At 68.4% G+C, this 56,740-nt stretch carries 51 protein-coding genes (2 of these 51 running past the window's edge); 30 read left to right on the forward strand and 21 right to left on the reverse strand.

What is annotated here, in order from left to right; translation table 11 throughout:
* Both N7I30_RS01670 and N7I30_RS01675 read left to right on the forward strand, forming a co-directional pair.
* Positions 1 to 167: the end of a vWA domain-containing protein gene (locus tag N7I30_RS01670; RefSeq protein WP_498636234.1), read on the forward strand. It extends 1,696 nt beyond the left edge of the window; 167 of the gene's 1,863 nt are visible here — the last part of the coding sequence; the start codon falls outside the window, past its left edge; its stop codon occupies positions 165 to 167.
* A 151-nt stretch (positions 168 to 318) separates the two neighbouring features.
* Positions 319 to 894 (forward strand): hypothetical protein, encoded by a 576-nt coding sequence (locus tag N7I30_RS01675; RefSeq protein WP_498636236.1) that lies wholly within the window; start codon positions 319 to 321, stop codon positions 892 to 894.
* A gap of 18 nt (positions 895 to 912) precedes the next feature.
* Here the strand turns inward: N7I30_RS01675 and mobB are convergent, their stop codons facing one another.
* The gene (gene mobB, locus N7I30_RS01680; RefSeq protein WP_498636238.1) at positions 913 to 1,461 is read right to left on the reverse strand and encodes a molybdopterin-guanine dinucleotide biosynthesis protein B; all 549 of its coding nucleotides are present in this window, start codon (positions 1,459 to 1,461) and stop codon (positions 913 to 915) included.
* Positions 1,462 to 1,601: 140 nt separating this feature from the next.
* On the opposite strand from mobB, the gene N7I30_RS01685 reads away from it, so the two are divergent.
* Positions 1,602 to 2,492: a substrate-binding domain-containing protein gene (locus tag N7I30_RS01685; protein WP_498636240.1), complete on the forward strand. Its 891-nt coding sequence runs from the start codon at positions 1,602 to 1,604 to the stop codon at positions 2,490 to 2,492.
* Positions 2,493 to 2,540: 48 nt separating this feature from the next.
* Here the strand turns inward: N7I30_RS01685 and N7I30_RS01690 are convergent, their stop codons facing one another.
* From N7I30_RS01690 to N7I30_RS01700, 3 genes are read right to left on the reverse strand one after another with little or no spacing between them, the layout of a single operon-like run.
* Positions 2,541 to 3,383: an ABC transporter substrate-binding protein gene (locus N7I30_RS01690; RefSeq protein ID WP_498636242.1), complete on the reverse strand. Its 843-nt coding sequence runs from the start codon at positions 3,381 to 3,383 to the stop codon at positions 2,541 to 2,543.
* A gap of 28 nt (positions 3,384 to 3,411) precedes the next feature.
* The gene (locus tag N7I30_RS01695; protein WP_498636244.1) at positions 3,412 to 4,209 is read right to left on the reverse strand and encodes an ATP-binding cassette domain-containing protein; all 798 of its coding nucleotides are present in this window, start codon (positions 4,207 to 4,209) and stop codon (positions 3,412 to 3,414) included.
* Entirely contained in the window at positions 4,202 to 4,909 is a 708-nt protein-coding gene (locus tag N7I30_RS01700) for an ABC transporter permease (RefSeq protein WP_498636246.1), read from the reverse strand. Before N7I30_RS01700 ends, N7I30_RS01695 begins: the two co-directional genes overlap by 8 nt.
* 268 nt (positions 4,910 to 5,177) lie before the next feature.
* On the opposite strand from N7I30_RS01700, the gene N7I30_RS01705 reads away from it, so the two are divergent.
* From N7I30_RS01705 to N7I30_RS01755, 11 genes are all read left to right on the forward strand, one after another.
* Positions 5,178 to 5,783, forward strand: a complete 606-nt coding sequence (locus N7I30_RS01705; protein ID WP_498636247.1) for a TorD/DmsD family molecular chaperone — start codon at positions 5,178 to 5,180, stop codon at positions 5,781 to 5,783.
* 79 nt (positions 5,784 to 5,862) lie between these two features.
* Positions 5,863 to 6,072: a twin-arginine translocation signal domain-containing protein gene (locus N7I30_RS01710; RefSeq protein ID WP_498636249.1), complete on the forward strand. Its 210-nt coding sequence runs from the start codon at positions 5,863 to 5,865 to the stop codon at positions 6,070 to 6,072.
* Positions 6,073 to 6,129: 57 nt separating this feature from the next.
* Positions 6,130 to 9,120: a formate dehydrogenase subunit alpha gene (locus N7I30_RS01715; RefSeq protein ID WP_498636251.1), complete on the forward strand. Its 2,991-nt coding sequence runs from the start codon at positions 6,130 to 6,132 to the stop codon at positions 9,118 to 9,120.
* Positions 9,121 to 9,135: 15 nt separating this feature from the next.
* The gene (fdh3B, locus tag N7I30_RS01720) at positions 9,136 to 9,732 is read left to right on the forward strand and encodes a formate dehydrogenase FDH3 subunit beta (RefSeq protein WP_009210417.1); all 597 of its coding nucleotides are present in this window, start codon (positions 9,136 to 9,138) and stop codon (positions 9,730 to 9,732) included.
* A 117-nt stretch (positions 9,733 to 9,849) separates the two neighbouring features.
* On the forward strand, positions 9,850 to 11,025 hold the full coding sequence (locus N7I30_RS01725) for a formate dehydrogenase subunit gamma (protein ID WP_498636253.1): 1,176 nt from the start codon (positions 9,850 to 9,852) through the stop codon (positions 11,023 to 11,025).
* A 19-nt stretch (positions 11,026 to 11,044) separates the two neighbouring features.
* Complete coding sequence (locus N7I30_RS01730) at positions 11,045 to 12,448, forward strand: c-type cytochrome (protein ID WP_498636255.1); 1,404 nt, start codon at positions 11,045 to 11,047, stop codon at positions 12,446 to 12,448.
* Positions 12,445 to 12,573: a hypothetical protein gene (locus N7I30_RS01735; RefSeq protein ID WP_280137472.1), complete on the forward strand. Its 129-nt coding sequence runs from the start codon at positions 12,445 to 12,447 to the stop codon at positions 12,571 to 12,573. The genes N7I30_RS01730 and N7I30_RS01735 overlap by 4 nt, the downstream gene beginning before the upstream one ends.
* A 125-nt stretch (positions 12,574 to 12,698) precedes the next feature.
* Positions 12,699 to 12,890, forward strand: a complete 192-nt coding sequence (locus N7I30_RS01740) for a DUF6494 family protein (RefSeq protein WP_009210420.1) — start codon at positions 12,699 to 12,701, stop codon at positions 12,888 to 12,890.
* A complete protein-coding gene (locus N7I30_RS01745; protein WP_498636258.1) occupies positions 12,887 to 13,654 on the forward strand; it encodes a biotin/lipoate--protein ligase family protein in 768 nt (255 codons plus the stop codon). Before N7I30_RS01740 ends, N7I30_RS01745 begins: the two co-directional genes overlap by 4 nt.
* Positions 13,654 to 14,703, forward strand: a complete 1,050-nt coding sequence (locus N7I30_RS01750) for a DUF6352 family protein (RefSeq protein ID WP_498636260.1) — start codon at positions 13,654 to 13,656, stop codon at positions 14,701 to 14,703. Before N7I30_RS01745 ends, N7I30_RS01750 begins: the two co-directional genes overlap by 1 nt.
* A gap of 13 nt (positions 14,704 to 14,716) precedes the next feature.
* A complete protein-coding gene (locus N7I30_RS01755) occupies positions 14,717 to 15,016 on the forward strand; it encodes a hypothetical protein (RefSeq protein WP_188075674.1) in 300 nt (99 codons plus the stop codon).
* Between the two features lie 3 nt (positions 15,017 to 15,019).
* Here the strand turns inward: N7I30_RS01755 and N7I30_RS01760 are convergent, their stop codons facing one another.
* Positions 15,020 to 17,062, reverse strand: coding sequence for a 4Fe-4S binding protein (locus N7I30_RS01760; protein WP_498636262.1), 2,043 nt, complete (start codon positions 17,060 to 17,062; stop codon positions 15,020 to 15,022).
* A gap of 89 nt (positions 17,063 to 17,151) precedes the next feature.
* Between N7I30_RS01760 and N7I30_RS01765 the strand changes: the two genes are divergently transcribed.
* Positions 17,152 to 17,700: a DUF3305 domain-containing protein gene (locus tag N7I30_RS01765; protein WP_228239673.1), complete on the forward strand. Its 549-nt coding sequence runs from the start codon at positions 17,152 to 17,154 to the stop codon at positions 17,698 to 17,700.
* A complete protein-coding gene (locus N7I30_RS01770) occupies positions 17,693 to 18,442 on the forward strand; it encodes a DUF3306 domain-containing protein (protein ID WP_498636264.1) in 750 nt (249 codons plus the stop codon). Before N7I30_RS01765 ends, N7I30_RS01770 begins: the two co-directional genes overlap by 8 nt.
* Positions 18,443 to 18,454: 12 nt before the next feature.
* On the opposite strand, the gene N7I30_RS01775 is transcribed toward N7I30_RS01770, so the two are convergent.
* A complete protein-coding gene (locus N7I30_RS01775; RefSeq protein WP_498636266.1) occupies positions 18,455 to 18,745 on the reverse strand; it encodes a DUF3144 domain-containing protein in 291 nt (96 codons plus the stop codon).
* 120 nt (positions 18,746 to 18,865) lie between these two features.
* Here N7I30_RS01775 and N7I30_RS01780 point away from each other — a divergent pair, with 120 nt between their 5' ends.
* Positions 18,866 to 20,026, forward strand: a complete 1,161-nt coding sequence (locus tag N7I30_RS01780) for an Mrp/NBP35 family ATP-binding protein (RefSeq protein WP_370197486.1) — start codon at positions 18,866 to 18,868, stop codon at positions 20,024 to 20,026.
* Positions 20,027 to 20,097: 71 nt separating this feature from the next.
* Here N7I30_RS01780 and N7I30_RS01785 read toward each other — a convergent pair whose 3' ends face one another.
* Positions 20,098 to 21,354, reverse strand: coding sequence for a molybdopterin molybdotransferase MoeA (locus N7I30_RS01785; RefSeq protein ID WP_498636268.1), 1,257 nt, complete (start codon positions 21,352 to 21,354; stop codon positions 20,098 to 20,100).
* A gap of 157 nt (positions 21,355 to 21,511) precedes the next feature.
* Here N7I30_RS01785 and N7I30_RS01790 point away from each other — a divergent pair, with 157 nt between their 5' ends.
* Together N7I30_RS01790 and mobA are read left to right on the forward strand one after the other, a co-directional pair.
* Positions 21,512 to 22,405, forward strand: a complete 894-nt coding sequence (locus N7I30_RS01790; protein ID WP_498636269.1) for a formate dehydrogenase accessory sulfurtransferase FdhD — start codon at positions 21,512 to 21,514, stop codon at positions 22,403 to 22,405.
* The gene (mobA, locus tag N7I30_RS01795; RefSeq protein ID WP_498636271.1) at positions 22,395 to 23,024 is read left to right on the forward strand and encodes a molybdenum cofactor guanylyltransferase MobA; all 630 of its coding nucleotides are present in this window, start codon (positions 22,395 to 22,397) and stop codon (positions 23,022 to 23,024) included. The genes N7I30_RS01790 and mobA overlap by 11 nt, the downstream gene beginning before the upstream one ends.
* Positions 23,025 to 23,026: 2 nt before the next feature.
* On the opposite strand, the gene N7I30_RS01800 is transcribed toward mobA, so the two are convergent.
* Positions 23,027 to 24,988, reverse strand: coding sequence for a molybdopterin biosynthesis protein (locus tag N7I30_RS01800; protein ID WP_498636273.1), 1,962 nt, complete (start codon positions 24,986 to 24,988; stop codon positions 23,027 to 23,029).
* Positions 24,985 to 26,103, reverse strand: a complete 1,119-nt coding sequence (locus tag N7I30_RS01805; protein WP_498636275.1) for a molybdopterin-binding protein — start codon at positions 26,101 to 26,103, stop codon at positions 24,985 to 24,987. Before N7I30_RS01805 ends, N7I30_RS01800 begins: the two co-directional genes overlap by 4 nt.
* Positions 26,104 to 26,455: 352 nt before the next feature.
* On the opposite strand from N7I30_RS01805, the gene putA reads away from it, so the two are divergent.
* Both putA and N7I30_RS01815 read left to right on the forward strand, forming a co-directional pair.
* Positions 26,456 to 30,118: a bifunctional proline dehydrogenase/L-glutamate gamma-semialdehyde dehydrogenase PutA gene (gene putA, locus N7I30_RS01810; protein ID WP_498636277.1), complete on the forward strand. Its 3,663-nt coding sequence runs from the start codon at positions 26,456 to 26,458 to the stop codon at positions 30,116 to 30,118.
* A gap of 127 nt (positions 30,119 to 30,245) precedes the next feature.
* The gene (locus N7I30_RS01815; RefSeq protein WP_498636279.1) at positions 30,246 to 31,571 is read left to right on the forward strand and encodes an amidase; all 1,326 of its coding nucleotides are present in this window, start codon (positions 30,246 to 30,248) and stop codon (positions 31,569 to 31,571) included.
* A gap of 43 nt (positions 31,572 to 31,614) precedes the next feature.
* Here N7I30_RS01815 and N7I30_RS01820 read toward each other — a convergent pair whose 3' ends face one another.
* From N7I30_RS01820 to N7I30_RS01870, 11 genes are all read right to left on the reverse strand, one after another.
* Positions 31,615 to 32,778 (reverse strand): amidohydrolase, encoded by a 1,164-nt coding sequence (locus N7I30_RS01820; protein ID WP_498636281.1) that lies wholly within the window; start codon positions 32,776 to 32,778, stop codon positions 31,615 to 31,617.
* 10 nt (positions 32,779 to 32,788) lie between these two features.
* Positions 32,789 to 33,574 (reverse strand): SDR family NAD(P)-dependent oxidoreductase, encoded by a 786-nt coding sequence (locus N7I30_RS01825; protein ID WP_498636283.1) that lies wholly within the window; start codon positions 33,572 to 33,574, stop codon positions 32,789 to 32,791.
* Positions 33,575 to 33,725: 151 nt separating this feature from the next.
* On the reverse strand, positions 33,726 to 33,908 hold the full coding sequence (locus N7I30_RS01830) for a hypothetical protein (RefSeq protein WP_498636284.1): 183 nt from the start codon (positions 33,906 to 33,908) through the stop codon (positions 33,726 to 33,728).
* Between the two features lie 143 nt (positions 33,909 to 34,051).
* Positions 34,052 to 35,671 carry a gamma-glutamyltransferase gene (gene ggt / locus N7I30_RS01835; RefSeq protein WP_498636286.1) on the reverse strand — a complete coding sequence of 540 codons (1,620 nt, stop codon included), beginning with the start codon at positions 35,669 to 35,671 and terminating at the stop codon, positions 34,052 to 34,054.
* A 29-nt stretch (positions 35,672 to 35,700) separates the two neighbouring features.
* On the reverse strand, positions 35,701 to 37,728 hold the full coding sequence (locus tag N7I30_RS01840) for an alpha/beta hydrolase domain-containing protein (protein ID WP_498636288.1): 2,028 nt from the start codon (positions 37,726 to 37,728) through the stop codon (positions 35,701 to 35,703).
* Between the two features lie 11 nt (positions 37,729 to 37,739).
* Positions 37,740 to 38,726, reverse strand: a complete 987-nt coding sequence (locus tag N7I30_RS01845) for an ABC transporter ATP-binding protein (RefSeq protein ID WP_483213196.1) — start codon at positions 38,724 to 38,726, stop codon at positions 37,740 to 37,742.
* Positions 38,723 to 39,754, reverse strand: a complete 1,032-nt coding sequence (locus N7I30_RS01850) for an ABC transporter ATP-binding protein (protein WP_498636290.1) — start codon at positions 39,752 to 39,754, stop codon at positions 38,723 to 38,725. Before N7I30_RS01850 ends, N7I30_RS01845 begins: the two co-directional genes overlap by 4 nt.
* On the reverse strand, positions 39,751 to 40,647 hold the full coding sequence (locus tag N7I30_RS01855; protein WP_498636292.1) for an ABC transporter permease: 897 nt from the start codon (positions 40,645 to 40,647) through the stop codon (positions 39,751 to 39,753). Before N7I30_RS01855 ends, N7I30_RS01850 begins: the two co-directional genes overlap by 4 nt.
* A 5-nt stretch (positions 40,648 to 40,652) precedes the next feature.
* Entirely contained in the window at positions 40,653 to 41,570 is a 918-nt protein-coding gene (locus tag N7I30_RS01860) for an ABC transporter permease (RefSeq protein ID WP_009210442.1), read from the reverse strand.
* A gap of 51 nt (positions 41,571 to 41,621) precedes the next feature.
* On the reverse strand, positions 41,622 to 43,166 hold the full coding sequence (locus N7I30_RS01865) for an ABC transporter substrate-binding protein (RefSeq protein WP_498636295.1): 1,545 nt from the start codon (positions 43,164 to 43,166) through the stop codon (positions 41,622 to 41,624).
* Positions 43,167 to 43,189: 23 nt separating this feature from the next.
* On the reverse strand, positions 43,190 to 45,031 hold the full coding sequence (locus N7I30_RS01870) for a CocE/NonD family hydrolase (protein ID WP_498636297.1): 1,842 nt from the start codon (positions 45,029 to 45,031) through the stop codon (positions 43,190 to 43,192).
* A gap of 106 nt (positions 45,032 to 45,137) precedes the next feature.
* On the opposite strand from N7I30_RS01870, the gene N7I30_RS01875 reads away from it, so the two are divergent.
* Both N7I30_RS01875 and N7I30_RS01880 read left to right on the forward strand, forming a co-directional pair.
* Positions 45,138 to 46,070, forward strand: a complete 933-nt coding sequence (locus N7I30_RS01875) for a LysR substrate-binding domain-containing protein (protein ID WP_187390782.1) — start codon at positions 45,138 to 45,140, stop codon at positions 46,068 to 46,070.
* Between the two features lie 99 nt (positions 46,071 to 46,169).
* Positions 46,170 to 47,561, forward strand: coding sequence for a M20 family metallopeptidase (locus N7I30_RS01880; RefSeq protein WP_498636299.1), 1,392 nt, complete (start codon positions 46,170 to 46,172; stop codon positions 47,559 to 47,561).
* A gap of 73 nt (positions 47,562 to 47,634) precedes the next feature.
* Here the strand turns inward: N7I30_RS01880 and oiaX are convergent, their stop codons facing one another.
* Positions 47,635 to 48,882: a 3-oxo-isoapionate-4-phosphate decarboxylase OiaX gene (gene oiaX / locus N7I30_RS01885; RefSeq protein ID WP_498636301.1), complete on the reverse strand. Its 1,248-nt coding sequence runs from the start codon at positions 48,880 to 48,882 to the stop codon at positions 47,635 to 47,637.
* A 141-nt stretch (positions 48,883 to 49,023) separates the two neighbouring features.
* On the opposite strand from oiaX, the gene N7I30_RS01890 reads away from it, so the two are divergent.
* The 7 genes from N7I30_RS01890 to nanR form a co-directional block, all read left to right on the forward strand.
* Complete coding sequence (locus N7I30_RS01890; RefSeq protein WP_498636303.1) at positions 49,024 to 49,968, forward strand: D-ribose ABC transporter substrate-binding protein; 945 nt, start codon at positions 49,024 to 49,026, stop codon at positions 49,966 to 49,968.
* 75 nt (positions 49,969 to 50,043) lie between these two features.
* Positions 50,044 to 50,688, forward strand: coding sequence for a DUF2291 family protein (locus N7I30_RS01895; protein ID WP_498636305.1), 645 nt, complete (start codon positions 50,044 to 50,046; stop codon positions 50,686 to 50,688).
* A 1-nt stretch (position 50,689) separates the two neighbouring features.
* Positions 50,690 to 52,249 (forward strand): sugar ABC transporter ATP-binding protein, encoded by a 1,560-nt coding sequence (locus tag N7I30_RS01900; protein ID WP_187390778.1) that lies wholly within the window; start codon positions 50,690 to 50,692, stop codon positions 52,247 to 52,249.
* Entirely contained in the window at positions 52,249 to 53,319 is a 1,071-nt protein-coding gene (locus N7I30_RS01905) for an ABC transporter permease (protein ID WP_498636307.1), read from the forward strand. Before N7I30_RS01900 ends, N7I30_RS01905 begins: the two co-directional genes overlap by 1 nt.
* Positions 53,320 to 53,331: 12 nt before the next feature.
* On the forward strand, positions 53,332 to 54,351 hold the full coding sequence (locus N7I30_RS01910; RefSeq protein ID WP_498636309.1) for a Gfo/Idh/MocA family protein: 1,020 nt from the start codon (positions 53,332 to 53,334) through the stop codon (positions 54,349 to 54,351).
* The gene (locus tag N7I30_RS01915) at positions 54,348 to 56,144 is read left to right on the forward strand and encodes a D-apionate lactonase family protein (RefSeq protein ID WP_498636310.1); all 1,797 of its coding nucleotides are present in this window, start codon (positions 54,348 to 54,350) and stop codon (positions 56,142 to 56,144) included. The genes N7I30_RS01910 and N7I30_RS01915 overlap by 4 nt, the downstream gene beginning before the upstream one ends.
* A gap of 4 nt (positions 56,145 to 56,148) precedes the next feature.
* Positions 56,149 to 56,740, forward strand: the 5' portion of a protein-coding gene (gene nanR, locus N7I30_RS01920) for a transcriptional regulator NanR (RefSeq protein ID WP_187390774.1). It continues 155 nt past the right edge of the window; the window shows 592 of its 747 coding nt (coding positions 1–592); the start codon lies at positions 56,149 to 56,151; its stop codon lies beyond the right edge, outside the window.

Genomic DNA, 56,740 nt, shown 5'->3' on the forward strand with positions numbered 1-56,740 from the left:
ACCTGCGCGACGGCGAACCGGTGAAGAAGCTGATGGAGGATTGCGCCTCGAACGGCCTGATCGATGCCAGCGAGAAGCTCTATTACGACGCCCAGAGCCAGGAAGAGCTGGCCGCCGCCTTCCAGTCGATCACCGAACAGATTTCCAGCCTGCGCATCGCCCGCTGACGCACGGACACCAGATGGATGCATTGGCCCGGCCGTTCGGCAGCCGGACGATCCGCGTTCCAGCTGATCCGGCGCTGCGCGGATCGGCACCTCATCCCGCCCGCGCCATGATCGCGGACCTCATCGTTCCTCGCCCCGGAGGCATCGACACATGCTCGCAACGACCCTCGTCCTCCTGAGCTTCGGGCTCGCCCAGCCGGTTGTCGCGCCCGGACCGGTTCCGCTCGCGTCCCACATCGCGGCCAGCGTCGCCCCCGCCGGCGTCGCCCCGACGGACGAACCGGCCGACGCGCTCCGCCTCGTGCAGCATCCCGGCGACGGGCGTCACCACCGGCGCGGCGGCGACCGGCGCGGCCGTGACGGGATCGACCGCGGCAGTCTCGACGCCGACCGGTATCTCTACGATTTCCGCGACGCGCCGCGCTGGCGCGCCGAGGAGCGCGCACGCCATGACGGCCGCGGACGCGATGGCCGGCGCGACGACAGGCGCCGGGATGGCGACCGGCATCACGACCGCGACAGGCATGATCGCGATCATCGCGATCGCGACGACCGGCATCGCGCCGACCATCGCGACGGGGACGAGGATCGGCGGGATTGGGGCTCGGACGGCGACTGGGACTATGGCCGCGGCTTCGACAATGACCGGACCCGCGACGGCCAGCGCGGCGACAGCCGCTTTCGCGAACGGCGCGAGCGCTTCGAGGAACGCCGCAAGCGCTGGTAGCCTTTCCCCCGTCCGGCGTCAGTCGGGCCCCGACGCTCCGGCGAGACCGGTCTCGGCCAGGACGAAATCCGCCATGGCCGCGATGTCATCGAGGCCGAAGACCGGCAGCGCGCTATCCGTGACCGGATGATCGGCCGCGATCGCCGCAATGCCTGGTGCGTGGTCCTGCATCGGCCGGCGATCGCGCGCCTCCTGTCGCCGGCACTCGATCTTGGGATGCGGCTCGCGCTTGTAGCCCTCCACGAGAACCAGGTCACAGGGCGACAGCCGCGCGACGATGTCGGCAAGGCTCGGCTCGGGCGCGCCGCGCAATTCGTGCATCAGCGCCCAGCGCATGCCCGAGACGATCGCCACCTCACCGGCGCCGGCGCTGCGGTGGCGGAAGGAATCGGTGCCCTCCCGGTCGATCTCGAAGGCATGGTGGGCGTGCTTGACCGTCGCGACCCGGTAGCCGCGCGCGGTGACCTCGGTCACCAGCCGCTCGGTCAGGGTCGTCTTGCCGGAGTTCTTCCAGCCGGTGATGCCGTATATGCGCTGTTCCACCTGGCACCTGTCCCTTCGCTGCATCTGTCCCGCCCGGCGGGGTCCCTGCCCTTCTATGCGAGGAAGGAAAGCCCGGTCGAGATGCCATGCGTCCTGCCGGTTCGCAGCAAGTGCGACGGCGAAGAGACGTTGCCGCCGCTGGACGCTTGGCGATAGATGGAGCGATGTCTGATACCGCGCCCACCTATCTGACCACCCGCGAACTCGCCGATCTCATGCGCATCAAGGAGCGCAAGGTCTACGATCTGGCGGCCAGCGGCGAGGTGCCCTGCATCCGCGTGGTCGGCAAGCTGCTGTTTCCGCGCGAGGAGGTCGCCGCCTGGATGGCCGCCGCGCGCTCCGGCCCGGTGGCGACCGAGAACCGACTGCCGATGATCCTCGCCGGCAGTCACGATCCGCTGCTGGAATGGGCCCTGCGCCAGTCGGGCAGCGGACTGGCCGCCTTCTTCGACGGCAGCTCCGATGGCATCGGCCGGGTGGCGCGGCGCGAGGCGGCGGCCTGCGCCACCCATATTCGCGAAGCCGGTGGCGACTGGAATGTCGCCACGGTGCGCGACGTGCTCGGCGACGCCCCGGTGGTGCTGATCGAATTCGCCCGCCGCCAATGCGGCCTGATCGTCGCCCCCGGCAATCCGCATGCGATCGACGCAGTCACCGATCTCGCACCGCTGCGCTTTGCCCGGCGGCAGCCCGGCGCCGGCGGACAGAAGCTGTTCGAGGCGCTGGCGACGGAAGCCGGGCTGGACCCGGCGGCCCTCGCCGGCCCGCCGGGCGTCGCCAAGACCGAGGACGACGTCGCCCGGCTGGTGCTGGACGGCAAGGCGGATGCGGGCTTCGGGCTGGCGGCGATGGCGGCCCAGTACCGGCTCGGCTTCGTGCCGCTGGCCGAGGACCGCACCGATCTGCTGGTCTGGCGGCAGGCCTTCTTCGAGCCGCCGCTGCAGGCGCTGATGCGGTTCCTGCACACGCCCGAATTCCACGACAGGGCGGCCGAGATGAGCGGCTACGATGTCGCCGCCGCAGGCACCGTGCATTACAACGCGCCCGGCCCCTGACCGGCATCGGTGAAAGCGCGCCGGCCGCTGATGGCCGGCGCGCCGGTGTCAGCTTCGATCGCCGGTCATGTCGGCATTCGGAAAGAACAGCTGCTGGCCATCGACCCTGTAGTTCGCGATGGCGTCCTGCCCCTCGTCTCCGGTCAGCCAGTCGATGAAGGCCTGCCCTGCTTCGGCCTTCACCGCCGGATGCCTGTCCGGGTTCACCAGGATCACGCCATACTGGTTGAACAATTCCGGATCGCCCTCGACGACGACCGTGTGATCGCCCTTGTTGCCGAAGGAGATCCAGGTCGCCCGGTCGGTCAGGACGTAGGCGCCCATGCCGATTCCGGTGTTGAGCGTGGCGCCCATGCCCGATCCGGTTTCGCGGTACCAGCCGCCGGAGGCGGCGGCGAGGTCGATCCCGGCGTCCTTCCAGAGGCGCAATTCGGCCTTGTGGGTGCCGCTGTCGTCGCCGCGCGAAGCGAAGGGCGCCTTGGCGGCGGCGATCTTCCCGAGCGCGGCCTCGGCGTCCGTCATGCCCGCGACACCGGCGGGATCGGCGGCGGGGCCGACGACGACGAAATCATTGTACATCACGTCGAAGCGCGCGACGCCGCCGCCGGCCGCGACGAACTTCTCCTCGGCGGGCTTGGCGTGAACGAGCAGCACGTCGCCGTCGCCGTTCTCGGCGTTCTTGATCGCCTGGCCGGTGCCGACCGCGACGACCCGAACCTCGATACCGGATTCTTCGGTGAAGGCCGGCAGGATCGCGTCCAGCAGCCCGGAATTCTGTGTGGAAGTCGTCGACTGGACGACGATGAAGTTCTCCTCGGCCGTCGCCGGAGCGACCATGGCGCCCAGCGCCAGCGTGGCGGCGGCGATGGCCCCGATCAGTTGCGTCTTCATGCTTTCCCCTCCTGCGCCGCGAACGGCGTTACAGAACCAGTCCGCCGGCGAGAAACTGCCGCGCCGGCTGTGACACGGGCTCATCGAAAAACCGGTCGACCGGCGTCTGCTCGACGATGCGGCCGCCGTGAACGAACACGATCTCGGCGGCCAGACGTCGCGCCTGGCCGATGTCGTGGGTGACCATGACGATCTTGGTGCCGGCCGCCGCGACGCGGCGCAGCAGGCTCTCGATCGCCTGGGTCGCACCCGGATCGAGGCTCGAGGTCGGCTCGTCCATGAACAGGATGTCGGGCGCGGTCGAGATCGCACGGACCACCGCCAGCCGCTGCTGCTCGCCGCCCGAAAGGGTGCGCGCCGGCTGGTTTGCGCGGGCCGCCAGATCGCCCATGGCCAGGAGCGCGGCGACGCGTTCGCGGCGCGCGATGCGCGGCATGCCATGGACCTTCAGCGCGTAATCGACATTGGCGGCGACGGAGCGGCGCAGCAGCACCGGCCGCTGGAACACCATGGCCTGACGCCGGCGCACCGCCTTGTCGAGACCCTGGCCATTGTAGCGCAACTGCCCGGAAGCCGGCGTGATCAGCCCGTGCAGCAACCGCAGGAGCAGGCTCTTGCCGGCACCGTTCGGCCCGAGGATCAGGGTCGGACCGCCGGCGGCAATGGTCAGCCCGCCAACGTCCAAGAGTGTCCGCCCGCCGGCCCGGAACACAAGGTTCTCGGCCTGCAGCGGCAGGACCGAGGCCGGGTTCGTGCGGGCAGCCGGGAGCGCTTGGACCGGTGACGGGTCGGCGTCGCTCCGCTCAAGGGCGATATCGTCACGCATGGGCGGCCTGCGGGCGGCCGGCGCCGATGAGCCCGACAGATGCGTTGATGGCGATGGCGATGATCAGCAGGATCGCGCCGAGCGCCAGGGCCAGCGAGAGATTGCCCTTCGAGGTTTCCAGCGCCACCGCCGTCGTCATCACCCGGGTCACGTGGTTGATGTTGCCGCCGACGATGATGACGGCGCCGACTTCGGCGATGGCCCGGCCGAAGCCGGCCAGCAGCGCGGTGACGAGGCTGTGCCGCCCGTCCCAGAGAAGCGTCGGGACCGCCGCGAGGCGCGAGACGCCGAAGGAGCGGAGCTGCTCGGAATATTCGGCGTCGAGATCCTCGATCACCTGGCGGGTCAGCGCGGCGATGATCGGGACCACCAGGACAACCTGCGCGATGATCATTGCGGTGGGCGTGTAGAGCAACTGCAGCACGCCGAGCGGTCCGGCATTGGACAGCATCAGATAGACCAGCAGGCCGACCACGACCGGCGGCAACCCCATGAGCGCGTTCAGGAGCACGATGGCGAGGCGGCGCAGGGGGAACCGGCCGACAGCGAGCAGCGCACCGAGCGGCATTCCGACCATTGCCGCGATGATCACCGCGGTCATCGAGACTCTGAGCGACAGCAGCACGATGGCCCACAATTCGGGATCGCCTGAAAGGATCAGGCCCGCTGCCAGCGAAAATGCGTCCGCGAAATCCTGCATTTTCTTCGCTTTTGTCCCCATCTGCAGCTCGTTCTGACGAATTATGCGTGAGAAACGCCCAGAAGTCCAGATTAAGGAACAGTTACTGCAACTGCGCCCTGATGAACGCATCTGCGAGATGATCCCCACCGAGCGCAACGCAACGCGCAGTAGTTAAAGTGGACTCTCAGAGTCTGGTTTAAGTAAGCGCCTGTGCGACAACGCCGCATATTCAGAAAATCGTTGTGAATCGGACGATTTGTTGCTCTACTGAAGTGGGAGAACAGCCTTGCAGAACCACAATCTCGCTGTAACGACGGAACCGGCCGAGGCCGAGGCCTTGCGCGCCAACCTGTACAGGTTGCTCGCACGTCTCCTGGCGCGCCCGGCCGACGAAGCGTTGCTGGCCATGCTGCAGGGCCTGTCCGGCGATGACAGCCCGCTCGGTCGCGGCATCGGCGATCTCGCCGGCCAGGCGCGCGCGGTTTCGCTCGGCGCTGCCCGCGAGGAATATCAGGAGCTGTTCATCGGCGTCGGGCGCGGCGAGCTCGTGCCCTATGGCTCCTACTACCTGACCGGATTTCTCAACGAAAAGCCGCTGGCGCGGCTGCGCTCAGACATGGTGCCGCTGGGCATCGCCCGCTCCGAGGACAGCCGCGATCCGGAGGATCACGCCGGCGCGCTGATGGAGATGATGGCCGGGCTGATCGACGGCAGCTTCGGACAGATCCAGCCGCTTGCCGTGCAGAAGGATTTCTTCCGCAAGCATGTCGGCTCCTGGGCCGGGCACTTCTTCGCGGATCTGGAGACCAACAGCTTGGCGCGGCTCTACCGCCCGGTCGGAACGATCGGCCGCCAGTTCATGGCCATCGAGGAATCGGGCTTCGACATGTAGCCGCGCAAACCGCGGGGACGGCGGCACCTCGCAGCAGGAATAAGACCAGGGCACAGCCCTTCGACCACGGAGAAGCGAGATGAGCGACAAGAGCACGGAAACGAAGGGCGGCACGCAGGCCGATCGCCGGGCTTTCCTGAAGTTCGCAGGACTGGGCGGCGTTGCCGGCGGCGCCGCGCTGGTCACCGGCGCGCCCGCCGAAGCGGCGATCACCGAGGACGACACGACGGGCGCGGGCTACCGCGAAACCGACCATGTCAGGACCTTCTACAAGTCGGCACGGTTCTAACCCACCCGCCAGGCAATCGGATCGCGGGCGGCCGCACATCAAGGATCGGAGGCAGATATGCTCAGGAAAAAGGCAAACGGCGCGGCGCGGGGCAACCGAATGGCGTCGGCGCTGTCGGAGCTGGGGACGGCCGCGGTTGATCGCCGGACCTTCCTGAAGCGCTCGGGCCTGACCATCGGTGGCGCCGCCGCCGTGGCGACGCTGTCCGGCGGCATGGTGCGCCGCGCCGAGGCCGCGGGCGAGACCGCGACCGGCGAGATGGAAATCCGCAAGTCGGTCTGCACCCATTGCTCGGTCGGCTGCACGGTGCTGGCGGAAGTGTCGAACGGCGTCTGGGTCGGCCAGGAGCCGGGCTTCGATTCCCCGTTCAACCTCGGTGCACACTGCGCCAAGGGCGCCTCGGTGCGCGAGCACGCCCATGGCGAGCGCCGCCTGAAGTACCCGATGAAGCTCGTCGGCGGAAAGTGGCAGCGCGTCAGCTGGGACGAGGCGATCAACGAGATCGGCGACAAGATGCTGGAGGTCCGCGAGGCCGCCGGTCCCGATTCCGTCTACTGGCTCGGCTCGGCCAAGCATTCCAACGAGCAGTCCTACCTGATCCGCAAGTTCGCCGCCTATTGGGGCACGAACAACATCGACCATCAGGCCCGGATCTGTCACTCGACCACGGTCGCAGGTGTTGCCAACACCTGGGGCTACGGCGCGATGACCAACTCCTACAACGACATCCACAATTCCCGGGCGATCTTCCTGATCGGCGGCAACCCCGCCGAGGCGCATCCGGTCTCGCTGCTGCACCTGCTGAAGGCCAAGGAAGAGAACAACGCGCCGCTGATCGTCTGCGATCCGCGCTTCACGCGCACCGCGGCCCACGCCGACGAGTATGTCCGGTTCCGGCCGGGCACCGACGTCGCGCTGATCTGGGGCGTTCTCTACCACATCTTCGAGAATGGCTGGGAAGACAAGGAATTCATCAACAGCCGCGTCTGGGGCATGGACCAGATCCGCACCGAGGTCGCGCGCTGGACACCCGAGGAGGTCGAGCGGGTCACCGGCGTGCCGGGCTCGCAGCTGCAGCGCGTCGCGCGGACCATGGCCGAGAGCCGTCCGGCGACGCTGATCTGGTGCATGGGCGGCACCCAGCATACCAACGGCAACAACAACACCCGCGCCTACTGCATCCTGCAGCTCGCCCTCGGCAACATGGGCAAGGCCGGTGGCGGCACCAACATCTTCCGCGGCCATGACAACGTGCAGGGCGCGACCGACCTCGGCGTCCTCGCCGACACGCTGCCGGGCTATTACGGCCTGACCGCCGGCTCCTGGGCGCACTGGGCCCGGGTCTGGGAAGAGGAACTCGACTGGCTCAAGGGCCGCTTTGCCGTGATGCCGGGCGCCGGCGACGAGGGCAAGGACCGCCTGATGATGAACGAGACCGGCATCCCGGTCTCGCGCTGGATCGACGGCGTTCTCGAGGCCAGGGAAAACCTGGAGCAGCCGGACAACACCAAGGTCATGGTGTTCTGGGGCCATGCGCCGAACTCGCAGACCCGCCTGCCGGAAATGCAGAAGGCGATGGGCATGCTGGAGATGCTGGTCGTCATCGACCCGTATCCGACCATGACCGCCGTCCTGCAGGACCGCACCGACGGCGTCTATCTGCTGCCGGCCTCCACGCAGTTCGAGACCTCCGGCTCGGTGACCGCGTCGAACCGGTCGCTGCAGTGGCGCGAAAAGGTGGTCGAGCCGCTGTTCGAGTCCCTGCCCGACCACACGATCATGCACAAATTCGCCGAGAAGTTCGGCTTCGCCGACCGCATGTTCCGCAACATCGAGGTCAAGGACGGCGAGCCGGTCGTCGAGGACATCACCCGCGAGTTCAACCGTGGCATGTGGACCATCGGCTATACCGGCCAGTCGCCGGAGCGGATGAAGTCGCACATGCAGAACCAGCACACGTTCGACAGGACGACGCTGCGCGGTGTCGGTGGTGCGCATGACGGCGAGTTCTACGGCATGCCCTGGCCGTGCTGGGGCACCGCCGAGATGAAGCACAGCGGCTCGGCCAACCTCTACGACACCTCGATTCCGGTGGCGCAGGGCGGCATGGGCTTCCGCGCCCGCTTCGGCGTCGAGCGTGACGGCGACAACCTCCTGGCCGAAGGCTCGTGGCCGGTCGGCTCGGAGATCGAGGACGGTTATCCCGAGTTCACCTTCGCCATGCTCAAGGAGCTCGGCTGGGACAAGGACCTGACGCCCTACGAGCGCCGCTTCATCGACTATGTGGCCGGCTTCGCCGACCAGCGTCCGAGCGAGGGCGACGACGTCGGCGAGCAGTCGCAGACCGGCGAGATCGATTCCGACTACGACGAGAAGGTCGGCGGCGTGAACTGGAAGACCGACCTGTCGGGCGGCATCCAGCGCGTGGCGATCGCCCATGGCTGCGCCCCCTACGGCAACGCCAAGGCCCGCGCCGTGGTCTGGACCTTCCCCGATCCGGTGCCGATCCATCGCGAGCCGCTCTACACACCGCGCCGCGATCTGGTGACGGATTATCCGACCTACGAGGACAAGACCTTCTGGCGCGTGCCGACGGCCTTCGCCTCGATCCAGAAGAACGACTATTCCAAGGACTTCCCGATGATCATGACGTCGGGGCGTCTGGTGGAATACGAGGGCGGCGGCGACGAAACCCGCTCCAATCCGTGGCTCGCCGAGCTGCAGCAGGACATGTTCGTCGAGATCAATCCGTCGGACGCCAACGATCTCGGTCTTCGCGACCGCGACACGGTGTGGCTGCACAGCCCGGAAGGCGGCAAGATCCGCATCATGGCGATGGTCACCGAACGCGTCGGTCGCGGCGTGGTGTTCACGCCCTTCCACTTCGGCGGCTATTTCCAGGGCAACGATCTGCGCGGGAAATATCCCGATGGCGCCGATCCCTACGTCCTCGGCGAAGCCTGCAACACGGCACAGACCTACGGCTACGATTCGGTGACGCAGATGCAGGAAACCAAGACCACGCTCTGCCGGATCGAACGGGCGTAAGGGAGGATCAGACCAATGGCACGAATGAAGTTCCTCTGCGACGCCGAGCGCTGCATCGAATGCAACGCCTGCGTGACCGCCTGCAAGAACGAGCACGAGGTCCCGTGGGGCGTGAACCGCCGGCGCGTCGTCACCATCAACGACGGCAAGCCGGGCGAGCGGTCGATCTCGGTCGCCTGCATGCACTGCTCCGACGCACCCTGCATGGCGGTCTGCCCGGTAGACTGCTTCTACCAGACCTCCGACGGCGTGGTTCTTCACTCCAAGGATTTGTGCATCGGCTGCGGCTATTGCTTCTACGCCTGCCCCTTCGGCGCGCCGCAATATCCGCAGGCCTCGAATTTCGGTTCGCGCGGCAAGATGGATAAGTGCACCTTCTGCGCCGGCGGTCCGGAAGAGGACAATTCGGCGGTGGAGTTCCAGAAATACGGTCGCAACCGTCTGGCCGAGGGCAAGCTGCCGCTGTGCGCCGAGATGTGCTCGACCAAGGCGCTTCTCGCCGGCGACGGTGACACTGTCTCGTCGATCTATCGCGAGCGTGTCGTCGCCCGCGGCTTCGGCGCCGGCGCCTGGGGCTGGGGCACCGCCTACGACCAGAAGCTGGGCGGCTGACCTGCCGTACATGCACTTCCGGCGGACGGCTCGGGCCGTCCGCCGCCTGACGATGACCGGTGGCGCGCCGCGTTGCCCATTCCCGCCGCATCTTTCACCCGAACGGGGATAGAGGACATGCCTAGCCTCAGAGCGTCTCTCGCTGTCTTGTCACGCTCCGCCCCGCTCCGGCGTCTTGCCGCTCTCGTGCCGGTCCTCGCCATCGCCGTCCTGATGCTGTTCGCCGCAGCCGGCACCGGCCAGGCCCAGAGCTCGGTCCGGCCGCCGGACAACACCTCGCCGACCGGCGGCGCCGTCCCGGGCGACGCGCTCGGCACCACCTCCGACGCCGAGATCTGGCGGTCGGTGCGCCAGGGCGTTTCCGGCGACGTCTCGATCCCCGACAAGAAGGCCTCGGTGCTGGTGCAGTCCGAGGGCGAGTCCTGGCGCCTTCTGCGCAACGGCCCAATGTTCGACTATCTCGGACTGGCGATGATCGGCATGCTGATCCTGCTCGCCGTGTTCTTCGCCGTTCGCGGCCGTATCCGCGTCCAGCACGGCCTTGCCGGCGTGACCATCAAGCGCTTCGGCCTGATCGAGCGCACCGCCCATTGGGTGATGGCGCTGTCCTTCATCATCCTCGCCATCAGCGGGTTGAACATCTCCTACGGCCGCGAGCTGATCATGCCGCTGATCGGCAAGGAGCTCTTCGGCCCGATGTCCGGCTTCCTGAAGATGTCGCACAACTACGTGGCCTTCGCCTTCATGGCCGGGCTGGTGGTCGCCTTCGTCCTGTGGATCGTCCACAACCTTCCCTCGCGCGCCGACTTCGTCTGGCTGATGAAGGGCGGCGGCTTCTTCTCCAAGGGTGCGCATCCGCCGGCCTGGAAGTTCAACGCCGGACAGAAGGTCATCTTCTGGCTGGTGATGATCGGCGGCCTGTCCCTCAGCGTCTCGGGCTGGGCCCTGCTGTTCCCGTTCGAGCACGGCTTCTTCGGCGACACCTTCACCGCCCTTGCCGGCATCGGCCTCGACGTGCCGGCCTGGCTCGGCCTGCCGCAGCCGCCCTATTCGGTGATCCAGGAGCAGCAGTTCAACACCATCTGGCACGCCGTCATGGCGGTGTTCATGGTCTGCGTGATCTTCGGCCACATCTATATCGGCACGATCGGCATGGAAGGCGCCTTCGATGCCATGGGCAGCGGCGACGTCGACCTGAACTGGGCGCGCGAGCATCATGCGCTCTGGGTGGACGAGGTCCTGAAGAAGGACGGTCGCCCCGAGGCCGGGGCGCATCCCGCACCTGCGGAATAGCGGCCGGCGTGACGCGATCATGCGCCCCGCTTTGAGACTGGCGGCGCTCGCCGCCGCGGCCATCCTCGCGATGCTGTCGAACCCGGCCGGCGCCGACGCGCTGCCGGAGCGGCTGGTCGGGCACGGCGGCCCGGTGAAGGCGGTCGCGCTGTCCGATGACGGCAAGCACGCGCTGACCGCCTCCTTCGACTATTCGATCATCCTCTGGGACATGACCGGCCCGGACGGCACCGTCACCGCCCGGCTCGCCGGCCACGACGCGGCGGTCAACGACGTCGCCTTCGTCCCCGGCACGGACAAGGCTGTCTCGGTCTCAGACGACGGCTCCTTCGCCGTCTGGGATCTTGCGACCGGCGACCTCGAACAGCGGATCACCGATACGCCGGTCAAGGTGCTCGACGTCGCCGTCAGCCCGGACGGCCGCTTCGCCGCCACCGCGCGCTGGGATGGCACGGCGCGGATCTTCGACATTGCGGAGGGCCGCGAGATCGCGCGCGCCGAAGGCCATCAGGGCAATGTCAACGCGGTCGCCTTCTCGCTGGACGGACGGCAATTGTTCACAGCCGGCTATGACGGCGCGATCCGCGCATGGCCGCTCGACGACGGCCGCATCGCCGGTTCGTCGCGGGTGCTCTACACCCATGGCTGGGGCGTCAACGTCATCACCCCCCTGCCCGGCGGCACCCTGCTCGCCTTCGGCAGCCAGAACGGCGTGACCGGTCTCGTCGACCTCCCGACGCTGGAAACCGTGGAACTGGCCGCGAAAGAGAACCCGGTGCTGTCGATCGCCGCGTCACCGCGGGCCGGATGGTTTGCCACCGGCAGCGCCGACGGGCGCATCCGGGTCTTCGACATCGACACCGGCACGCTGGTCGAGGAATATGGCGACGTTTACGGCCCGGTCTGGGGCCTGTCCTTCACGCCGGACGGCAAGGAGCTGTACCGGGTCGGGCTCGACGATTTCGCCATTCGCTGGCAGGTCTCGCCACGCCAGCGCATGGAGGCGATCCAGTCGGTCTACCCGCGGCGGTTCCAGGCGCATGGCACCGACGATCCCGGCGAAAGCGAGTTCCTGCGCAAATGCTCGGTCTGCCATACGCTGACGCCGGATGACGGCAACCGCGCCGGGCCGACGCTGTTCGGCCTGTTCGGGCGCAAGGCCGGCACCGTTCCAGGCTATGCCTATTCGGAGGCGCTGACGGAATCGGATATCGTCTGGACCGAGGACACGGTATCACAGCTGTTCGACCATGGACCCGACGTCGTCACGCCGGGCACGAAGATGCCGGTGCAACGCCTGAAGAGCGTCGAACGGCGCGATGCGCTGATCGCCTATCTGAAGCGGGCGACCGCAACCGACGCCAAAACGCCGCCGCCGAGCGGGCGACCGGCACCAGAACCGGGGGAGACCACACCACAATGAAGGCATTCCTGCTAAGCGTGGCCATCGTGCTGCTCATCGGGCTGGGCGTCGGCCTCCTGCTCAACACCGAGCTGGAACAATCGGCCAGCGAAGCCTATTCGACCGAGAACGTCCGGCTGCAATAGGCCCGATCGACCGCGCACGCACAGGTCGCGGGATGCGGCGGCACGGCGCCTTCACACGCCCGGTGCGGGACGGATCATCACGCGGAGCGCCACCGGCGGCACCGCGACAGCAAGGAACAGGACCGATGAGCGAAGAAGCCTTCAACATGTCACTGCGCAAGTTTCTCAAGCAGGTCGGCGTGACCTCGCAGCGCGAGATCGAGGAACTGGTGCGCTCCGGCAAGGCCGGCTCGGGCCCCTTGAAGGTGCGCATGCATCTCACCGCCGAGGGTGAGCCACTGGACCATGTCGTCGAGGGTGAAATCCAGCTGCCGTGACGCTCAGCCAGATCGACATCGCGCCCCTGGCGGACCCTGAATTTCCGCCCGCCTTCACCGGACACCCGGTGGCTGCGGGCGTCGCCCCCTTCGCGGCGGCGATCGAGGCCGCGCGCGCACAATCCCATGGCGCGGGCGATCTGTTCTGGAGCCGCGACACGGACTGCGCCGCTGCCGCGCTGATCCTGGAACCGGATGTCGCGCTCGCCGAGGCCGCGCAGATGCTGCCGCTCCTGATGGTGGCGATCGGCGACGCGCTGGGCGGCATCGGACCGCCCAATCTGGCGCTGACCTTCCGCTGGCCCGGCACGATCCTGGCCAATGGTGCGACCGTTGGCGCCGCGCGCCTGTATGTTCCCGATCCGCGCGATCCGGACGGGGTCCCCGACCATATGGTCGTCGGCTACGCGCTGACCATCGAGGCGTCGCGGAACGGTCCCGCCGAGCCGGGCCACGATCTGGCCGCGACCGCGCTGATGGAAGAAGGCTGCGGCGAACTCGACCGCACCCTCATCGTCGAGGCGGTGGCGCGGCATTTCCTGTCGTGGATCGACGGATGGACCCATGACGGGTTCCGCGCCGCGCATCAGAGCTGGACGTCTCGCGCCGATGCGATGGGCGAGACCGTGGACATCGTCCTCGGCGGCGTCCGGCATTCCGGCACCATGATCGGCCTCGACGACGCCGGCGGGGCCCTGTTGAAGACCGATGGGCGCACGGTGCTGCTGCCCCTGACCGATGCCGCAAGCGGAGCCGATTCCTGATGCAGATGCCCGCGAAACCCCTCGCGCCACAGGGCCGTGTCGTCTGGAAATCCGCCGGCCTGCACCTGACCCACAAGCTGGACAATGGCTGGCTCGCGGTCACGCCGGATTTCCTGCGCGCCTACTACACCCGACCGGAAATCCACCCGATCGAGGAAAGCTGCGACAACGAGCATCGGCTGTTCGAGCGGCTGATGGAGACGCCCGACGCGACGGTCACCGAGGCCGATCTGGCGGCGCTCGCCGATGCCGACACGGCGGACAATTACCGCATGCTGCTGGCCTATCGCGACCATCTCCTGCGGCACGGCTCCATCGAGGCCGGCTATCTCGCCCTGTTTCGCCCGGATGCTCCGCGCGTGCCGCCGGTCTTCATCGAGCAGCTGGTCCATCTGATCCTCGGCGGGCTTCTGGCCGAGGAAACCGACCCCTTCGTCCTGCGCGCTGCCGAGCTGTTCTTCCGCGACCAGATGGCGACAACGGGCGACGGCCAGCTGACGCTTGCCGACGCCGAAGTGGTCGAGATGTATTCCGAATCCGGCGGCCTTGGCGGACTGGGCTCGCTGCTCGCCGAAGCCGGCACGCCGATGCGCGAAGTCTCGCTCGACGTGCTCAGCGAGGAGAATTGTGAGACCTATTGGGGCCGGGCCGACCAGTTCAATTTCGCCCTCGATTTCCGCTTCACCCAGCCGGGGCAGGATGCGCTGGCGCGGGTGATCGAGCGCTGGGTTGCGCATTTCCTGCACCTAGCGGTGCGGGTCCAGGCCATGCAGTCGATCACCGACCAGCACTGGTCCTGGCATGTCGGGCTCGACGCCGAGGCAACGCAGATCCTGAACGGGCTCTACGAGGGCGAAGCGGTCGACGAGGACCGCATCGGCCGGATCGCCGCGCTGTTCCGTATGGAATTCAAGGACGACGACCGGATCCTGCCGACCATGCGGGGCAAGCCGGCCTATCTCGGCGTGGCGGTGAACCCGACCGGTCTCATCCGGCTCAAGCCCCAGAACCTTCTGACCAATCTGCCCCTCACCTCCGGCGTCCAATGATCAAGGAATCGACATGACGACTTCATCACACAGCGTCGCGAACTCGCCCTGGATGCGCCTCGTGGCGCTGGTCTTCGCGATCGCCCTCGCCGCCCTCGCCTTCCTCGTCTATGCCCAGACCGAAGAATGGGTGGCCGGTGTCGAGGAGCGGGGCGAGGAGCTCGGCACGCTGCGGGTCGATCCCGACGTCGCGGCCTGCGTGGACAAGCGCTTCGCCGACATCGACGTCATGGTCCAGCAGGATCTGATCACCGCCGAGGCCGCCGAGAAGTCGCGCGCCGATGCGCGCTCCCTCTGCTACCAGCGCAACTGATCCTCAGTCGGTGGTGAGGAAGTCGTCGACCGTCAGGCCGCGCCGACCGGCTTCCAGATAATCGTCGGTGGTGCGGACCTTGGGCCGCTGGGCGATGGCGAAGGGGTCGCCGCCGTCCGCCGCCAAGGCTTCCAGCCGGCAGCTCTCGCACATGCTCAAAAGCGCCACCCGCTCGTCGGTCTGGAACATCCAGTGCTTGCCGCCGAGCGTTTCCCTGACCCGGTCGAGCATGCCGCGCGCGGCGAAGGGCTTGCCGCAGCAGGTGCATTCGGCCGGCTCGTCCTCGTTCAGCGTCACCGGCTGCATCACCGTCGGCGCCAGATTGTAGCGCGGATCGAGCGTGATCGCGGTTTCCGGACAGGTCGCGGCACAGATGCCGCACTGGACGCAGGCCGCCTCCACGAAGCGCAGTTCCGGCTTGCCCGGCGTGTCGCGCAGGGCGTCGGCCGGACAGGCCGACACGCAGGCCATGCAGAGCGTGCAGCGTTCCTTGTCGACGAGAATGTTGCCATAGGGCGCCGAGGCCGGCAGGCGGATCAGATCGTCGGCCGGGCCTGAACCGGCGGCTGCGGCGATGGCGATGCCGGCGCGTGCCACTTCGCGCTTGCCGCCGACCGGCGCGAACGCCGTGCGGGCGATCTCGGCAGCTTCTTGCCGGTCGTAGAGCAGCGCCTCGACGATTTCCGGGTCGCGCTCGGCGACGATCCGCACCCGGTCGGGCGCATGGCCGAGCCCGGCGAGCAACGCCTCGGTCAGCGCGATTTCCTCGTGCAGCGCGTGCAGCTCGCCCGATTTGCGCGGATCGACCAGGACCACCAGCGAGCGGAAGCCGGCGGCCAGCGCCGCGACGATCAGGTCGTGGCCGAGCGCCGTCGTCGAATGCATTTCCAGCGGAATGACATTGGCCGGCAGGCCGCGGCCGAAGCGCGACATGGCGTTGATCAGCGATGCGCCATGCTCGCGCTCGTGCACCATCAGCACGGGCGCCTCGCCGCCCGCGGCCAGATAGGTGCGGGCCAGCGTCTGCACCCGTTCGATCGACTGGGCACGGGCCGGATAGTCGTAGGAGACCGCGCCGGTCGGGCAATGGGCGGCGCAATTGCCGCAGCCGCCGCAGATCGCCGTGTCGATCAGGATGTTGTCGCCGTCGGGCGAAATTGCGCCGGGCGGACAATTGTCGATGCACTTGGTGCAGCCGGTCTTCTTCGACCGCTCATGGGCGCAGATCGACGCGTCGTAGCTGACATAGATCGGCTTTTCGAACTCGCCCTCGTAGCCGCTGGCGTCGAAGACACCTCGCATGACCGCCGCGGGATCGGCGGGATCGGCGCGGAAATAGCCGTCGCGACCGGTCGGGCGGGCGAAGAGCGGCGCGTTGCCGCTCATGTCGAAGAGGACGCTGCAGGACGATTTGGCGCCGTTGCGCGGCAGGGCGAATTGCGGCTCGCCGCGCGACGAGGGCAGCATGGCGGCGTAGTCGTCGACGACGATGTCGAAACCGCCGAGCGTGCCGGTGGCCGAGACCACCCGGCCGCGGAAGACCGGGAAGTCGAGCACCTCGGGCAGCAGGATGTCGTCGGCATCGGTCAAGAGCAGCGTGACCGACAGCGTACGGTTGAGCAGCGCCGCGGTGTCCAGTGCCGCCTGCCCCCGGCCGGTCACCAGGCACAGCCCGTCGCTTTCGATGGCGCGCAGCCGGGCCGGCGCCACCGGCAGCGAGGCCGCGCCGATCAGCGCCGCCATCTTCGGCGCGATCGACGCCTTGTCGGCGGTCCATCCGGCCATTTCGCGGATATTGACGAAGGCGGAGACCTCGCGGCCCTTCTCCTCGGCGATCTCGGCGAAAAGCGGGCTTTCCTGGGTACAGGCGACGACCACGGGCGCGTCGCCCTCCATGGCGCCTTCGAAGGTGCCGATCTGGCTGCGACACAGATGCGTGTGAACCGGCAGGTCCACGCCACCGAGGGCACGGCCGATCGCCCTGCCATCCACCTGCATGGTCTTCTCGCAGTTGCAGACCAGAATCCGTTGGCTCGTCGCGCTCATGACTTCTCCCTTTGTCGATGAGGAATAACACGTTACGCTGTTTATGGCGGGTGAAAAACGAGCTCGCAGACTGCGAAAGGTGCGCCAATTTGGCCCGTGAACTGACGATCATGCTGGGTGTTCTGGCCGAGCGGCGCCGATCCGTCTCGCGCTGGGCGAAGGAGTACTGGATCCCGGTGGGAATCGCGCCGGCATCCGGAGGCCTGACCACCGGCGACGTGATGCTCAGCGACGACGAGCGGACGCGCTATTTCATGGGCGTGCATGCGCTCACCTGCCATGCGGCCGATACCGAGGCGTATGTGCACAATTTCAACAGCCAGGTGCCGGCGCTGTTCATCGTGCTGCGCCGCTCCCCGTCAGAGGATGGCCACCCGCTGCCGTGGTTCGTCCACAGCGTCACCGCCTCGCCTTATCTCGCGCAGGATTACGACGACAGCGGCGAGGACATCGTCGAGCGTGTCCCGATGCCGCCGGACATCACCGAGACGCTCAAGGACTTCGTGAACCGCTATCACCAGGAGGAGGAATTCAAGAAGCGCCGGCGCGACAAGCTGGATCTCGAGGACCACAAATTCGGCAAGGACCCGATCTTCCTGCAGCGCGAGAAGCCGGCCGGAGGCAATCTCGATGGCTGATGGCACGGGCGAAAACGACAGCTTCCTGTCGCGCTGGTCGCGCCGCAAGCGCGAGGTCGAGGCGGCCGAAGCCGCCGAGGCGGCGGAGGCGCAGACGCCCGACGTCGTCGATCCCGAGGCCGTTGCTCGCGAGGCCGAGGAGCTCGAACAGAACCGGCTGGCGGCGGAAGCGGTCGACATCGATTCCATGAAGGCCGGCGACGATTTCGGCCTGTTCATGAAGCGCGGCGTGCCGGAGCTTCTGCGCCGCAAGGCGCTGCGCAAGCTGTGGCGCTCCAATCCGGTCTTCGCCAATCTCGACGGGCTGAACGATTACGACGAGGATTTCCGCAATCCCGCCCACAATCGCTACACCTCGCTGTGGCAGCTCGGACGCGGCTTCCTGAGCACCGAGGAGCAGAGCACCCAGCAGGCGACCGGCCGCCTGACACGGCCCGAGCCGGAAACGGATGCCGTGGCGGCCGAGGATCAGGGCGAAGCGGGCGCGGACAGTGCGGTAGATGCGCCTGAAGACGCCCCCGTGGCCGAAGACTTGGCGGCCGCGCCGCCGACCGCCGTCGCCGAAGCGGAGTCGCAGACTGCCGGCGACGACGAACGCCTGATCACGGAAGAGACGGGCGTGCCGATCGCCGCAGCACCTTCGACCGTACCGGAGCCCGAGCCGGTCGAGCGGATCGAGAGCCCGGCACCGCAACAGCCTCCAGCGCGGCGCGTGTCGATCCGCCAGCGCCTGCAGGGTTAGACCGGCGGCGAATCAGAGATTCGGATCGGCCAGGTGATTGCGGAGCATCTCCTTGTAGGTGGCCGCCATCTCTTCGATGTAGACCTCGTGATCCTCCACTTCCCGCACGTTGTTGCCGACGAAGGCGTTGTAGCGGGCGGCTGCGTAGAGAAACGCCATATGGATGTCGGTCGCCAGAACCTTCTGGTTGGCGCGGTTGGCCACGTCGATGAAGCGGTCCGCCAGCTTCAGGAAGGCGTCCGGATCGAGCGTCGGCGGCGTGCCTGCGGCGCGCCGCTGCTTGCGGTTTCCCTGGGATTCCAAGTCTTCGGGCCTCCGTTCGCGCTGTGAGGTCCGCGCCGACCCGCCCCGGGATCGCGATTGGCCAGGAGCGGCATTTGCCGTAAGAGACGCGGGACCCAATTCATAGCAGCGAGAGACCCTTTGGCAATCGACAAGGCAGACATCCTGGAGCAGCTCAAGCGGGTGAAGGGACCGGATCTCACCGGCAACATCGTCGATCTCGGGCTGGTCTCCGACATCTTCGTCGCCGACGGCAAGGTGTTCTTCTCCCTGACCATTCCGGCCGACCGGGCGGAAGAGCTGGAGCCGCTGCGCGCCGCCGCCGAGAAGGCCGCGTCCGGCGTTCCGGGCGTCGAGAAGGCGACCGTCGCGCTCACCGCCGAAGCGACCAAATCCTCGGCCCGTCCGGTACGGCCCGCACCGAGCCCGGCCCAGGCCGCCGCCGTGCCGCCGCCGATGGCTGCGCGCGCACCGCAGCCTCCCAAGGCGCCCGAGAAGGCCGGCGTGCCGGGCATCGGCGCGATCATCGCGGTCGCCTCGGGCAAGGGCGGCGTCGGCAAGTCGACCACCTCGGTCAATCTCGCCCTCGGCCTGCAGGCGAACGGCCTGAAGGTCGGCATCATGGACGCCGACATCTACGGCCCGTCCATGCCGCGGCTCCTGCACATCTCCGGCCGTCCGCAGAACGTCTCGGGCCGGATCATCCGGCCGATGGAAGGCTACGGCCTGAAGGTCATGTCGATGGGCTTCCTCGTCGACGAGGAGACCCCGATGATCTGGCGCGGGCCGATGGTCATCTCGGCGCTGACGCAGATGCTGCGCGAGGTCGAATGGGGCGAACTCGACGTGCTCGTGGTCGATATGCCGCCGGGCACCGGCGACGCGCAACTCACCATGGCGCAGAACGTACCCTTGGCCGGCGCCGTCATCGTCTCGACGCCGCAGGACCTGGCGCTGATCGACGCCCGCAAGGGCCTCGCCATGTTCCGCAAGGTGGACGTGCCGATCCTCGGCATCGTCGAGAACATGAGCTATTTCGTCTGCCCCGATTGCGGCGGGCGGCACGACATCTTCGGCCATGGCGGCGCCCGCAAGGAAGCCGAGCGCATCGGCGTGCCCTTCCTCGGCGAAGTGCCGCTGGACATGCAGATCCGCTCGACCTCGGACGGCGGCACGCCCATCGTCATGTCCGAGCCGGACAGCGTGCACGCCAAGACCTATCGGGAGATCGCCCGCACCGCCTGGGAACGGGTCGGCGAGGAACGCCGGATGGTCAGCGCGCCGTCGATCGTCTTCGAATAGGCGACCGGTTCAGCAAACGGCGGCCCGGTGATCTCCTCCGGGCCGCCGCCGACTGCCCGATCTCTGCCGGCTCAGAACAGGCTGGCATAGGGGATGAAGCCGACCGTCTCGCCCGGCGCGACGGCGACGACATCCTCGCCCAGCTCGACCAGGCCGTCGGTGTCGACCAACGACGACAGGAGACCGGCCCCCTCGCGCGGGAACTTCTGCACCTCCAGCGTGCCGTCGGCGGCGCGGCGGAGGCTCGCGCGGACATATTCGCGCCGGCCGAGCTTCTTCCTGTAGGCGAAGGCCGCCCGCACCGGCGTCGCCACCGTCGCTTCGGGCTCGGCCCCGGCCAGCGCCAGGATCGCCGGGCGGGCGACATGGGCAAAGGTCACGAAGCTCGCCACCGGATTGCCCGGCAGGCCGATCAGCGGCGTGCCGTCGATCACCCCCATCGCCACCGGACGGCCCGGCTTGATGGCGATGCGCCAGAACACCATCCGGCCCGTGCCCTCGACCGCGTCCTTGACGAAATCGGCCTCGCCCGTCGAGACGCCGCCGGAGGTGAGGACCAGGTCGTGGTCCCTCGCCGCAGCGCGCAAGGTCGCCGCGATCGCCTCGCGGTCGTCCGGCAGGATGTTGAGGTCCGAGACCGCGCAGCCGAGGCGTCGCAGCATCGCCATCAGCATGAAGCGGTTGGAATCGAAGAGCTGCGACGATGCGCGTTCGGAGCCCGGCGCGACGATCTCGTTGCCGGTGGAGAAGATCGCCACCCGCACGGGACGGCGAACCGTCAGCTCCACCTGCCCCAGCGCCGCGGCCATGGCGATGTCCTGCGGACGCAACCGGCGCCCCGAGCGCAGCACGATGGCGCCCGTCGCCACATCCTCGCCCGCCGGCCGCATGTTGGCCCCCGGCTTCAGGCCGGCAGGCAGCAGCACCGCCCCGTCGGGCTCGACGCGCACATCCTCCTGCATGAAGACGGTATCGGCGCCGCCGGGCATCGGCGCGCCGGTAAAGATGCGCGCGGCTTCGCCCGGCTGGACGGCCTCGGCGGACCGCGTGCCCGCCTGGACGCGGCCGCCAATGGCGAAGCGGCGCTCGCTCTCCTGCGGCAGATCGGCGCTGCGGATGGCGTAGCCGTCGACGGCGGAGTTGGCGAAGGGCGGCAGCGGCATCGGTGCGACGAGATCGGCGGCAAGGATGCGGCCATCGGCCTCGGCGAGCGGCACGGCCTCGATGCCGGCCAGCGGCTGCAACCGGGCGGCGATCAGCGCCACGGTCTCGTCGACGGTCATCATCGGCCCGCCGAATGCGAAGCAATCGTCCGAAAGTTGCGCCATCCCCGCACCCGTTCATCGCATTGTTCGCCGCGGTGACCGCGCGACCGGTCCGGTCCCTATATGAGCGCCGGATCACATTCTACCCTTGCACGACACGCCGGACGCCCGCACACCATCGGATGCGCCGCCCATGCACCAGCCTATCGACAGGACCCCCATGTCAGACACCGACGATCGGCCGACCGTCACGACCATCATGCCGGAGCCCGGCAATCCGCGCCTGACCGAGCGCGTCACCGGCCTCGACCAGACCGGAGCGCAGGTGGCCGTCTCGGTGCCGGTCGAGCGGGCGCTGACCCTCTATCTCAACGCCCAGGAGATCGTCACGATGATGACGATCAACGACTATCCGGAATATCTGGCGCTCGGCTATCTCCTCAACCAGAACATGCTGAAGCCCGACGATGTCGTCACCGGCGTCGATTATGACGACGATCTCGAGGTCGTGGTGGTACGCACCGAGCGCGGCACCAATTACGAGGAGAAGCTCAAGAAGCGCACGCTGACCTCCGGCTGCGCGCAGGGCACGGCCTTCGGCGACCTGATGGAAGCGCTGGACGAGATCGAACTGCCGGCTGCCAGCCTGCACACGTCGTGGCTCTACGAACTGGCGAAGACCATCAACACCACCCCGTCGCTCTATCTGGAGGCTGGCGCCATCCATGGCTGCGTCCTTTGCGTGAAGGGCCGGCCGCTCTGCTACATGGAGGATGTCGGCCGTCACAACGCGGTCGACAAGATCGCCGGCTGGATGTTCCGCCACGGGGTCGATCCGGCCGACAAGATCCTCTACACGACCGGCCGCCTGACCTCGGAAATGACCATCAAGACCGTGCGGATGGGCATACCCATCCTGGTGTCGCGGTCGGGCTTCACCGCCTGGGGCGTGGCGCTGGCGCGGCAGGTCGGGCTGACCCTGATCGGCCGGGCCAAGGGCAAGCGCTTCGTGGCGCTGTCGGGCGCCGAGCGCATCGTCTTCGACCAGGATCTCGCGACGGTGGACGACGAACCGAAGCGCAGCAGACGCAAGGGCGCAGACCATGACAACTGACAATGCCGCGCCGGTCGGCGTGATCCTCGCTGGCGGTCTCGCCCGGCGCATGGGCGGCGGCGACAAGCCCATGCGAACCATCGCCGGCCGGCCGATCCTCGCCCATGTGATCGACCGCTTCGCGCCGCAATGCGCCGGGGTGATGCTCAACGCCAATGGCGATCCGGAGCGGTTCTCCGGCTTCAGCCTGCCGGTGGTGCCGGACAATGTCGAGGGCCATCCCGGTCCCCTCGCCGGCATCCTTGCGGCGCTCGACTGGACGGCGGAACACCGGCCCGATGCGAAGTGGGTCGTCAGCGTCGCCGGCGACTGCCCGTTCCTGCCGCGCGATCTGGTGGTGCGGCTGGGTGCAGCGCGCGATGCCGAGGCCGCCGACCTTGCCGTCGCCGCGTCGGGCGAGCGCAGCCATCCGCCCATCGGCCTGTGGAAGGTTGCCCTGCGCGGCGCCCTTCGCGAGGCGCTGGTCGGCGAGGAACTGCGCAAGATCGACCGCTGGACCGCGCGCTACAGGCTGGCGACGGTGTCGTGGTCGGCCGAACCGGTCGATCCGTTCTTCAATGCCAATACGGTCGAAGATCTCGCCGACGCCGAGGCGCTGGCGCAGCAGACCGCCGACTGAGCTCAGGCCGGCCGGAAGCCGGCTTCCTCCAGCGCGTCCCGCACCGCCGGCGAGGCGAGCGCGGCAAGAAACGCCTGCACCGCGGGCCGGTCCCGCCGCGCCGTCACCAGCGCGAAATCGTAGGATTCCTCGGCCAGCGGCAGGAAGCCGAGACCGGCCGCCTTCGCCACCGGCGCGATGGTCACGCCCCAGTCCGCCCGGCCCTGCACGACGGCCGCGGCGACCGCATTGTGGGATTTCGGCTGGTTCCAGTACCCGTCCGGCCGGGCTGTGCCCAGCAGCCGGTCGATCAGGATGCGCGTGCCGGCGCCCTGATTGCGGTTGACCATCAGGCAATCCGGATCGGTCAGCCCCGCCCCAACAGCATCCTCCGCCGAGCGGCCGGCAAAACGTGGATCGCCGTCCCGGAAGACGATGCCCTGCATGCGCCGCCAGCCGGGCACGAGTTCCAGCCCCTCGGTGAGGAAGGGCGCGTTGTAGCTGTCGGTGCGCGGGTCGAAGAGATGGATCGGCGCCAGGTCGCATTCGCCGCGCTTGGCCGCGGCGAGCCCGCCCAGACTGCCCACCGCGAGCGTACGCACCGCCCGCCCCTCGTCTGCCAGCGGCGCCAGCACCCGGTCGAGCCCGGTGCAATGGCTGCCGATGATGACGAGATCGGGGATGCGCAGCGACGGCGTGAACAGGGTGACGGACGCTTCGGTCCCGGCCGGCAGATGATCGGCCAGCGCCTCGATGCGCAGGAAACCGTCGGCCTGGGTGAAGGAGGTGATCGCGCCCGAGCCCTTGCCGGTCGGATAGGCGATCAGCTCGCCCTCGCCCTGGACCAGCGAGACCATGGCGAATTCGGTGCGGCCGAGTTCGGAGGCTATGCGCAGCGGGACGCGCGCCGTCACCTGCGTCTCCGTCCGCGGCGGCAGGCCGCCCATGCGGCGCAGGACCGGCGCGACCATGTCGTGGAAGGTGAACATCGCGGAGGTCGGAAAACCCGGCAGGATGACCACCGGCTTGCCGTCGCAGACGGCGAGGCACAGGGGTTTGCCCGGCTTCAGCGCCACGCCGTGGGCGACGATGCCCGGCGCGCCGAGCCGGTCGATGATGCGGTGGCTGACATCGCCGGCCCCCTTGGAGGTGCCGCCCGACAGGACCACCATATCATTGTCCGCCAGCGCTGCCCGCAGCACGGCCTCGAGCCCCGCCTCGTCATCGGGAAAGGCGCCGAGACGCGCCACGTCGCCGCCATTTTCGCGGATCGCCGCCGCGACGATCGCACCATTGGTGTCGTAGACAGAGGCCGGCTTAAGCGGTTCGCCCGGCTGGACCAGTTCGTCGCCGGTCGACAGCACTGCCACGCGAACCCGGCGAGTCACCGGGATCTCGGCGATGCCGCAGGCGGCCAGCATGCCGATCTCGCGCGAGCCCATCACGGTGCCGGCGCGCAGCAGCAATTCGCCGGCGGCCATGTCCGAGCCGGCATGGGAGACGAACTGGCCCGGCGCCGCCGGACGCCGGATCTCCACGCCGCCGTCGCCGGCCAGTTCGGTATGCTCGACCATCACAACCGCGTCGGCGCCGCGCGGCACGACGCCGCCGGTGGCGATCGGTGTCGCCGTGCCGGGCGCGACCGGCAGGGTCGGCGCGACGCCGCAGGCCAGTGTTTCGGCATTCAGGGACAGCCGCACCGGCCGGCCCTGCCCGCTCGCCGCGACATCCGCGGCGCGCAGGGCAAAGCCGTCGACATTCGCTCGGTCGAAGGGCGGCACGTCGATGGGCGACAGGATGTCGGTCGCCGAGACGCGCCCCAGCGCGTCTCCCAGCGCGACGGTCTCGCGCGGCAGCGGCCGCGGAAACAGCGCCGCCTCGAAGCGCTGCAACGCCTCTTCCCGCGACAGGATCGACAGGAATTGCTGCTGGTCGAGGCCCGTCGTCGCCGTCTCGGCGGCCGCGTTGCGGGGATCGGTGGTCATGGCGCCTCGTGGAGGAGTGAGCCGGACAGCATGGTGCCGGCGGCATGGCCTTCGCTGGAGGCCGGCACGAGGCACCAGGCATCGGCGGCGGCCATCTCGGCGAGCGGCAGGGCGCCGCAGGCGAGCGGCGTCCAGTCATCGTCCGAGCGTTTCAGGAGAGCGAGTTCCACCATGCCGATGGCCGAGGATATCTTGTGGGTCAGCCGGCGCGCAACCGTCGGCCGCGGACGGGCACCGGCAAGGCGCGCCAGCAGCGTCTCCCCGAGCGCAAGCCACACGGCCATGGCCTGATCCGGCTGTCCCGGCAGCGCCACGACCGGCACCCGGCCAATCCGGCCAATGGCTGCGGTCCGCCCGGGGCGAAGCCCGAGACCGTGGGCGTGAAGCGCGCCAGCTTGGGCGAGCGCCACGGGCGTTGCGTCGTCGTGGCCGGCGCCGGTGCCGCCGATGACGATCACCAGATCCGCCGCTCCCGTCATGGCGGCGGCGATGGACTCCGCGTCGCGCTCGCTCGTCACCCGCATCGTCTCGGCCCCTGCCGCCACCGCCCGTGCGGCAATCAGATCGGCCGTTAGTCGGACGCCGTCGGATGAGAGGTCGACGAGCCGCAGGCGCGGCCGGCGGACAGGCAGGGTCGCAAGGCCGAGGGCCCGCGCGCAGGCGATATCGAACGCCGAAATGCGCTGCCCCGGCTGCAACAGGCCGGCACCCGCGGCGATATCGTCGCCGGCGCGCTGCACGCCCTCGCCGGGAATGGCCTCGCAGGTCACCTGCGCGAAGGGGCCGTCCGCCTCCACCCATTCGGCGTCCACGACACAGTCGCAGCCCTCCGGCATCGGCGCGCCGACCGCGATCCGGCTCGGCGGCACGGCCAGCATGGCCGGCGCATAGGACGACGCCCCGACGAGATCGGCGGAGGCCAGCGCCCAGCCATCCAGTGCCGCCTCGTCGCGGTCCGGGACGGCGTGCGGGGCCTGGACCGCGTTGGCCGCGATCAGGCCGGAAGCGTCGGCCAGCGCCATGTCGACGGGTGCGACAGCCTCGACGCCATCCAGCAGCCATGCCGTGACGGTCTCGACATCCGCCAGCGATCCGCCCGGCCCCTGAACCGTCATGCGCCGTGGCCGCGGAAGGCTGCGCGCAGGCCTGCCGGATCGCAACGGCCTGTCGGCTGGCCGGCGGACATGCAAGCGCTGGCGCGCGCCGGCGTCGGGGTGTGGAGGGAGATCATCGGATATGGCACGTCGTTGTCATGTCGCGGCGGCCGCCGCCTGCGACGAGATTACCGTCTTTGCCGGGTCGGGCAAACCCGTGAACCGCGAGGGGCTCCGCATCTTGCACTGCACAACAGGCGGTGCGCCCCTCCCTTGTTTCCGCTATGGCGGTCGTGCAGTCTCGTCCAAACCCCATTCACGCCGCTGCCCAGCATTCGTTGCGCGCGCGTCTGTCAGCCAAGCCAGGTGACGCATGACTCCAGAAACGACCGCCGCCCTTCGTGGCACCGGTGACCGTCAGGCCGTGCGGCAGCGCTACGGCGAGGACGAGGCCACCGTCGTGAAGGATCTGGCCGCCCGGATCAGCCTGAGCGAGGCCGACCGTGCCGCCATCAGCGCCGCCGGCGCCGACATCGTCCGGCGGGTGCGCCGCGAGACGTCGCCCAGCATGATGGAGAGCTTCCTCGCCGAATACGGCTTGTCCACCGAGGAAGGCGTCGGCCTGATGTGCCTCGCCGAGGCGCTCCTGCGCGTGCCCGATGCCGAGACCGTCGACGAACTGATCCAGGACAAGATCGAGCCCTCCGACTGGGGCGCGCATCTCGGCCATTCGTCCTCCTCGCTGGTCAATGCCTCGACCTGGGCACTGATGCTGACCGGACGGATCCTCGACGACGATCCGAGCCGCCCGGCCGCGGCCCTACGCGGTCTCGTGCGCCGGGTCGGCGAGCCGGTCGTGCGCCGCGCCGTCGCCCAGTCCATGCGGCTTCTGGGACGGCAGTTCGTGCTCGGCCAGACCATCGAGGAAGGCATGCGCAACGCCCGCGAGCGCGAGCGCCAGGGCTATACCTATTCCTACGACATGCTCGGCGAGGCCGCCCGGACCGAGGCCGACGCCCTGCGCTATCTGAAATCCTATTCCGACGCGATCGCCTCCATCGCGAAGGCCGCCAAGGGCGACGTGCGCTCCAATCCCGGCATCTCGGTCAAGCTGTCGGCGCTGCATCCGCGCTACGAGACCACCCATCGCGACACGGTGATGGCGACGCTGGTGCCGCGGGCGCTGGAACTCGCCCGGCAGGCGGCGAAGGCCAATATCGGCTTCAACATCGACGCGGAGGAGCAGGACCGGCTGGATCTGTCGCTCGACATCATCGAGGCGGTGCTGTCGGACGAGAGCCTGAAGGGCTGGGACGGCTTCGGCGTCGTCGTCCAGGCCTATGGCCGCCGCGCCGTGCCGGTCATCGAATATCTCGACACGCTGGCGCGCCGGCTCGACCGGCGGATCATGGTGCGGCTGGTCAAGGGCGCCTACTGGGACACCGAGATCAAGCTCGCCCAGGAAATGGGCACGCACACCTTCCCGGTCTTCACCCGCAAGGTGAACACCGATCTCAGCTACATGGCCTGCGCCCAGATGCTGCTCGACCGGCGCGACCGCATCTACCCGCAATTTGCCACCCACAACGCCCATACCTGCGCCGCCATCCTGAAGATGGCCGGCAATGATCGCGACAGCTTCGAATTCCAGCGCCTGCACGGCATGGGCGAATCGCTGCACGACATCGTCCACCGCCAGAACGACACGCGCTGCCGCATCTACGCCCCGGTCGGGGCGCATCGCGATCTCCTCGCCTATCTGGTGCGCCGCCTCCTGGAGAACGGCGCCAACAGCTCCTTCGTCAACCAGATCGTCAACGAGGCCATCGCGCCGGAAGACATCGCCCGCGACCCGCTGTCCGAGGTCGAGGCGCTGGGCGAGGCCATCGCCAATCCGACCATCCGCACCCCGGCCGAACTCTTCGCACCCGAACGGCGGAACTCGAAGGGCTTCCGGGTCAACGAACCCGCCTCGATCACCCCGCTGATCGAGGCCCGGCAGGCCTTTGCCGACGCGGTCTGGACCGCCCGGCCGATGCTGGCCGACGATCTTCCGGTCTCCGGCGAAGGCCGCGCGGCCACCTCGCCGGCCGATCCGAGCCGTATTGTCGGCACGGTGCATGAGGCCAGTATCAAGGACGTCCACCGGGCGCTCGCCGCCGCCGAGGCTGGCTTTGCCGCCTGGTCGGCCGTTCCCGTGGCCGAGCGCGCGGCGACCCTGCGCGCCATCGCCGATCTCTACGAAGCCAACATCGCCGAGCTGACCGTGATCGCCACCCGCGAGGCCGGGAAGACGCTGTCCGACGGCATCGCCGAGATCCGCGAGGCTGTGGACTTTCTGCGCTACTACGCCGACGAGGCCGAGCGTCTGGAGGTCGAGGAGCCCGGCACGCCGCGCGGCATCTTCGTCTGCATCAGCCCGTGGAACTTCCCGCTGGCGATCTTCACCGGCCAGATCGCCGCGGCGCTGGCCGCCGGCAACGCCGTCCTCGCCAAGCCGGCCGAACAGACGCCGCTGATCGCCACCCGCGCCGTCGAGCTGATGCGCGAGGCCGGCCTTCCCGCCGCGGCGCTGCAATTGCTGCCCGGCGACGGCCCGAATGTCGGTGGCCCGCTGACCTCCGACAGGCGGATCGCCGGCGTCTGCTTCACCGGCTCCACCGAAGTGGCGCAGATCATCCACAAGGCGCTGGCCGCCAATGCCGGCCCCGATGCGGTGCTGATCGCCGAGACCGGCGGCCTGAACGCCATGATCGTGGATTCCACGGCCCTCACCGAACAGGCGGTGCGCGACATCCTGATCGCCTCGTTCCAGAGCGCCGGCCAGCGCTGCTCGGCGCTGCGCATGCTCTATGTGCAGGAGGACGCGCGCGACCGGCTGCTGCACATGCTGGAGGGGGCGATGGACGCCCTCGTCGTGGGCGATCCCTGGCAGATCGACACCGACGTGTCGCCGGTGATCGATGCCGACGCCCGCGACGACATCACCGGCTATATCGCAAGCCGCAAGGCCGCCGGCCAGGTGCTGAAGACCCTGCCGGTGCCGCAGGACGGCCTCTATGCCGCGCCCTCGGTGGTCAGCGTCGGCGGCATCGACGACCTCGAACGCGAGGTGTTCGGTCCGGTGCTGCATGTTGCGACCTTCAAGGCCCGGGAGATCGACGGGGTCGTCGACGCCATCAATGCGCGCGGCTACGGCCTGACCTTCGGCCTGCACACCCGGATCGACGACCGGGTGCAGCAAATCGTCGAGCGCATCCAGGTCGGCAACACCTATGTGAACCGCAACCAGATCGGTGCCATCGTCGGCTCGCAGCCCTTCGGCGGCGAAGGCCTGTCGGGCACCGGGCCGAAGGCGGGCGGACCGTTCTACGTCGCCCGCTTCCGCCGCACCGAGCCCGCCGAGGACCTGCAGGCACCCGCAGCGCCTGAGATTCCCGCCGCGACGGTCGCCGAGGCCATCGCCAAGCTCGATGCCCGCAACTGGGCGGCCCGCGGCGACCGCGTGTCGGTGCTGCGCCGGGCGCTGTCCGGCAAGGGCGGCATCATCCGCCGCGCCTGTTCGGCGGTCGGGGCCTTCGATCCGGGGCCCTTCACCTTGCCGGGGCCGACGGGCGAGAGCAACCGGCTGAGCCTCTATCCGAGGGGCACCGTCCTCTGTCTCGGCCCGACGGCGGAGATCGCCCTGGCGCAGGCCGTCCAGGCGCTGTCCGCCGGCTGCGCGGCGATCATCGTGGCGCCCGGCGCCGCGGCACTCGCCGGGCCGGTGATCGCCGCGGGTGCCCCGCTCGCCGTGTTCGACGGGACGCTGGCGCCGGGGGACCTCGAACATCTCGACGGCATCGGCGTGGTCGCCGCCGCGGGACGCTCGGACTGGACCCGGGCACTGCGCAACGCGCTGGCCGCCCGCACCGGGGCGATCATTCCGCTGGAGACCGCGATCATCGGTCCGAGCCGCTATGTCGTCGAACGGCATCTGTGCATCGACACGACGGCGGCCGGCGGCAATGCCAGCCTGCTCGCGGCGGCCGAATAGCCATCGACGCAACCGGCGCGGCGACACCCTGTCGCCCGCCGCCCTATCTGCCGGAACGCCCCGCGCCCCTGTCGGCGACAGGCAGTCTCCGGTGCCATGGAACGGCCTTCGGCCGACAGACGAGGAAATGCCCGTGAACCAGTTTTCGCCCCTGCGCCGCGCCTCCGGGCGCCTGACCTTCCGTGCCGCCGATCGCGCGTCCCAGGCCATCGGCCGGGTCCTCGATCTCGACGAGGATGTCGCCGGACGGATCTTCACCCGCTTCGACGCCGGGCGCATCGTCGCCGAGGCCGAGGCGCTGGACCAGGACCCGGCGCGCCTCGCCGGGCCGCTGGCCGGTCTTCTCGTGGCGATCAAGGATCTCTTCGACGAGGAAGGCGAGGTCACGACTGCCGGCTCCGTCCACTTCGCCGGCAACGCTGCGGCAACGCGCGACGCCGTCGCCGTGGCGCGGCTGCGGGCGGCCGGTGCCATCGGCTGCGGCCGCACCAACATGTCGGAATTCGCCTATTCCGGCGTTGGCCTCAACCCGCATTACGGCACGCCGGGCAACAGCCACGATGCCGAGCGCATTCCCGGCGGTTCGACCTCGGGCGGCGCGATCGCGGTGGCCTTCGGCATCGCCGATTTCGCGCTGGGTTCCGACACCGGCGGTTCGGTGCGCATCCCCGCCGCCTTCAACGCGCTGGCCGGTTTCAAGCCGACCCAGGCGGCCGTCCCGCTCGACGGCGCCTCGCCGCTGTCGGGCACCTATGACAGCGTCGGCCCGCTGGCGCTCGACATCGCCACCTGCGCGGCGGTCCATGCCGTGCTGTCCGGCGAAGACCGGCCGGCACCGACGACAGGCGACAAGCCGCTTCGGCTCGGCTTGATGCGCACGCTCCTGACCGACGACATGGACAAGCAGGTCAAGGCCGATTTCGAGGCTGCGCTCAAGGCGCTGCGTGACGAAGGCATCGAACTGGTCGATGTGGAACTGGCCGAGATCGCCCAGGCAGGCTCGGTGAACCGCATCCTCGTCGCCAGCGAAGCCCACGCGATCCATCGCAGCTATCTCGACGCGCTGGAGACGGCCGGCGATCCCCGCGTCCTCAAGCGCATCCGGGCCGCCGAGAGCTTCGGCTCCGGCGAAGCGGACGCTGCCCGGCAGACCCGCGCCGAGGCGATCGTCGCCTTTGCCGATCTCGCCGACGGCTTCGACGCGATCATCGCGCCGACCGTGCCCATCGTGCCGCCGCTGATCGAAGAGGTCGAGGACGATTTCGACCGGCTGAATGCGCTGGTCCTGCGCAACCCGTCGACGATCAACTTCCTCGACGGCTGTGCCGCGACGGTGCCGATGCACCGCTCCGGCGAGTTGCCGACCGGCCTGATGATCTTCGCACCCGGCGGCCGCGACTGGCATGTGCTCGACGTGGCCGAAGAGGTCGAAGCCATCGTCGGCGACCGCTGAATTCGTCGCGGCGATCGGTTCGTTCCGGCCGGTCGCCGCGTCTTCAGTCGAGAACGTTGCGGATGGCGCGCAGGAAGATGCGGGCGCCGAGCCCGATCAGTTCGTCCGGGAAGTCGTATTGCGGCGTATGCAGGCCGGGATGGTCTTCGCCCGATCCGAGCAGGAACATCGCCGAACGGGCCGTCGCGCCGAACCGCCCGAAATCCTCCGAGGCGCGCATGGGCAGAAGACTGGTGTCGTGGGGAACGCCCTCCTCCTCCAGCGCCCGGCGCAGGATGGCGGTCGCCTCCCTGTCGTTGACGCAAGGGGCGAAGATGTCGTCGTAGCGGATCGCGACGCCGAGGCCGGCCCTCTCCGCAGCGCCCCGCACCAGCGCTTCGGCGCGGGCGACCAGATCGTCCATGCGGGCGTCGGTGAGGGTCCGCAGCGTCGCCCAGAGCTCGGCCGAACCCGGCGCGATGCCGGCTTCCCGCTCGCCCATCGACGCATGGGTGATCGTCACCAGCGAGAAATCCGCGTCGAGGTCGCCGCCACGGCCGAGCGCCGTCAGTCCGGGCATGAGCTCGCAAAGCGCGGTCATCGGCGAGCGCCCCTGATCGGGCGAGGAGGCATGGGCCGTGGTGCCCGACAGCGTGATTTGCAGGCTGCGCGAGGCACAGTTCGCCGGCCCCTCGATCAGCGCCGCCCGGCCGCGAGCGATGCCCGGCATGTTGTGCAGGGCGATGGCGATATCCGGCGCGATGGCGTCGAAGGCCGGGTCGGCCAGCACCGCCGCCGCGCCGCTGCCGTCTTCCTCGGCCGGCTGGAACAGCAAGACCGCGCGTCCTCGGCCAGGACGTTGCCGACCGAGCGCCAGCGCAACGCCGGCCAGCGTCGCCATATGGCCGTCATGGCCGCAGAGATGCGAGATTCCCGGCCGCGTCGAGCGCCAGGCACGGTCCGACATCTGCTCAATCGGCAGGGCGTCCAGTTCGGCACGCACCATCAGCGTGGGGCCCGGCTCGCCACTGTCATAGACCGCGGCAACGCCATTGCCTCCCAGTTCCGTGACCAGCCTGTCGGGCCCCGTTTCGCTGAGGAACGCGGCCACCCGGCGCGCGGTCTCGGCCTCCTCGCCGGAGACCTCCGGTTCCCGGTGCAGCGCGTGGCGCAGATCCTGCAGCACGCCGAGATCGGCGGCGGACAGGTGCCGCTCGGTGGCGTCCATCACCCGTCCCTCAGCTGTTGCGGGCGTTGCCGCGCAGGGTCGGCAGGCCGATGCCCGTCGCCCCGAAGCCGCCATCGACGCCGAGGATCTGGCCGGTGATGTAGCTCGCCCGTTCGCTGCAAAGGAAGAAGATCGCCTCGGCGATCTCCTCTTCGAGGCCGTAACGGTTGAGCGGGACCGTGTCGTGGTAGTCGGCGCGGATGGCGGGGCTGTGCACCGCCTTGGCCATGGCCGTGTCGACCGGCCCCGGCGCCACTGCATTGACGCGGATGCCGAGCCCCGCCAGTTCCACCGCCTGCTGCTTGGTCAGATGGGCCAGCCCAGCCTTGCTGGTGCCGTAGGCGACGCGCAACGTCGAGGCGCGCATGCCAGAGATCGAGGTGATGTTGACGACGCTGCCGCCGCCGGTCTCCGCCATGATCGGCGCGGCCTTCTGGGAGCACAGGAACGGCCCGCCGAGATTGACCGCCAGCGAGCGCTGCCAGTCCTCGAAGGAGGTCTCGAGCATCGGCTTGAAGACGGCGATGCCGGCATTGTTGACGAGAGAGTCGAGCCGGCCGAAGCGCTGGATCACCGCGTCGAGCGCGGCGGCGACCTCATCGGGGTCGGCGACATCACAGGTCACGGCGAGCGTGCGGTCCGGCTGGTCGAGTTCCGCGGCCGCGGCCTTGAGCGTCTCGCCGTCGACGTCGAGCAGTGCGACCTGCCAGCCTTCGCCCAGAAACCGCCTGGCGGTCGCCAGCCCGATGCCGCGTCCCGCGCCCGTGATCAACGCGACCTTGTCCTGATGCTGCACGCTCTGCCCTCCCCGGATCAAAATTCCAAGGCAGACATACCGTTGCGGCGCGTCCATGGCGAGGGCTGGCGAAGCCGCCCGGCCGAAGCCCGCACGCCGCCGCGCGGTTTGCGGCGTCAGCGGTCAGGAATGTTGGGTGGGGAGAGGCCGCCTAGCGGCCCTGGGCCATCTGCCTGGGCCAATCGACGCGATCGCAGCCCCAGCGGGCGTCCTCGTGTTCGAGCCCGGCCTTGGCGTAGAGACTGTCGATGCTCTCGACGAGCGACTGCTCGATCGCTTCTGCTTCGGTGATGTGGCCGCGCTCCAAAGCGCTCACGATCTCGGATGCCAGCATGTCACGATCTTTCGTTTGTTACTCGTGTGCCAACGCGGCACATGCCGGCCGGTTCCGAAGAAATGCTCCGTTTGGTCATGTCACGTGCCGCTGCGGCATCCGGCCGCAGCCGGCCCCGGTTCTGGCACTGAGGGGCGAAGGCTTCAGCGAAGGCCGTAGGCCACTCCGTCGCGGCCCGGATCGGCGGCGCCCTCCAGCGTGCCGTCGGGGCGAATGCCGACGGCATGGACCCAGCCGATCGTATGTCCGTACGGATTGCGGATCACCTCGTAACCCTGGCTCTCCAACTCGCGGGCGACGGAGCGCCGGATGCGATTGGAGACGTCGATGGGATTGCCGGTCGAGGAAAAGCGCGGCGCGGCCACCGCTTCGCCGACGGCCATGCCGAAATCGACGACGTTGAGGATGGTCTGCAGGACGCCCATGACGATCTGCGTACCGCCCGGCGCCCCGAGCACCAGTTCGGGCCGGTCCCCATCGAAGACGATGGTCGGGCACATGGCACTGAAGCGCGACTTGCCGGGCGCGATGCTGCCGGCGCGGCGGGGGCGCGGGTCGAAGACGCCCATGCAGCCATTGTAGAGAAAGCCCAGCCCGTCGGTGATGACGCCCGACGGCATGCCCAGAGAATGGGTCATGGAGACGCAATTGCCGTCGCCGTCGACCACCGACAGATGGGTCGTGTTGACCGGCACCGCGTTCGGCGCCTGAAGGCGCGGCACCTCGGCACGCACGCCGCCGCGGATCTCGCCCGCCAGTTCGCGCGCATAGGCCTTGTCCGTCAGATGCGCCAGCGGCACGTCGAGGAAGCGCGGATCGCCGACATGGCGGTCCTTGTCGATGGTGGCGCGCTTCATTGCCTCGCAGACGGTGCGGATGTAGTCCGGTGAATTGTGCCCGAGCCCGGCGAGGTCGAAATTCTCCAGGATGTTCAGCATCTCGACCAGCATCACGCCGCCGCCCGGCGGCTGATTGGTGGTGATGCGGCGGCCGCGATAGCTGGCGGTCAGCGGTGCGTTGCGCTGCGGGGCATAGTCGGCGAGATCGTCACCCGACAGCAGCGCGCCGTTTGCGGCCATGTCGGCGGCGATGCGGGCGCCGATCTCGCCGGTATAGAAATCCTCGGCGCCGTGTTCGGCGATCCGCCGCAGGGTGGCGGCGTAGTCGGGATTGCGGATCGGCTCGCCGACCGTCAGCGGCGTGCCGTCGGGGCGGCAGTAGAGTTCGCGCCCGGTGGCGCTGAAGGCGAGGCGCTCGGCCGTCGCCGCGCGGCCCATCTTGGAGCCCTCCATGAAGAAGGTGTACATGGCCGGGCGCACGAAATAGCCGTTCTCAGCCCAGTCGATCGCCGGCTGCAGGATGGTCTCCCAGGACAGGCGGCCATGGGCCCGGTGGACGTCCTCATAGGCGCGCAGGGCCGCCGGAACGCAGATCGCGCCATAGCCGAGATCGTTGACCCGGTCCTTCAGGACGAAGCCGAAGCCGTCGCGCGTCTCGCCCTCGACGCGGTCTTCCCACATGTCCGGGCGGGCGGCCTTGGGCGCCGGGGCATGGAAGTCGAGATATTCGTGCAGCCCCTTCCCCGGCATGTAGAGGCCGAGACTGCCGAAGCCGGCGATGCCGCACATCAGCGGATCGACGACTGTCTGGGCCAGCGCGCAGGCGATCGCCGCGTCGATGGCATTACCGCCCTTCTCCAGCATCTCGATGCCGGATTCGGCCGCTTCGGGCTGCGGACAGACGACCATCGCCTGAGACTGCATGCTGTCGCTCCTGTCGGGGATCGGAAAGGTCAGAGACGCACGAGGTGGCGCGGTCGGCCCCATTCGCCGGCATCGGCGACCGCGCGGGAGACGTCCTCGCGCAGCATCAGCCCGTCGGCGACGAGTGCCTCCGCCGCCTGACGGATCGCCGCGACATAGCCGTCGGCGGTGCCGTAGCGGGCGAGGACCGAGCGCCGGGGGTCGCCGGTCTGGCCGCGTTCGTCCTCGCTGTCGGGAAACGGAATGTAGCTGCCGGTGATGCCGACCATGGCGCCATGGCCGACGTCGCGGCGGCGCACGCTCCAGCCGGTATAGGTGCCGAGCGGCGCCTGGACCATCGGCGCGCGGATGCCCGCCAGATCGTTGCCGTCGCCGTCGACGGCCGGCACCTGCACCGGGTAGCACTCGCCGGCCAGGATCTCCGGCGGCTCGTTGGCGATCATCCCGCCATCGATGTCGGGACCGAAATCGAGCCGTTCCAGCTTGCTCGGACCACGCGGCAGGGCGACGCCGGGAATATGCGGGAACGCCGCCCGCCACATGTCCTCGGCGACCAGCGTGCCGTCGGCACGCGCCGGGATGCGGCTTGCCGGCGGCGGTGTGCCGTCGGTCGCCCAGGCGTCGAGATTGTCGAGCACGGCGCGAAACAGCATCGAGGTGGCCACGACGTTGAAGCATTCCTGCGCCAGCCCCTTGGCGGGCGCGGTGACGAGGGGCGAGGCGTAATGCTGGGAACTCGCCCACAGATACACCCGAACATTGTCCGGCTGGGCTAAGTCGCGGCCCTTGGTGTCGGTGTGCACCAGCGAGGCCCGGCGGTGCCAGTATTCGCAGGCGGTGTCCGTATGGATGACCAGCGGATCGGTGTCCGGCCGCTTGAGGATGGCGTCCTCGCAGCCCGTATAGTGATCGGTGGACATCGCATAGGAGAAGGGGAAGCGATCGGCCGGCGAGAAATGGTTCTCGTGTTCCTGGCCCGGCAGCAGCACCAGATTGGCGAAGCGGTGGTTCATCCACATCTTGCCGGCCCCGGCGACATGCGGCATCACGCCGTCGAAGACCTTGCGGTTCTTCGCGTCGGCGTTGAAGCCGAGATACAGGAAATCGCGGATGCAGCGCCCGGTCTGGGAGCGGCCCCAGGCATAGGCCTTCTCGACGCCGACGCCGTTGTCGCGCAGGGGATTGGCCTGCCCGCTGGCGGTCGTCTCCCCGTGCTTCAGGAAGCTGACGAAGTCGCGCACGGCGACATGGCCGACGCCGAGAACCAGCGGGTCGCGGGCCTCGTAGACGATCTCGTAGATCCAGCCGGTCTCGAAGCCGTCCGGCAGGAAGACATGGCTGTCGGAGGCGATGATCGCCTCTTCCATGCCCTGATTGTCGACACCGCTGCCGCGCTCGGTGCGAGCAAACGCCCAGGCATCGGCCGGGATCTCCTCGCGCACGCTGTGGGCGTAGCGCCGGCGGGTCAGCCGCGCGGTGCGGGTGTCGAGCGAGACGGTGGGATAGCTGCGCGTCGAGACCAGCGAACTCAGGGGGAACACCCGCGTGCCGGGCTCCACGGCGATGAACTCCGAGCGGGTCCGGCCGGTGATCGGGCGGCCGTTCTCGCTCGCCACCGGTGCATCGAGCAGCATGCGGCCATTGCCGGGCAACAAGTCGCCCTGCCAGGCGAGCCAGCCGACCGAATAGCCGCGCCGCATCAGGAAGCCGTTGCCGGCATCGGCGCGGCTGCGCGGGTCGTTGGTGGACGGCGCGTCGTTGAAGAACTGCAGCGCGCGCTTGTTGCCGCGATTGCCGTAGTCGAAGAACAGCCGGCGATTGCCGCGCGACAGATCGACCGGCTTGAGGATGCAGAAATCGGCCTCGAAGACCACCCGGCCCTCGGCATCGACGGGGGCAAGGCCGATATCGGTGACGACACGCTGGGCCTCGGCCGCGGGATCGACCCGGAAGATCACCCGGCCGGACAGCCGCTCGTAGGGACCGGCGGCGCCGAAGCTCTCGCCCTCGGCGAAGAGGCAGCGCTCGTCCAGCCGGTAATCGATCTCGGAATCCATATGCGGTCCCCTCAGCCTGCCGCGCGCGCGGGATGCGCCGCGGCGCCGAAATTGTTCGGGTGGTGACAGCGAAAGACCGGGTCGATGCCGGCAGGGTTCGGATCGACCTCGGCGCACAGCGCGTCGGCCTTGGGGCAGCGCGGATGGAAGGCGCAGCCGGACGGCGGATTGACCGGGCTGGGGAACTCGGCCTCGAGGCCGAGTTCGGGCAGGCGAGCGCCGGCGCGCGGCGGCAGCACCGCCTTCAGGAGGGCGTCGCTATAGGGATGGCAGGGTCGCTCGAAGATGGCGTCGGCATCGCCGCGCTCGACGATCTGGCCGAGATACATGACCGCCACCTCGTCGGCGAGGTGATGCACCACGGCGAGGTTGTGGCTGATCAGGATCATCGTCAGGTTCAGTTCCTGCTTCAGCCGGTGCAGGAGATTGAGGATCTGGCTCTGCACCGAGACGTCGAGGGCCGAAGTCGGCTCGTCGCAGATCAGGATCTCCGGCTCGCCGATCAGCGCCCGGGCGATCGCGACGCGCTGGCGCTGGCCGCCGGAGAGCTGGCTGGGATAGGCCTCGACCAGATGCCGCGGCAGCCCCACCTCGCCGGCCATCTCGTGGACACGCGCGCGCCGCGAGGCAGCCGTCCCCTCGCCGCGCACCTTCAGCGGCGCGCCGATGATCGCCTCGACGGACATGCGCGGATTGAGCGAGGAATAGGGATCCTGGAACACCGGCTGGATCAGCCGGGCCCGGGCCAGACGCTCATAGTCCTGGATCGGCCGGCCGGACACGAGCACGGTGCCCGCGGTCGGGTCCTCGATGCCGAGGAGGATGCGGGCGAGCGTGCTCTTGCCGCAGCCGGATTCGCCGACGAGGCCGAGCGTGCGGCCGCGGTCGACGCTGAGATCGATGCCGCGCAGGGCTCGCAGGGTCGCCTTCTTGCGGAAGGCGCCGCCGACCGCATAGTCGCGGGTGACGCCGCGCATGCTGAGAACGGTCTCGCTCATGAGCTTGCCTCCGACTGCCGTGTCCAGGCTTCGGGATCGCGTCCGCTGCCGTCGGCCGGCAGGACGCAGCGCATCAGATGGCCGTCGCCGGCGTCGCGCAGCGCGATCGGCCCTTCGGCGCAGGGCGCATGGGCATAGGGGCAGCGCTCCAGGAAGCCGCAGCGCGTCAGGTCGCCGGTCTGGCGCGGCACGACGCCCGGAATGAAGCCCAGCGTTTCGCCGCGCCGGGTCTCGCCCGGCACCGGAATCGAGCGCATCAGCCCCTCGGTATAGGGGTGCAGCGGCCTTGCGAGCACCTCGTCGCAGGTCCCCGCCTCGACGACCTCGCCGCCATACATCACGACGATGCGGTCAGCCATGCCGGCGACCACGCCGAGATCGTGGGTGATCAGGATCAGGCCGATGCCGGTCTCGCGCTGGATGTCGCGCAACAGCCGCAGGATCTGGGCCTGGATGGTCACGTCGAGAGCCGTGGTCGGCTCGTCCGCGATGATCAGCTCGGGCTCGCACAGCAGCGCCATGGCGATCATCACGCGCTGGCGCAGGCCGCCGGAGAGCTGGTGCGGATACTGGTTCAGCCGCTCCTCGGGCGACGGGATGCCGACCTTGCGCAAGAGTTCCAGCGAGCGTTCGCGGGCGGCGCTGCGCGAGACCTTGCGGTGCTGCCTCAGGATCTCGGCCATCTGGTCGCCGATCCGGTAGCAGGGATCGAGGGCCGTCATCGGATCCTGGAAGATCATCGCGATGCGGTCGCCGCGCAATTTGCGCCAGCGCCGCGGCGAGGCCCCGCTCAGGGATTCGCCGTTGAGGTCGATGCGCTCGGAGGTCAGCCGCGCCTGGCGTGGCAAAAGGCCCATGATGGCCAGCGCCGTCAGGCTCTTGCCGCAGCCGGATTCTCCGACGATGGCGACCGTCTCGCCCTTGGCGACGCTGATGTCGATGCCGCGGACAGGGCGCAGCACGGTGTCGCGGACGGGGATCTCGACCTTGAGGCCGGATACTTCGAGGATGGGGGCGGTCATGCTCATGCCTTGCCCTCCGGCGTCGTGACATCGCGCAGGGCATCGCCGACGAGGTTGATCGCGAAGATCAGCAGCACCAGCGCGGCGCCCGGCACGGCGATCATCCAGGGCCGGAACAGGAGCTGGCTCTTGGCTTCGGCCACCATCAATCCCCAGGACACGTTGGGCGGCTGGACGCCGAGGCCGAGGAAGGACAGCGCCGCCTCCAGGAGGATGGCGTGGGCCAGTTCGATCGACGCGACGACGATCAGCGGCCCCATGATGTTGGGCAGGATTTCCCGGATCAGGATACGGGTGGTGGAGCTGCCGATGGTGCGCGCCGAGGTGATGTATTCGCGCGAGGCCAGCTGCTGGGTGGCGCTGCGCATGACGATGGCGAAGCGATCCCAGAGCAGAAGCCCGATCACCATGACCAGCAGCGACAAAGAGCTGCCGACCAGCGCCACGACGACCAGCGCGACGAGGACGACCGGCAGGGTAAGCCGAATGGTGATGATGAAATTGACCACCAGATCGACCCAGCCGCCCCAGTAACCGGCGGCGACGCCCATGGCGGTGCCGATGGTGCCGGAGATGAGAATGGTCAGGAAGCCGATCATCAGCGAGATGCGGGCGCCGAAGAGAAGCCGCGTGAGGTAGTCGCGGCCGAGCCCGTCGGTGCCCAGCGGATGGGCCCAGCTCCCGCCCTCGGCCCAGACCGGCGCGACGAAGCGCTGGCCGAGATCCTGGATCGACGGATCGTAGTGCGTCAGCCACGGCGCGAAAATGGCGGCCAGGAAGATGACGAGGATGATCAGCCCGCCGACCCAGAAGCTGCCATGCCGGAGGGCGCGGCCGACGGCCACGCGGGTCGGCGAGACCGCGATCTGGAGAGGCGGAGCGTGGGTGACTGGGGGCATGGAACTCACGAGATGCGGATCCGCGGATCGAGGGCCGCGTTGAGGAGGTCGGCGACGAGGGTCAGGATCGCGTAGGCGACGGCAATCAGCAGCAGGATCGCCTGGATCACCTCGATGTCGGCGCGCTGGATGGACTCCCAGGCGAGATGGCCGATGCCCTTGAGGGAGAAGATCGTCTCGATGACGATCGAGCCGCCCAGCATGAAGCCGAGCTGGACCGCGGCGAGCGAGACCACCGGCACGATGGCGTGGCGCAGGCCATGGCGAACGACGACCCGCCAAGGCGTCAGGCCATAGGCGCGGGCGGTGCGCACATGGTCGGCCTGCATCACGTCGAGCATGCCGGAGCGGGTCAGGCGCATGATCGCCGGCGTGGCGTAATAGCCGAGCGCGACCGAGGGCATGATGAAATGCGCCCAGGTGGAATCGCCGGAGATCGGCAGCCAGCGCAGATAGACGCCGAAGAGATACATCAGGCCGAGCGCGAAGAGGAAGGACGGCAGCGCCTGGCCGGCGACCGCCAACCACAGCGAGATGCGGTCGATCACCGTGTTGGGGCGTAGCGCGGCAAGAACGCCGAGCGGAATGGAGAGCGCCAGCGCGAAGGTCAGCGCCAGAACGCCCAGTGTCGCGGTGACCGGGACGTGCTCGGCCAGGACATCCACCACGTCCATGCGCAGGTAATAGGAGCGACCGAAATCGCCCTGCAGGAGACGACCGATCCAGTCGAGATATTGCAGGATCAGCGGCCGGTCGAAGCCGAAGAGTTCACGCACCGCCGCGATGTCGCTGGCCGAAGCCCCCTCGCCGGCCATCGCCGCCGCGGGATCGCCGGACATGTGGACGAGCAGGAAGGCGATCACCGAGGTGACCGCCACCACGAGAAACGTCACCAGCAGGCGTTTGAGAATGAAGAAGAGCATTGAGCCTCGGGTCGGTGGCCGGGGAGCCTGACGCTCCCCGGCGGACGCTGGTTATTTCCACTTGGCGAGATAGAAATGCGCCATCTCGTCGGGGGTCACCGGATAGTCCAGGTCCTTGTTGAAGGCGTAGGTCCGGCCATAGACGAAGAGCGGGATGTAATAGGCTTCATCCGCGATCTTCTTGAGCGCCTTGGAGTAGAGCGCCTTGCGGGCCTCGGTATCCGTGGTCGTCTCGGCTTCCGTCAGCCAGTCGCGCACTTCCTCGTCGCGGGCGTAGTCGTCCGGCCCGAACTGGAAGTAATAGCCCGTCGAGGCCGAGGCATCGAGCATGCCGTTGGAGCCGAAGGTCAGATGCGCGATCTGGGTCTCGTCGCCGGCGATCAGCGGACGCAGGGCCCGCCACTGCAGGAACTGCAGGTCACCCTTGATGCCGACGGCGCGCAGATAGTTCAGCACCGCTTCCGAATAGGGCCGGTCGCGATAGGCATGGAACGGAACCTCGAAGCCATCGGGGTAGCCCGCCTCGGCCAGCAGCGCCTTGGCCTTCTCCGGATCGTAGGGGTACTGGGTGACATCGGTCTCGCAACCGAACTGCACCGACACGCACATGGATTTCTGAACCGTGGAGCCTTCGCCGACGAGGTTCTCGGTGATCGCCTCGCGGTCGATGGCATGGGCGATGGCCTGCCGCACGCGGATGTCGGTCATCGGCGTCTCGCCGGTGCGGCCGGCGGCGTCGAGCGCCAGGAACGACATGCGCATGGTCGGCGCCGAGACGACGGTGAGGTTGTCCATGTCGTTGAGCATGCCGGCATTCTCGGGCGGCACGCCCCAGATCCAGTCGACGCCGCCGGTGACGACCTCGGCGATCTGGGTCTCGGGGTCCTTGATGGTCCGGTAGATGATCTTGCCGATGGACGGCTTGCCCTTCGGACTGCCCTCGAAATAATCCGGGTTGAGTTCCAGTGTCAGCGACTGGCCGGCCTGGTAATCGGTCAGCTTGTAGGGCCCGGTGCAGACCGGGTTGACGGCGCCCCAGTCGCGGCGCGTCGTGCCGTCGGCACCCGGCACTTCCGGCGCGCTGTCATAATGGCCGGCCGGATAGATCGGCGAGGTGCCGGACAGATATTCGAAGGCCGCCGGCGTCGGCGCCTTGGCGTGGATGCGGACCTTGTGGTCGTCCACAACCTCGACATTGTCGATCCAGTCGACGATCACGCGGATCTTCATGTCGCTGTCGGGCGCGGCGACATGGTTCAGCGTGTCGGCCACGTCCTGGGCATCGAAATCGGTGCCGTCATGGAACTTGACGCCTTCGCGCAGGTCCATCTCCAGCGTCTTGTCGTCGACCCATTCCCAGCTCGTCGCCAGCAGCGGCTGGTACTCGTTGGTCTCCGGGTCGCGGTGGATCAGGCTGTCGCACTGGGCATAGGCGGTAATCAGCGCCTCGCGCTGGTTGCCGTAATAGAGGTCGGGCGTATCCATCTCGGTGGATGTCGCCCAGACGAAGGTGTCGTTGTCCTTGCCGGCCAAGGCCGGCGAGGCCGCGAGCGTCATCGCGCAGGCGGCCATCAGGGTATTCCTCAGCGTCTTCATCGTGCTTCCCTCTCCTGGTTTCCTTATCGCGGCTGGCTCGCCGTCATCGGCAGTTCGACCAGCGACCCGCCGGTTCCGCCTCGAACGATCGTCAAACGGGGCGGTCGCCCGTGCGGCAGCTGCACGTAATGATCGCAGTCCGCACCGGCGATCGAAAGGCGGATGCGGCTTCCGGCGCCGAACGTCCACGACGTCGGCAGCAGCGCGAAGCGCATCCGCGCCGGCTTGCCGGGCACCATCGGGGCGGCGCTGGCCCGGCTGAAATCGCGATAGGGCCACGACCAGTCCTGATCGGCCGGCGCCGGCATCTCGTGCCGGTGCAGGGCCCGCAGCACCCCCTCGGTGACGTAGCGAACGGTGCCGTCGGCCTCGACCTCCGACAGATAGACGTGAATCACCGCGTCGCCCTCGCTGGAGGCGATGGACAGGTCGACCACCGGATGGCCGGACATGCGCGCGGCGGCTTCGAGCGGCGCGCTGGTATAGGATTGCATCGCCGCGTCGCGGCCCTGCCAGTCGGCGTAATAATCGGTGGTGTTGAGGGCGGCGAGGCGCTCATGGCGCGTGTCGTTGCCGGTGCCGACGGTATAGTCCACTTGGTAGACGTCCTCGCCGGCCGCGCCCCTCGCGGACGCCAGACGACCGCCATCGTCCAGATGCAGGACCTGCCGCTGTTGATGCGGCGGCCATGCGTCGGCGGCCTGCCAGACGTCCTCATGCATGGAGAAATAATGGATCGACGCCTCGTCCTTCAGCCCGGTGTCGAGGCCCATCAGATATTCGTCGAAGAACCGCAGCACTTCGGCCAGGACGTCGAAGTCCGGAGCGGTGTGATCCCGCCAGGGCGACACATTGGTGCGGGCGCCATGGTCCCACGGACCCAGTAGCAGATGCTGCCGGCGATTGGGGAGCGACCGATAGCGGGCGATGGCGCCATTGGCGAAGCCGGCCCCGTCCATCCAGCCCGAAATCGAGTAGATCGCCACGTCCGGCGCGATGTCGGCGGCGTAGTGGTAGGGGCTGAAGGAGTGCGCCCCGAAGGACGGATCGTAGGGCAGCCGGTCGTCGGCGAAGGGAAACTCGCCGATGAAGTCCGGCATGTGGAAATTGCCGAGATGTTCGCGCACCGCTGCCCGGCAGAGCGTGCCGCCGCCATCCTCGTCCACCGGCTGCGGACCGGCAAAGTCCGGATTGTCGAAATAGGGCTGGTTCGCCAGCACGTCGCGCCGGTCATGGTCGAGCCCGACCATGATGTCGTCGTAGCTCGCCGCCAGCTTGTTCAGAAGGACGCCGCCTGGATAGAGGTGATCGACCCAGGTGTTCCAGACGGCGAAGAGCGGTGCGATCGCCTTGACCGCCGGATGGCCCGTACTGGCGAGGAAACAGGCGGCGGCGCCGAGATAGGAAATTCCGGTCGAGCCGATGGTGCCGTCCGACCAGGGCTGGGCGACGATCCAGTCGGCGATCTCGCGGAAATCCTCGCGCTCGGCTGGGGAGCGGAAACTGTCGCGGGTGCCGAAGCTGGCGCCGGTGCCGCGCACGTCGACCACCACCACCGCATAGCCGCGCGGCACGAAGGCATCGCGGTAGCGCGCCGCGTTGGGGCTGGGCTCGGTGTCGGCGGAGGCCCCGTCGCGCAGCGCGAACCGGCGGTAATAGGGCGTCAGGATCAGGATGGTGGGAAGGCGGTCCGGGCGTCCGGGCCCTTCCGGCAGGTAGATGTCGGCGGCGATCCGGCAGCCATCGCGCATCTCGATATAGCAGGAGGCAGGCCGGGCCGGCAGCGCGAACTGCGCGGGGCGCTCGTCCCGATAGCGCGACGGCGGCTTTCGCCAGGCGTCACCTTTCGTATCGCTATCAGACATCGGAACTCCGTACGCGCCTCTCAGGGTGGTCAGCGTACGGGGCCTGTGCCATGCGTCAATTTCGATCTTCGCAAGATCTCATGCGCAAAGCGAATGGAGTGAACTGGTGAATCTGAAGGGTCTGGAAGCCTTGCGCGCCTTCATGGAGGGCGGTTCGCTGAACGGGGCCGCCGAACGTCTGCACCGCACGCAGCCGCAGGTCAGCCGGCTTCTGGCCGCGCTGGAGGACGAGGTCGGCTTCGCGCTGTTCACTCGCACGAAGCGCCGGCTGGTGCCAACCACCGAGGCGCGCGAATTCTACAGCCATGTGGAGCACGCGCTCTACAGCCTCGACGACGCCATGCACGCGGCGCAGCGGGTCAAGGCGCGCCAGCGCAGGCACGTGCGCATCCTGACCGCGCCGAACATCACCGGCGCGCTTCTGGGCGATGCCATCGCCACGATGACGGCGGAAGACCCCGGCTTCACCGCCGCCATCGATTCGCGCTCGCGCCTCGACATCGAGAAATGGCTCGGCCGCGAGCAGTTCGATCTCGGCATCACCGTCCTGCCGATGGACAATGACGCCATCGACATCGAGCCGATCGCCTCGATCCGCGCCGTTGCCGTGATGCGCCACGATCATCCGCTGGCCGGACGCCGCCGGATCCATGCCGAGGATCTGCGTGACCTGCCGCTGATTGCCAACGCGCCGCGTACCGTCATGCGGCAATCGCTGGACGCCGCGTTCCGCAAGATCAACGCCACGCCGACGATCCGGCTGGAAACGCCCAATGGCATCGTCGCCTGCGAACTCGCCGGTCTCGGCGTCGGCGTCGCCGTCGCCGACGGCTTCGTCGCGCGCTCCAGCCTCAAGCCGGGCATGGTGATCCGCCCGTTCGAGCCGGCGATCGAGCTGCACTACGTGTTCATCCTGCCGAAATGGCAGGCGCGCACGCCGACGATCAACCGGCTGACCTCGCTCGTGCGGTCCGCGGCGATCGAGGAAGCCGCGCTCGCCAACCAGCAATGGCTCGAATCCGAAGATAAGCCGGGCTGACCTTCATGCGCGGGGCGCAAGCTCACTTGTGTTTTTGGCATTTGACGCGGGAGCGCCCGGTGGCGAGGCTTCGCGCGAAGTCGAGGAGGAGATCTGCCCGTGAGTCGTGACGCCGCCATCGCCCTTGCCCAGGAATCGTTCGATTCCGGCCGTTTCCGCGCCGAGCTCGCACGCCGCGTGGCGATGCCGACCGAGAGCCAGAACCCCGACCGGCGGGCGGAACTGCTGCGCTATCTCGAAGAGGAGATGACGCCGGCGCTGGAGAAGCTCGGCTTCACCACCGAGATCGTCACCGACGACAGCGCGCCGGGCCCGTTCCTGATCGCCGAGCGCATGGAAGACCCGGCCCTGCCGACCGTGTTCGGCTACGGCCATGGCGATGTCATCCGCGGTCTCGACGCCGAATGGGAAGACGGGCTATCGCCCTGGTCGGTCACCGATCGCGGCGATCGCTGGTACGGCCGCGGCGTCGTCGACAACAAGGGCCAGCACGGCATCAATCTCGCCGCGCTGGAAGCGGTGCTGGAAACCCGCGGCCGCCTCGGCTTCAACGCCAAATATCTGATCGAGATGGGCGAAGAGGTCGGCTCACCCGGCCTGCATGCGGTCTGCGACACATATCGCGACCGGCTGAAGGCCGACGTCCTGATCGCCTCGGACGGTCCGCGCCTGTCGGCCGACCGGCCCACAATCTTTCTCGGCTCGCGCGGCGGCGTGAATTTCGACATCTGGATCGACGCCCGCGAGGGCGGCCGGCATTCCGGCAATTGGGGCGGCCTCCTCTCCAACCCGGCGGTGCAGCTTTCCCACGCCATCGCCAGCCTGGTGGGGCCGACCGGCCAGATCCGCATTCCCGAGATGGTGCCGACCCATGTGCCCGATGCGGTACGCCGGGTGCTGGCCGATTGCGACATCACCGCCGGCGAGGAAGGCAAGATCATTGAGCGGGACTGGGGCGAGCCCGGCCTGACGCCGTCGGAGCGTGTCTTCGGCTGGTGCGCCCTGGAAGTCCTGGCCTTCGAGGCCGGCAATCCGAAGACGCCGGTCAATGCCATCCCGCCGCGGGCCTGGGCCCGGATGCAGCTGCGCTACGTCGTCGGCATCGATCCGCAGGCGGTGATGCCGGCGATCCGCCGCCATCTCGACCGGCAGGGCCTCGGCATGGTGCAGATCGGCCTGACCAGCGACGGCATCTTCAAGGCGACACGCCTCGATCCCGACGACGCCTGGGTCGGCTGGGCGGTGGATTCCATCGCCAAGACGACCGGGGCCAGGCCGGCGATCCTGCCCAATCTCGGCGGCTCGCTGCCCAACGACGCCTTCTCCGAAGTCCTCGGCATGCGCACCATCTGGGTGCCGCATTCCTATCCGGGCTGCTCCCAGCATGCGCCGAACGAGCATGTGCCCACCGGTATCGTGCGCGAGGGCCTGGCGATGATGGCCGGTCTCTATTGGGACCTCGGCGAGAACGCCCCCGCCGTCGAGCGCTAGGACCTCACGAAACAGGGCCGGAGCCTGGTGCCCGGCCCTGCCTCCTCCGTATGTCAGCGCGGATACGGAGCGCTCAGCCCCATTTGGTCAGCGAAGCGGCCAGTTCGGGATGGTCCCGCGCCTTGTCGGCCAGCGACAGGCCGTCCGCCGCCGCGTCCCAGGCCTGGCGGATGGCGCGCACGCCGGCGGCCGGCCCCATCGGATGGCCATGGATGCCGCCACCGCCGAGATACATCAGGTCGAGCGTGCGGCCGGTGCGCTCATAGGTCTCGACCGCCTGCCCGCCCCACTGGCCCGAACAGACGACGGGCAGCGGCCGATCGGCCTCGGAGAAGATCGGCGTCATGCAGTCTTCGAAGGAGCGCACGAAGCTCTCGTCCGGCTCCCAGTATTTCGCCTGGATGCCGTTGATCTGGAACTGATCGACGCCGAGCAGCCGCCAGATCTTCTGATAGGCCCTGAATTCCAGACCCAGCCCCGGATGCCGGGTCAGGATGTCCCAGCCATTGCGGTGGGCATGCAGGCACAGCGCCGAGCGCTTGCGCAGGAAGCTCATGCCGCCATAGCCGATGGAGTTGATGTTGACGACGGCGGCGTTGCCGCCGGCCTCGACCACGCGGTCGTGGTTGCGCATCATCGTGTCCGGATTGGCCGACGAAATGCCGAAGGCGTACATCACCCGCTTGCCGGTCTTCTGCTCGTGATCGCGGATCACCGGCATGATGGCCGCAATGCGCTGCTCGAGCGGCGAATAGGCTGGGCTCATCAGCTTCTCGTCGTCCTTGATGAAATCGACGCCGGCGGCGCAGAGATCGGCGACGACCGCGGCGGTCTCATCCGGCAGAAGCCCCAGCGACGGCTTGATGATCGAGGCGATCATCGGCCCTGTCTCCACACCCATCAGGCGGCGCGAGCCGGCGATGCCGAATTGGGGCCCGGGATGGCAGGCCCAGGCGTGCGGCAGGTCGATGTCCATCACGCGGATGCCGGTGACGCCCTTAACCGCGAAGACGCCGCCGATGGTGATGGTCATCAGCGCGGCGATGTCGGTGCCGACAGCCTCCAGCGGATAGGCAATGGTGACGTCGGCGCGGTGGTACGGCCCCTGCCCCACCGGATCGGGAATCGACGGGACGGCCAGCGGCTCGAGCGGCGTGACCTGCTCGACGCGGGCGGCGCAGCGGGCGCGCACGGCCTCGGTCTCGGCCGGCAGTTCGGTGAAGGTGCCGGTCGACTGGTCCGACGCGATCTTGGCCGCCATCGCCTCGACGTCGCCGGCGCATTCGATGCGATAGGTCACCCTGATCATGTCGTCCGCCATCGCATTATCCTTCTTGTCGCACGCCATCTCAAATACTCATCATACCTGTTGACATAGTAATGACGATCTCTCAAGCTTCGGGCCGATCTAGGGAGGAGGGCATCCGCACCGGGTGCCACGAATGATCGGGAGGAGCCTTTCATGCTGTTGAACCGTCGTATTCTCATTTCCGCGCTGGCTGGCGCTGCCAGCCTGATCGCGATGCCGGCATTCGCCCAGGACAAGGGCCTGATTGCCATCATCACGCCGAGCCATGACAACCCGTTCTTCAAGGCCGAGGCCGTCGGCGCCGAAAAGCGCGCCCAGGAACTCGGCTACGAGACCCTCGTCCTCGTCCATGACGACGACCCGAACAAGCAGTCGGAAATGTACGACACGGCGATCGCCCGCGGCGCCAAGGCGATCATTCTCGACAATGCCGGCGCCGACGCCTCCGTCGCGCCCGTACGCCGTGCCAAGGAAGCCGGCATCCCGTCCTTCCTGATCGACCGCGAGATCAAGGAAAGCGGCATCGCCGTCAGCCAGATCGTCTCCAACAACTACCAGGGCGCCCAGCTCGGTGCGGAGAAGTTCGTTGAGCTGATGGGCGAGGCAGGCAATTACGTCGAGCTGCTCGGCCGCGAAGCCGACACCAATGCCGGCATCCGGTCCTCGGGCTATCACGACATCATCGACCAGTATCCGGACATGAAGATGGTGGCCCAGCAGTCCGCCAACTGGTCGCAGACCGAAGCCTACGAGAAGATGGAGACCATCCTCCAGGCCAATCCGGACATCCAGGGCGTCATCTCCGGCAACGACACTATGGCAATGGGCGCCTGGGCGGCGCTGGAAGCGGCGGGCCGCACCGACGTCATCCTCGTCGGCTTCGACGGCTCCAACGACGTGCGCGACTCGATCAAGATGGGCGGCATCAAGGCCACCGTGCTGCAGCCGGCCTATCGCCAGGCCCAGCTCGCCGTCGAGCAGGCCGACCAGTACCTGACCACGGGCTCCACCGGACAGCCGGAGAAGCAGCTCATGGACTGTGTGCTGATCGACGAGAGCAACGCCGACAAGCTCGAGACCTTCGCGCTCGCCGACTGACGCTCCCCGTCTCCCAAGACACGCTCGTGCCTGGCCATCGTGCCAGGCACATCACCTTTCGGGGGCAGGACTGCCATGCGCAACAGAACCATCCGCACCACCATTCTCGCCGCCTCGGTCCTCTGCCTCTGCGGCTTCACCATCGTCTGGGACTCCGAGAAGACCGCCGGTGAAGGCGCGGTCGCCGCCACCGACGAGACCCGCATGGCGGCCTATGCCGAAGAGGCATGGGAGCCGAAGGTCATGCCGGAGATCGCCAGCCACGTCGTGCCGCTGACCGATCTGCGCGCCGCCATGGCCAGCGATCCCGACGCCGCCGGCGAACAATACGGCTTCCCCCGCGACGGCGAGACCAGCCCGTGGAACTTCGCCGTCTCCGGCGAGGGCAAGATCGTCGAAGCCAAGCTGAAGAGCCGCGCCGCCAAGCTGCAGGTCGACACCGACGGCGACGGGAAGGGCGACGTCACGGTCCAGCTCGGCCCGATCATCCGCGGCACGGCGCTGCGCGACGCCATGCCGTTCATCGTCTTCACCGATTTCCGCGACCAGATCGAATTCGCCAAGCTCGCCAATGCGCTGAACGCCGTCGCCCATTCGCGGCTGACGCTTCCCGAGGGCGACGTGGTCGGCCAGACCGCCCGCTTCGAGGGCGTCATCGCGCTGAAGGGTGACGCGCAATCGGTCGAGCTGGTCCCGACCCAGCTTAAGATCGGAGAGTGAGATGGCAGACGCTGCCCATCCGATCGGCCTGTCGATCCGCAACGGCCTGAAGGTCTATCCGGGCACGGTCGCCCTCAAGGACGTCGATTTCGACCTCCATATGGGCGCCGTGAACGTGCTGGTCGGCGAGAACGGCGCCGGCAAGTCGACGATGATGAAGGTCATCGCCGGCGTCGAGCAGCTGACCCAGGGCACCATCCTGATGGATGGCGAGGAACGGGTGTTCCGCTCGACCGACGAGGCCGCCCGCCACGGCATCGGCATCGTCTTCCAGGAGCTCAACCTCTTCCCCAACCTGTCGGTCAGCGACAACATCTTCATCGCGCGCGAAAAGACCCGTGCCGGCGTCGACATCGACATGGCCGCGCAGCGCGAGGAAACCCGCCGCCTCCTGCGCCGGCTGGAGCACGACATCGACCCCGACACGCTGGTCGGCGACCTCAAGGTCGGCCAGCAGCAGATCGTCGAGATCGCCAAGAGCCTGGCCCAGGACGCCCGCATCCTGATCCTCGACGAGCCGACCTCGGCGCTGTCGGCCTCCGAGGTCGAGATCCTGTTCCGGGTCATCGCCGATTTGAAGGCCAACGGCGTCGGCATCGTCTACATCTCGCACCGGCTGGAAGAGCTGATCCGCGTCGGCGACTACATCACCGTCCTGCGCGACGGCGCCATCACCGGCGCCCGCTCGATGGACGGCGTCGACGTGCCCTGGATCGTGCGCAACATGATCGGCGAGGCCTCGAAGGATTTCGCCAAGGAGGTCGAGCACGATTACGGCGCCGAGATCTTCCGGGCCGAGCATATCTCGCTGCCCAACAAGAGCGGCGGACTGGCCGTCGACGACGTCTCCTTCTCGCTGCGCGAGGGCGAGATCCTCGGCGTCTACGGCCTGATGGGCGCCGGGCGCTCGGAACTGCTCGAATGCATCATCGGGCAGCAGCGCGACTATGCCGGCTCCTTCTTCATGCGCGGCGAGCACCTGGCCAAGCGCGGCGTCTCCGACCGGATCGCCCGTGGCCTCGCGCTCATTCCCGAGGACCGCAAGCAGGACGGGCTCGTGCAGATCCTGTCGATCCGCGAGAACATGACGCTGTCCAGCCTCGGCGCCTTCACCCGCGGCATCCACATGTCGCTGAAGCGCGAGGCCGAGACCGTCGCCGACTTCATCCGCCGCATGACCATCAAGATCGCCTCCCCCGAGCACGAGGTCTCCTCGCTGTCGGGCGGCAACCAGCAGAAGGTCGTCATCTCCAAGGCGCTGATGACCGACCCCAAGATCCTGCTCATGGACGAGCCGTCCCGCGGCATCGACATCGGCGCCAAGGCCGAGGTGTTCCGGGTCATGCGCAAGCTAGCCGCAGACGGCCTCGGCATCGTCTTCGTCACCTCGGACCTCGAAGAGGTGATGTCGCTGTCCGACCGGATCCTGGTGATGTCGAACGGCCGGGTGACCGGCGAGTTCAGCAAGGACGAGGCGACCGAAACGGCGCTCGTCGAGGCTTCGGCAATGGGGCACGCCCCCGACCACGCACCCAGTTCCGCCTTCAAGGAGGCCTCGTGATGACCGCCCAGACCGCCACCGCCGTTCCCCGCCGGGAGATGGACAGCACCTCGATGCTGCTCGTCATCCTGAAGGCGCGCACCTTCATCGCGCTGATCCTCGTCTTCGTCTTCTTCGCTTTCGCCGCGCCGAACTTCCTGTCGACGGCGAACATGGTCATCATGTCGAAGCACGTCGCGCTCAATGCCTTCCTCGCCATCGGCATGACCTTCGTCATCGTCTCCGGCGGCATCGATCTGTCGGTGGGCTCGATCGTCGGCCTGTGCGGCATGGTCGCCGGCTGGCTGATCCTCAACGGCATCGATCTGGGGCTCGGCTGGTCGATCCAGTTCAACACGATCGAGATCTGCCTCCTGGTCATCGTCGTCGGCGTGGCCGTCGGGGCGATCAACGGGTTCCTCATAACCAAGCTCAACGTCGCGCCCTTCATCGCAACTTTGGGCACGCTCTATGTCGCCCGCGGTGCCGCCATGCTGTCCTCGGACGGCCGGACCTTCCCCAACCTCAACGGCAGCGCCGAATACGGCTCGGACACTTTCCGGATGATCGGCGCCGGCGACTTCCTCGGCATTCCGATCTCGATCTGGATGCTGATCGCGGTCGGCTGCGTCGCCGCCTACATCGCCAAGCGCACACCGCTCGGCCGCTACATCTATGCCGTCGGCGGCAACGAGAAGGCCGCCGCCCTGTCCGGCGTGAAGGTCAACCGGGTCAAGTATTTCGTCTACATGTTCTCGGGCTTCTGCGCCGCGCTGGTGGGCATCATCATCGCCTCGCAGCTCGTCGCCGCCCATCCGGCCACCGGCGACACCTTCGAGCTCAACGCCATCGCCGCGGCGGTGCTCGGCGGCACGTCCATGTCGGGCGGTCGCGGCAAGATCGGCGGCACCATCATCGGCGCCTTCGTCATCGGCGTCCTGTCGGACGGCCTCGTGATGATGGGCGTCTCGGCCTTCTGGCAGACCGTGATCAAGGGTCTCGTCATCATCGCCGCCGTGGTCATCGACCAGGCGCAGCAGCGCGTCCAGAGCCGCGTCGCCCTGCAGGCCCAGGCGGCCCTCGGCAAGTAAGGAGAGTACCCCATGAAAGGCGCATTGATCGGCTGCGGCTTCTTTGCTCAGAACCAGCTGCATGCCTGGCGCGACATCGACGGCGCGGAGATCGTGGCGCTCTGCGACCGCGATCCCGAGCGGCTCGCCGCCACCGCCGAGACCTTCGGCATCGCCCGCACCTACACCGACGCCGCGGCCATGTTTGCGGCCGAGGAGTTGGACTTCGTCGACATCGCGACGACCGTCCAGAGCCACCGGCCGCTGGTCGAGATGGCCGCCGGCGCAGGCTGCCATGTCATCTGCCAGAAGCCCTTCGCCGAGACGATGGACGACGCCCGCGCCATGGTGGCCGCCGTCGAGGCCGCCGGCCGCACGCTGATGGTGCACGAAAACTTCCGCTGGCAGTCGGCCGTGCGCAAGGCGATCGAGACCGTGCGCAGCGGTGCGATCGGCACGCCCTTCTTCGGCCGCGTCGCCTTCCGTTCGGGCTACGACGTCTATTCCGGCCAGCCTTATCTGGCCGAGGGCGAGCGCTTCATCATCGAGGATCTGGGCATCCACATCCTCGACATCTCGCGGGCGCTGTTCGGTGACGTCGAGCGCATCGCGGCGACCACGAAGCGGGTCAATCCGAAGATCAGGGGCGAGGACGTCGCCACCATGCTGCTCGCCCACGAAGGCGGCGTGACCTCCGTCGTCGACTGCTCCTATGCCACCCGCCGCACGCCGGAGACCTTCCCGCAGTCGCTGCTGGAGATCGACGGCACCGAGGGCACGCTGCGGCTCGACGCCGGCTACAGCCTGGTCGTCCAGACCGGCGGCGAGGAGACGGTGACCGACGTGTCGCCGCCCGTCCTGCCCTGGGCCGAGCGCCCCTGGCACAACATCCAGGAGAGCGTGCGGATCATCCAGCAGCACTTCGTCGCCTGCATCGACGCCGGGACCCAGCCGGAAACCTCGGGCGCCGACAATCTGAAGACCCTGGCGCTGGTCCAGGCCGCCTACCGCTCGGCCGAGACCGGCGAGACGGTGAGGCTGTCCGACATATGAGCGATCCGGTCGAACTCTACGGCACGGACCAGCCGCTCGAAACGGCGCGTTCCGTCGAGCTCGGCCCCGTCGCCTTCGCCTTTCGCAACGGCGCGATCTCCCACCTCACCGTGGGAGCCCGCGAACTCCTGCGGCAGGTGGCGTTCCTCGCCCGCGACCGGGACTGGAGCACGCTGTTTCCCGAGGCAGGTCCGGTGCGCGAGAGCCGCGAGGGCGATGCGCTGGTGCTCCGCTGCGGGCTCGCCTTCACCAACCCGCCGGGGCGGCTCGACGTGGAACTGACCATCCGCGTCCGGCCGGACGGGCTGGATTTCGAGGCGGTGGGCAAGGCGAGCGGCCGGTTCGAGACCAACCGCACCGGCTTCACGGTTCTCCACCCGATCACAGGCCAGGCCGGGGCGCCCGTCACCGTCACCCATACCGACGGACAGGTCGAGGAGGGCCATTTCCCCGAGCGCATTGCGCCGTGGCAGCCCTTCATGGACATGGCCGGCATCACCCATCGGGTCGGCGACAAGGAATGCCGCTGCCGTTTCGAGGGCGACGCCTTCGAGATGGAGGATCAGCGCCAGTGGGGTGACGCCTCCTTCAAGACCTACAACCGGCCGATCGCCCTGCCCTGGCCCTACGACATCGCCGATGGCGAGGAACTGCGCCAGGCCGTGCGCCTGACATGGTCGGACGTCCCGGCAGCCGCACCGAAGTCCGCCGCGCCGCCGGTCGCCGGAACGACGTTCCCGCAGACGGCCATCCTCGTCACCGCCGACCATGCCCGTCGGGCCGTTGCCAGTCTCGGCGATCTCGACGCGGTCCGACCGCAGCGCCTGCTTTGCCATGTCGACGCCAGCCTCGGCGACGTCGCCGGGCAGTTCGCGGCCCACGCCGCCCTGCAGGCCGCCGCGCCCTCCCATGGTTTTGACCTGGAGATGATCGCCGATTTCGGCGGCGATGCGGATGTCAATCCCGACCCGATCCTTGCCGGCTATGCCGACGCCATGCGCGCGGCGGGCTTTGCGCCGGACAGCGTCATGGTCTGCCCGTCGGTCGACCGGCAATCGACGCCGCCCGGATCGGCCTGGCCGCCCTGCCCGCCGCTCGACGCGATCCATGCCGCCGCACGCCGCCGGTTCGACGTGCCCCTGATGGGCGGCGGCATGGCGAGCTTCTTTCCCGAGTTGAACCGCAAGCGTCCGCCAGTGGAGATGCTCGACTTCGTCGTTCATTCGCTGTGCCCGATCGTCCACGACGCCGGCGACCGCGCCGTGATGGAGACGCTGGAGGCCGTCGCCCACATCACCGCCTCGGCGCGGGCGATCATCGGCGATCGCGACTACCGCATCGGCCCGTCGACCATCGCCATGCGGCAGAACCCTTATGGCGCCCGCACCATCCCGAACCCGGATCGCCGCCGCGTCCCCATGGCCGACGACGAGCCGCGCCATGCCGGCCGGTTTGCCGCGGCCTATGTAGTGGCGCTCGCCACCGCTCTGGCCCCGGCGGGGATCTCCGTCTGGACGCCGGCCGAACTCTACGGGCCGCGCGGCCTCTTCGCGCCCGACGGCAGCCGCCTGCCCCTGACCGAAGCGATCGCGGCGCTGGCGGCTTGCGCCGGAATGGCGGTGGTGGCGAGCGAAGTGGACACACAACGCGCCCATCTTGCCCTGTCGGGCGCCGTGTTCGACGCAAACCTCACATTAGAACCCTTCGAAGACTTGCCACCTTTTGGTTGGAAGGTAAGAGACGACGTCGGCGCAACGCTGCGGCAGGGCGGCGCGACGAGATCGAAGAGGTAAAGCGGTGTTCCAGCTCGATTCAGGCCAGGAGGGCGAGAAGATCGTCCGGCGCAAGCTCTCGGATCAGGTGCTGGACAAATTGCGCCACATGATCCGGTCGCGCGAATTGCGCGCCGGCGACTACATGCCCTCCGAGCGCGCCCTGATGGAGCGTTTCGGCGTCGGCCGCCCGGCGGTGCGCGAGGCGCTGCAATCCCTGCACAATGCCGGCCTGATCACCATCAGCCATGGCGAGCGCAGCCGGGTCAACGAGATCACCGCCGGCACCGTTCTCGACCAGACCGACGAGATCGCCCGCCTGCTGCTCAACGCGGTGCCTTCGAACCTGGAGCATCTGAAACAGGCACGGCGCATGTTCGAGCTCGGCATCGTCCGAGTGGCCGCCGAGAACGCCACCGACGCCGATGTCGCGGAACTGCGCGAACTGGTGCAGCGCCAGCGCTCGCTCCTCGGCGGCGACCCGGTGCCGTTCATCGAGGTCGACATGGCGTTTCACACGCGCATCGCCGACATCGTCGCCAACCCGATCATCTCGGCCGTCTCGGTCGCCATGCTGCGCTGGCTGTTCCAGTACCACACCTCGCTGCTGCACTGGT

This window comes from Aurantimonas litoralis (genome assembly GCF_026153195.1).
GTDB lineage: Bacteria > Pseudomonadota > Alphaproteobacteria > Rhizobiales > Rhizobiaceae > Aurantimonas > Aurantimonas coralicida.

What these genes read in the sequence shown, in the direction of transcription:
- N7I30_RS01675 (WP_498636236.1), top strand. Translation starts at nt 319, where the DNA reads ATGCTCGCAACGACCCTCGTCCTCCTGAGCTTCGGGCTCGCCCAGCCG.
- mobB (WP_498636238.1), bottom strand. Translation starts at nt 1,461, where the DNA reads ATGCAGCGAAGGGACAGGTGCCAGGTGGAACAGCGCATATACGGCATC.
- N7I30_RS01685 (WP_498636240.1), top strand. Translation starts at nt 1,602, where the DNA reads ATGTCTGATACCGCGCCCACCTATCTGACCACCCGCGAACTCGCCGAT.
- N7I30_RS01690 (WP_498636242.1), bottom strand. Translation starts at nt 3,383, where the DNA reads ATGAAGACGCAACTGATCGGGGCCATCGCCGCCGCCACGCTGGCGCTG.
- N7I30_RS01695 (WP_498636244.1), bottom strand. Translation starts at nt 4,209, where the DNA reads ATGCGTGACGATATCGCCCTTGAGCGGAGCGACGCCGACCCGTCACCG.
- N7I30_RS01700 (WP_498636246.1), bottom strand. Translation starts at nt 4,909, where the DNA reads ATGCAGGATTTCGCGGACGCATTTTCGCTGGCAGCGGGCCTGATCCTT.
- N7I30_RS01710 (WP_498636249.1), top strand. Translation starts at nt 5,863, where the DNA reads ATGAGCGACAAGAGCACGGAAACGAAGGGCGGCACGCAGGCCGATCGC.
- N7I30_RS01715 (WP_498636251.1), top strand. Translation starts at nt 6,130, where the DNA reads ATGCTCAGGAAAAAGGCAAACGGCGCGGCGCGGGGCAACCGAATGGCG.
- fdh3B (WP_009210417.1), top strand. Translation starts at nt 9,136, where the DNA reads ATGGCACGAATGAAGTTCCTCTGCGACGCCGAGCGCTGCATCGAATGC.
- N7I30_RS01725 (WP_498636253.1), top strand. Translation starts at nt 9,850, where the DNA reads ATGCCTAGCCTCAGAGCGTCTCTCGCTGTCTTGTCACGCTCCGCCCCG.
- N7I30_RS01730 (WP_498636255.1), top strand. Translation starts at nt 11,045, where the DNA reads ATGCGCCCCGCTTTGAGACTGGCGGCGCTCGCCGCCGCGGCCATCCTC.
- N7I30_RS01735 (WP_280137472.1), top strand. Translation starts at nt 12,445, where the DNA reads ATGAAGGCATTCCTGCTAAGCGTGGCCATCGTGCTGCTCATCGGGCTG.
- N7I30_RS01740 (WP_009210420.1), top strand. Translation starts at nt 12,699, where the DNA reads ATGAGCGAAGAAGCCTTCAACATGTCACTGCGCAAGTTTCTCAAGCAG.
- N7I30_RS01750 (WP_498636260.1), top strand. Translation starts at nt 13,654, where the DNA reads ATGCAGATGCCCGCGAAACCCCTCGCGCCACAGGGCCGTGTCGTCTGG.
- N7I30_RS01755 (WP_188075674.1), top strand. Translation starts at nt 14,717, where the DNA reads ATGACGACTTCATCACACAGCGTCGCGAACTCGCCCTGGATGCGCCTC.
- N7I30_RS01760 (WP_498636262.1), bottom strand. Translation starts at nt 17,062, where the DNA reads ATGAGCGCGACGAGCCAACGGATTCTGGTCTGCAACTGCGAGAAGACC.
- N7I30_RS01770 (WP_498636264.1), top strand. Translation starts at nt 17,693, where the DNA reads ATGGCTGATGGCACGGGCGAAAACGACAGCTTCCTGTCGCGCTGGTCG.
- N7I30_RS01785 (WP_498636268.1), bottom strand. Translation starts at nt 21,354, where the DNA reads ATGGCGCAACTTTCGGACGATTGCTTCGCATTCGGCGGGCCGATGATG.
- N7I30_RS01790 (WP_498636269.1), top strand. Translation starts at nt 21,512, where the DNA reads ATGTCAGACACCGACGATCGGCCGACCGTCACGACCATCATGCCGGAG.
- mobA (WP_498636271.1), top strand. Translation starts at nt 22,395, where the DNA reads ATGACAACTGACAATGCCGCGCCGGTCGGCGTGATCCTCGCTGGCGGT.
- N7I30_RS01800 (WP_498636273.1), bottom strand. Translation starts at nt 24,988, where the DNA reads ATGACCACCGATCCCCGCAACGCGGCCGCCGAGACGGCGACGACGGGC.
- N7I30_RS01805 (WP_498636275.1), bottom strand. Translation starts at nt 26,103, where the DNA reads ATGACGGTTCAGGGGCCGGGCGGATCGCTGGCGGATGTCGAGACCGTC.
- putA (WP_498636277.1), top strand. Translation starts at nt 26,456, where the DNA reads ATGACTCCAGAAACGACCGCCGCCCTTCGTGGCACCGGTGACCGTCAG.
- N7I30_RS01815 (WP_498636279.1), top strand. Translation starts at nt 30,246, where the DNA reads ATGCCCGTGAACCAGTTTTCGCCCCTGCGCCGCGCCTCCGGGCGCCTG.
- N7I30_RS01820 (WP_498636281.1), bottom strand. Translation starts at nt 32,778, where the DNA reads ATGGACGCCACCGAGCGGCACCTGTCCGCCGCCGATCTCGGCGTGCTG.
- N7I30_RS01830 (WP_498636284.1), bottom strand. Translation starts at nt 33,908, where the DNA reads ATGCTGGCATCCGAGATCGTGAGCGCTTTGGAGCGCGGCCACATCACC.
- ggt (WP_498636286.1), bottom strand. Translation starts at nt 35,671, where the DNA reads ATGCAGTCTCAGGCGATGGTCGTCTGTCCGCAGCCCGAAGCGGCCGAA.
- N7I30_RS01840 (WP_498636288.1), bottom strand. Translation starts at nt 37,728, where the DNA reads ATGGATTCCGAGATCGATTACCGGCTGGACGAGCGCTGCCTCTTCGCC.
- N7I30_RS01845 (WP_483213196.1), bottom strand. Translation starts at nt 38,726, where the DNA reads ATGAGCGAGACCGTTCTCAGCATGCGCGGCGTCACCCGCGACTATGCG.
- N7I30_RS01850 (WP_498636290.1), bottom strand. Translation starts at nt 39,754, where the DNA reads ATGAGCATGACCGCCCCCATCCTCGAAGTATCCGGCCTCAAGGTCGAG.
- N7I30_RS01855 (WP_498636292.1), bottom strand. Translation starts at nt 40,647, where the DNA reads ATGCCCCCAGTCACCCACGCTCCGCCTCTCCAGATCGCGGTCTCGCCG.
- N7I30_RS01860 (WP_009210442.1), bottom strand. Translation starts at nt 41,570, where the DNA reads ATGCTCTTCTTCATTCTCAAACGCCTGCTGGTGACGTTTCTCGTGGTG.
- N7I30_RS01865 (WP_498636295.1), bottom strand. Translation starts at nt 43,166, where the DNA reads ATGAAGACGCTGAGGAATACCCTGATGGCCGCCTGCGCGATGACGCTC.
- N7I30_RS01870 (WP_498636297.1), bottom strand. Translation starts at nt 45,031, where the DNA reads ATGTCTGATAGCGATACGAAAGGTGACGCCTGGCGAAAGCCGCCGTCG.
- oiaX (WP_498636301.1), bottom strand. Translation starts at nt 48,882, where the DNA reads ATGGCGGACGACATGATCAGGGTGACCTATCGCATCGAATGCGCCGGC.
- N7I30_RS01890 (WP_498636303.1), top strand. Translation starts at nt 49,024, where the DNA reads ATGCTGTTGAACCGTCGTATTCTCATTTCCGCGCTGGCTGGCGCTGCC.
- N7I30_RS01895 (WP_498636305.1), top strand. Translation starts at nt 50,044, where the DNA reads ATGCGCAACAGAACCATCCGCACCACCATTCTCGCCGCCTCGGTCCTC.
- N7I30_RS01900 (WP_187390778.1), top strand. Translation starts at nt 50,690, where the DNA reads ATGGCAGACGCTGCCCATCCGATCGGCCTGTCGATCCGCAACGGCCTG.
- N7I30_RS01905 (WP_498636307.1), top strand. Translation starts at nt 52,249, where the DNA reads ATGACCGCCCAGACCGCCACCGCCGTTCCCCGCCGGGAGATGGACAGC.
- N7I30_RS01910 (WP_498636309.1), top strand. Translation starts at nt 53,332, where the DNA reads ATGAAAGGCGCATTGATCGGCTGCGGCTTCTTTGCTCAGAACCAGCTG.
- N7I30_RS01915 (WP_498636310.1), top strand. Translation starts at nt 54,348, where the DNA reads ATGAGCGATCCGGTCGAACTCTACGGCACGGACCAGCCGCTCGAAACG.